This is a genomic window from Streptomyces sp. NPDC018693 (assembly GCF_044391385.1).
Classification (GTDB): Bacteria; Actinomycetota; Actinomycetes; order Streptomycetales; family Streptomycetaceae; genus Streptomyces.
In genome coordinates this window covers 738,144-794,843 of sequence record NZ_JBIRZZ010000003.1, presented here as the reverse complement: position 1 = coordinate 794,843, position 56,700 = coordinate 738,144, and the positions used below count along the sequence as shown (strand labels likewise).

Here is a 56,700-nt window from a genome sequence, read left to right as displayed (position 1 = left end):
CGTCAATGGGTTTGCCGGGACCGTGATAGCGCTTTCTGCGATCGTTGCGTTTTCACACACTTCATGACGCGGCCATGACTCACCGCGTAATCTCGAACAGGCTGCCGCACGACGGCGAGAAGGGGGACGCATGGACATCGCGGGCGCACTGCGACGGGCCACGACCGGCCCGGCCATGCGCGCACTGACCCGCGACCTCGCGGCCGCGCTGCGCGACCTGCCCCACCCCCCGGACACCGTGGGCGAGCTGTGCCGGGCGCTGTGCGCGGCAATGGGGGCGCTGCGCGGCGGGCGGCCCGTGGAGCTGCGCTTCGAGCGGTTCCCCGACGAGCTCGATGTCACCGGACTGTGGGTCGAGTTCCAGGAGTTCGATCTGGTCATCGTCGAGGAGCGGGCCGAGCAGGTGCAGCAACTCGTCATCCTCGGCCATGAGCTGTGGCATCTGCACGCCGGTCACCGCCACCACCACGCGGCCGCCGCCGATGCGCTGGCCGGCCGGCCCGGCTGGCGCGACGTCGTCCTCGCCGTGGCCGCGCGCAACGGCTCACGCAAGGCCGAGGAGGCGGCCGCGGACGCCTTCGGGTACCGGCTCGCGGCGGCCGTACGGGGGTATGTGCGCAGGCCGGACGACGATCGCGACATGCGCAGGCCGCACGACGGCCGACCGGACCCCGCGGACCGGGTCCAGCGGGCGCTGGGATACCGCGGACGGTCTGCGGGCACGCTGGGAGAGCACGGGCGATCCGGGGGCACACCCGGAGACCACGGACGATCCGGAGGCACGCCCGGAGAGCACGGGCGGTCTGCGGGCACACCCGGAGACCACGGGCAATCCGGAGGCACGCCCGAAGACCACAGGCAGTCCGGGGACACACCCGAAGACCACGGGCAATCCAGAGGCACGCCCGGAGAGCGCGGGCGGTCTGAGGGCACACCCGAAGACCACAGGCGGTCCGGAGGCGCGCTCCGATGACCGGTGCCCTGAGCGTGGCGCAGTCGTCGGCGTCCGGTTCGCCCGATGTGCTCGGCGGGTTCGCGATCTCCTTCTGGATCCCGACCGCCGTCCTGTGCGCCGCCCTGGCCATCAAGCTGCCGACGATCATCCGGCTGTGGCGGGACCCGCTGCTGCGCGCGGTGGGCGGACTGCTGCTGCTCGCCTGCGCCGTGTTCGTGTTCGTGGCGCCCACCACGATCGCCTGGACCAACCGGGTCACCGGCGTGCCGAACATCTCCGCGCCCTGGTGCTACTCACTGCTCACCGCGTTCTGCGGCTCCTGCCTGCTGCTGATCATCGCCTGGCGCAACGGACTGTCCGAGCGCTCCCCCGCGACCCGCCGCGCCATGCGCTGGGTGATCAGCAGCTACTCGGCCGTGATCGTCGCGCTGTGGGTGCTGTTCTTCCTCGCGGACGCGCCCGTGGAGCGGCTGCGGGACCTCGACACCTACTACGCCAACACCCCCTTCATGCGCGAGGAGATCCTGCTCTACCTCCTCGCCCACTGCGTCGCCGTCCTCATCACCTCCCGGCTGATCTGGAACTGGGTCCGCACCGACGGCCTCGACGCCTGGCTGCGCTGCGGACTGGTGTTCCTGGCCGTCGGCTACGGCCTCAACCTGGTCTTCGACGCGCTGAAACTCACCGCCGTCGTGGCCCGCTGGACCGGTCACGACCTGGACTGGCTGAGTACGAACCTGGCCCCGCTCGCCGCCAGCCTGTCCGCCATCCTCGTCGCGGCCGGCTTCATCCTCCCGCACGCCGGCCAGTACCTGCACGACCGCTGGCGGGTGCGCGCGGCCCACCGCAGGCTGCGCCCCCTGTACGTGCTGATGCGTCACGCCAACGGCTCCGGTGTCCCGTTCGCTCTGCGGGCCACGCCCGAACTCCGGCTGATCCGCCGCGAGACGTTCATCCGGGACGTACTCCTCGCCCTGGCCCGGCACATCGACGAGGAGCAGCTGCGCCGCGCGCACGGCGCCGCGCTCCGCCTCGGCTTCCCGCCGCGACGGGCGAAGGCGCTGGCCTCCGCCGTGGCCATCCAGGACGCCGCCGCCCGCAAGATCCGCGGGCCGGACGGCGAGGGCTCGGTCCGCCCCGACACCACGGACCTGCTCCAGGAGATCGAGGCGGTCTCCCGCGCCCTTCGCGCCCCCGACGACCTGGCTGCTGTCCGCGCCCGCGCAGCCGCCCCATCAGCGCCTGAGCAGCAGGCCCCGGCAGCAGAGAGCAGCGTTCCCGTCCATGAGTCCCACGACGTCCATGAGTTCCACGACTGACCGCACGACCGCCAGCGCCGTCGTCCTCGGTGGTTCCCTCGCCGGCCTGCTCGCCGCCCGTGCCCTGGCCGACGTCGCCGGCCGGGTGACCGTCGTGGAGCGCGACGCGCTGCCGGCAGGGCCCGAGCCGCGCCGCGGCCTGCCGCAGGCCCGGCACGCACACCAGCTCTGGTCGGGCGGCGCGCGGGCCCTGGAGGAGCTGCTGCCGGGCGTCACCGACCGGCTGCTGGGGGCCGGTGTCCGCCGACTGCCGATCACCACGGACATCGTCGCGCAGTCACCGTACGGCTGGTACCGGCGGTGGAGCGAGTCGCACCACATGCTGCTGGCCGGCCGCGATCTGCTGGACGCGACGGTCCGGGCGGCGGTGCTCGCGGACGGGCGCGTCGAGGTCCTGGAGCGCACCGAGGTGCTCGGCCTGACCGGCACGGCCACGGCGGTGACGGGCGTACGGGTCGCGGCGGCCGGGCGGCCGGGTGCCGAGCCCCCGGCCGATGACACCGCCGGACACGTACTCGCCGCCGACCTGGTCGTCGACGCCACCGGGCGGGGCTCACGCGCCGCACGGTGGCTGACCGGACTGGGACTGCCCGAGCCGCGCCGACGGACGGTCGACTCCGGTGTCGCGTACGCCAGTCGGCTGTTCCGGGCACCGGAGGCCGCCCGCGGCGCCTTCCCCGTCGTCAACCTCCAGCCCGACCCGCGGACCGGGGAGCCCGGGCGGGGCGGGGTGCTGCTGCCCATCGAGGACGGGCAGTGGCTGGTCACACTGTTCGGCTCACGCGGCGGCGAACCGAGCACCGACACGGGCGACTTCGCCCGCTACGCCCGCGACGAGCTACGCCACCCCGTGATCGCCGACCTCATCGAGCGGGCCGAGCCGCTCAGCGAGGTGGCGTTCACCCGGACCACCGCGAACCGGCGGCTGTACTACGAGCGAATGCCGGCCTGGCCGGAGGGCTTCGCGGTGGTCGGCGACGCGCTGTGCGCGCTGAACCCGATCTACGGGCACGGAATGTCGGTCGCCGCGCAGTCGGCCCTGGCGCTGCGTGAGGTGGTACGACGTCATGGGCCGGGCTCGCCGCGTCTGGCCCGGCGCGTCCAGAAGGCGGTGGCCCGGCCCGCCGCCACCGCGTGGGACCTGGCCGTCGGCATGGACGTGTTCTACCCCGGGGCCACCGAGAGCGGGCCCACCCTCCGGGAGCGGCTGCTGGCGGCGTACGTGGGACGCCTGCTGTACACGGCCACCGGGAACGGGCGTATCGCGCGGCGGGTGACGGACGTGACGTCCCTGGAGCGGGCGGCGCCGGTGCTGGTGACGCCGGGGATGCTGCTGGCGGCGGCGGTGGGACCACTGCGCCCGCCGCTGGAGGGCCCCCCGCTGACGGCGGACGAACTGAAGCGGGCGGGCCTGCAATAGCTGAGGTCGGCCGGGGGGTGGGTCGCGCACCCCCCGGCGCTGACGAGGTGCCGCGCCCACCCGTGCCGCCATGGGGGCACCTCCCAGGCCCTTAAGGCACTGGGGGAGGCACGACTGCCCGCGGCTGGCCGATTTGCCAACGGGGCTCTCCCCCTATCCCTCGAACGCCGGCTGAGCCAGCCCCTTCCCCGCCCCCGGCACCACCAGCAGCGAGCCCGCCACCGGATGCGGTGCGTCCAGGCCCACCCGGGCCGTCGTGACGTACAGGTCGGTCAGGTCGGGGCCGCCGAAGGCGCAGGCCGTCACCAAGGGTGTCGGCAGCTCGATCACCCGGTCCAGCGCGCCGCCCGGCGTGTAGCGGCGTACCGCTGCCCCGCCCCACAGCGCGACCCAGACGCACCCCTCCGCGTCGACCGTCAGACCGTCGGGGAAGCCGGCGCCGTCCTCGATCGTGGCGAAGGGCCGGCGGTCGGTCACACGCCCCGCCTCGTGGTCGAAGACATCGACACGCCGGGTCGGGGAGTCGATGTAGTACATGAGGCGCCCGTCGGGGCTCCAGCCCGTGCCGTTGCTGACGGCGACGTCGTCGAGGACGGTCTCGACCGTGCCGTCCCCGGTCAGCCGGGACAGCGTGCCGCCGCCCGGTGCCTCGTCGTACCGCATGGTGCCGGCCCACAGGGAGCCGTCCGGCGCCACGGCGGCGTCGTTCGCGCGCCGCCCGGCGACCGGTTCGTGGTGCAGCCAGCGCAAGCTGTCGTCGGGGTCGAGCAGGGCGACGCCGTCGCGGAGGTTGAGGACCAGGCCGCCGCCCGCGCGGGGCTTGACGGCGCCGATGTGCTGGTCGGTCGTACGGACCGTGCGCCGGCCCGTGGAGGGGTCGTACGTGTGGATGCGCGCGCCGAGGATGTCCAGCCACAGCAGACGGCCCCGCGCCGCGTCCCAGGTCGGCCCCTCGCCCAGGGTCGCCTCGGCCCGTACCGCGACCTCGTACGCCGGCCCCGTCATGACACGCTCCGGTGACCGAGCCGCTCCGACAGCTCGGCGGCGCCCTTGGCGGCCAGCTGCTCCAGCTCGCCGCGCCGCTCCTCGCTCCAGCGGATCATCGGCACGGAGATCGACAGGGCGGCCACGACCTGACCGGCGCGGTCGCGCACCGGAGCGGCCACACAGCTGACGTCGGGGTTGGACTCGCGGTTCTCCACCGCGAGGCCGCGCTGACGGATCCCCGCAAGGGTCTCGCGCAGCGCGCCGGGGTCGGTGATGCTGTTGGGGGTCATGGCGACCAGCTCGGCGTCGTCGGGGATCCGGGCGGCGAGCTCCGACTCGGGAAGGGAGGCCAGCAGCATCTTGCCGACGGAGGTGCAGTGGGCGGGGAGGCGACGGCCCGCCGCGGACACCATGCGCACCGCGTGCGTGGAGTCGACCTTGGCGATGTAGATGACGTCGGTGCCTTCGAGGATGGCCACATGGACCGTCTCGTCGCAGGTCTCGGCGACCGAGCGGGCGACCTGCTGGCCCTCGGCGGCGAGGTCGAGCTGCTCGGCGTAACGGCTGCCGAGCTGGTACGGACGCACGCCGAGCCGGTAGCGCCCCGGCTGGCCGGGGACGGCGACCAGGTAGGAGCGGGCGGCGAGCGTGGTGACCAGTTCGTGCACGGTGGTGCGCGGCAGCTGCAGCTTGCGCACGATGTCGGGGGCGGAGAGTGTCCCGTCCCCGTCGAGGAACAGCTCCAGAATGTCCAGAGCCCGGGTCACGGCAGGTACGAGGCGTCCCACGGCCGGCCCCCTCCCTTGATGGTCGTTCGAACACTGACGGTCGTTCGAAATTTCAACAGACGATCGGCATGACGAACACAGGCTAGTCATAGACGCTCGGAGCGGGCAATGGCCGGGAACCGTAGGCTCGGCGGTGTGTTCTCCGAGGCCGACTTCCAGCTGGTCCTGCTGCGCCGCATGGCCGACCACAACCCCGAGCTGGTGGCGGACGCCCGCCGCCGACTGGGTGTGTCGATCAGCGACATGCGGGAGGCCAACAAGCGTTGGCAGGCGATGGTCCGCTCGCCGCATGCCCGCGCCGCCGCCTCCCGGTACCGGTCGGTCCTCGGCCCGCCCGAGTCCGCGGTCTCCCGCCGCATCGGTGACCTCGACTGCGAGGCATGGCAGTGGCCCGTCCCCCTCTGGCCCGACCTCCGCTTCGAGGTGCTGCTCGGTCCGGGCGGCGCCGTCTGGAACGAATGGCTCGTCCGCGCACCCGGCGCCCCCGGCCCCGTCCTGCGCACCCTCGCCGACCTCACCCCCTGGTCCTGCACGATCGACGAGGCCGCCCGGGCCTTCGCCCCCGCCCGCCCCCTGGAGGGCACGGCGCCCACGCGGTGGGGGCTGGCCTTCACGGCACCGGACGCGGACGGCGCACGGCGCGAAGTGGTCGCCGAGTTCACCTGGGGCCTGCTCCAGCGGACCGCCGTCAGCGGGCCGCCGTAGCCGCAGCAGCCGCCGCCTCCAGGATCGCCTCCACCACCCGCGCCACCGACCCCGGATGCAGCCCCAGGAAGAGATTCGGTTCGACCAGCTCCAGCTCCATCAGCCGGGGCTCCCCGTCCGCCCCGTCGACCAGGTCGACCCGCGCGTACAGCAGCTCCGGCGCGCCGGGCACGGCCGCCAGGGCCCGCTCGGCGACGGCGAGTTCGGCCTGCGTCGGCTGCCACACCCGCAGATCGGGATGGGCCACCTTGTCCGCGTCGTACGGTGTGCCCGGTGCTAGGACGGCCCCCTTGCGGCTGGCGTGCAGCAGCCGCCCGCCGAAGAACTGCAGCGCCCGCTCACCGCTGACGTCGATGTCCTTGATGTAGGGCTGCACCATCGCCGTGAACCCCTCGGCGTGCATGCGCGCCAGCTGCCGTACGGCGGTGTCGTGCTCGTCGGGCGTGTAGCGGGCGGCGAACCGGGCGCCCGCGCCGGAGGTCGGCTTGATCACGTACTCGTGGTCGTCGGGGAGGTCGACAGGAGCGCCGGGGGCGAGATAGCGGGTGGGCACGGTGGGCACCCCCGCCTCGGCCAGCTCCCCGAGGTACCGCTTGTCGGTGTTCCAGCGGACGACGTCCACCGGGTTGGCGAGCCGCGTCTGCTTCCCGGCCCGCTCCAGCCAGTCCCCGAACTCGGCCGCCCGCCAGCTGTAGTCCCAGGTGGACCGGATGACGGCGAGGTCGTAGGCCCCCCAGTCGGCCAAGGCGTCGTCCCAGCGCACGGCGTCGGCCGCCGCCCCGGCGGCCACCAGCTCCCGCACCAGCACCGGAAGATCACGGTCCTGGGTGGACTCCGGCCCGGGGTCATAGGTGACGAGGGCTATACGGGGCACGACGGGTGACCTCCCGGGACAGGGGACGCGCTCAGGCGGCCCGAACAGGATCGAACGGGTGAGCAAACTCCCAGCAGGCTAGCCGCCGAATTTCGCAGAGGACCGGGTAGGAACGGTGATGTCCGTCGCTGTCCCGCCCGTCCCAAGGAGTGCCTCACGTGTCCTCTCTCTTTCCGGCCCTGACCGACGCACCGGGCGAGCGGGTCGCCCTGCGGTTCGGGGAGCGGTCCTTGACGTATGCGGAGCTGGCGGCGGCGGCCGGGGCCGTCGGGGAGCGGGTGCGCGGGGTGGAGCGGGTGGCGGTGTGGGCCACGCCGTCACTGGAGACCGCCGTGGGTGTGGTGGGGGTGCTGCTCGCCGGGGCCGCCGCCGTGCCGCTCAACCCGAAGTCGGGCGAGAGGGAACTCGGGCACATCCTGGCCGACAGCGCGCCGGGGGTGGTGCTCGCGGCGCCCGGGGAGCGGCTGCCGGACGCGCTCGCGGGCATCCGGCGGGTCGATGTCGACGTCCGGGAGCGGACGGCGAGGGGCGGGCAGGACGTCGACGACGGTGATCCCGCGCTCGTCGTCTACACCTCCGGGACCACCGGGCCGCCCAAGGGGGCGGTGATTCCCCGGAGTGCGCTCGCACACACCCTCGACGCGCTCGCCGACGCCTGGCAGTGGACCGGCGCCGATGTGCTGGTGCACGGGCTGCCGCTGTTCCATGTGCACGGGCTGGTGCTCGGGATCCTCGGCCCGCTGCGGCGAGGCGGGTCCGTGCGCCATCTGGGGCGGTTCTCCACCGAGGGCGTGGCGCGGGAGCTGAACGACGGGGCGACCATGCTGTTCGGGGTGCCGACGATGTACCACCGGATCGCGCAGGCGCTGCCCGAGGAGCCCGAACTGGTCAAGGCGCTGGCCGGGGCGCGGCTGCTGGTGTCCGGTTCGGCCGCGCTGCCGGTGCACGACCACGAGCGGATCGCGGCGGCGACGGGGCGGCGGGTCATCGAGCGGTACGGCATGACGGAGACCCTGATGAACACCAGCATCCGCGCGGACGGCGAGGCCCGGCCGGGCACGGTGGGTGTGCCGCTGCCGGGTGTGGAGCTGCGACTCGTCGACGAGGCGGGGGCGGCCATCACCGCGTACGACGGGGAGAGCGTCGGGGAGATCCAGGTGCGGGGGCCGAACCTGTTCCGTGAGTACCTCAACCGGCCCGACGCGACCGCCGCCGCGTTCACCGACGACGGCTGGTTCCGCACCGGCGACATGGCGGTGCGCGACCCGGACGGGTATGTGCGGATCGTGGGACGCAAGGCCACCGACCTGATCAAGAGCGGTGGTTACAAGATCGGCGCCGGGGAGATCGAGAACGCCCTGCTGGAACACCCGGGGGTGGCGGAGGCCGCCGTCACCGGGGAGCCGGACGACGACCTCGGTGAGCGGATCGTCGCCTGGGTCGTGCCCGTGGATCCCCAGTCCCCGCCCGGTGCCGGGGAGTTGGCCGACCATGTCGCCGCCCGTCTCGCCCCGCACAAGCGGCCCCGCACGGTCCGCTATCTCGACGCGCTGCCCCGCAACGACATGGGGAAGATCATGAAGCGGGCACTGACCCATGACTGACGACCGGAGGACCGCCCGCGAGGCCCTCTCCCTCGTCTGTGACGACTTCACCGAACTGCCCTCCCCGTCAAGGGAGTCCGCCGCCGACGGCCCGCTCGGCTGGCAGGGCTACGACGCCTCCAGGGCCCGCGCCGCCGAACGCACCGGCGAGTCGGAGTCCGTGGTCTGCGGTACGGGGACGGTCGAGGGCACGCGCGCCGTGCTGATCGCCTTCGAGTTCGGCTTCCTCGGCGGCTCGCTCGGTGAACGCACCGGCGACCGGCTGGAGTCGGCGCACCGCCACGCGCGCGCCCACCGGCTGCCGGTCGTGGCGCTGGTGGCGACGGGCGGCAGCCGGATGCAGGAGGGCATGCTCGCGCTCACCCAACTCCAGCGGGTGGCACGGGAGTCGGCGCTCACCCGGGAGGCCGGGCTGCCGCAGGTCGCCGTACTGCGCGATCCGACGACCGGTGGCGGCTGGGCCACCCTCGGCGCGGGCGCCGATGTGACGCTCGCGCTGCCGGGCGCCCAGGTCGGCTTCGCGGGGTCGCGGGTCCGGCCGCCGGACGCCGACCCGGCCGCGTACACGGCCGAGGCGCAGGTCGCCGCCGGATCGGCGGACGCCGTCGTACGGCCGCGGGAGCTGCGGGAGACGCTGGGGCTGTGGCTGCGGCTCCTCACCGGGCGGTCGGAGGCGCCGGCGTCCGTGCCGGAGCCGCTCGGTCCCGACACGGCCCCGCCCGCCACCGGGTGGGAGGCGGTCCGGCGCGCCCGCTCACCTCGACGGCCGCGCGCCGACGCCTACTTGGACGCCCACTTCACCAGCAGGGTCGCCCTCTCCGGCGACCGCTGCGGCGGCACCGATCCCGACGGGATGCTGTGCGGCTTCGGCTCGGCCCGCCGCGACGGCCGTACGATCGCCTACGCCGCGCAGACCGGCGCGGCCACCCGCCCGGCCGGTTACCGTACGGCGACCCGGCTGATCCGGCTCGCGGACCGGCTCGGCATCCCGGTGCTGACCCTGGTGGACACGCCGGGCGCCGCGAACGACGCGGAGGCGGAGCGGCAGGGCGTGGGCCCGGCGATCGCGGAGCTGTTCGGCGCGGTCGCCACGACCCGGATCCCGGTCACCACACTGGTCGTCGGCCAGGGCGGCTCGGGTGGCGCACTCGCCCTGGCGGCGCCCGGCCGCACCTGGGCCACGCCGGACAGCTACTTCTCCGTCATCGCCCCGGAGTCTGCCGCCGCGATCCTGAAGCGACCGGCGGAGGAGGTGCAAGCGACGGCGGACCAACTCCGGCTGCGGCCACAGGACTTGGTGGAGCTGGGGGTGATCCGGCCGGAGGTTTGACGCGTCGCGACCGGTGCTCAGCGCACTCCGACCGCGCAAACTTCGCTTCGCAGGTCAGGCCGGGCGCCGTTCGTCGTGCTGTGCCGTCACCAGGAGAGTGCCGATGTGGCCCTCTTGAGGAGCGGGGATTTCACGGGCGAAGGCGTGCGAGAACCCGGCGGCGCGTAGCTTGTCGGCCCACTCTGCGCGCCGGTAGCGGGGGCGTGGTGCTTGTACGCGCCGTCGTTGTACAGGCGGCAGATGCCCCACCAGACCGGCGTGTCGAGGATGAGCTGGTGGACGCCGATGTCCACGAGCTTGCCGACGCCCAGATGCACCTCCGGGTGCTCGATGCAGCCGATGGTGTACATCACCGCGTTACCGAGGACGCGTTCGGCCATGTCGCGGACCATGGTGTGATCGCGGAGCAGCAGGGCGATTTCGCGGTCCCACAGGCTCATGCCGCTGTCGAAGACGTTGACGGTCAGTTCGGTGATGTGGGGTGCGACCGCGTTGAGCAGTTCCTTCGGGTCCCGTGTTCGGGTCGAGGCGGGACGTTCCAGTGCGACGGTCATGCGGTGGTGCTCCTCTCGATTCGGTTCGAGTGGTGCTGTTGATGGCGCCGAGGAGCGTAGGGGACGTGGGCCCCGGCGCCATTTCCCGCCCGCGCCCGACTGCCAATCGGATATCCGGGCGGAAATCTGTGGAGTGCTCAGGCCGGCTGTCGCTGCACGAAGTGGGCGAGTGCCTGCGCCTTGAGGCGGGCGAGGCAGTCAGCGCATGCATAGAAGGGCGCGTGCTGGCCGTCCCACTGCACTGGGCCGAGCCAGATCACCATCAGGCATGTGCGCCCGCATCCAAGCCAGCAGTCGCCCGTGACCCACTGCTGTTGCATCCTTCCTGCCCCGGGAGGGCCGACGATGAGGAGCCAACCAGTCGGGTCGGCCGGTTCGACATCCGGCTCGGGGGCGCCCGTCATCTCGACCAACGTCAGCAACGCCCGCGCGACCACGCCGAGGTCATGCAGCAGCCTCCCCGCTCGGTCGGCCGATCGCGTGGCAGGGTCCAACACCTCGTCAGCGTGCCGCAGAGCGACGAGTGCCACGTCGCCCGTCGACTTGTTCATGGTCGGCACGCGCGCGGCCACCTCGGGGGCGAGCAGCCGCACATGCCCCTCAAGCTGTAGCACCAGCGTTTCCGTCTCGGCCGCCGACCTCGGACGCACGTCCCACAGCGCCGCGTGATACGCCGCCTTGATCGTCTCCCCGTCGATCGGGGCAGTTTCGCTAGCGCCCACAGTCCGCCTCCTCCACCGCCGGGACGCCGTACATGCCCGCGCACGGAACGCAGGAGTACAGGTCGACGCCCGCCACGATGCGCGCAGGGAACCGACGGTCAGTGCTTCCGGCACACCAGCAGCAGGAGGCGCCCTGGCGTTGCCGGTCGGTCAACTGCTCGAATTTGATCGCGGGGGCGTCCACGAGGCCGCCCGTGGAGGGCTGCTACGGCGCACAGGGCATGTACGGCAACGGCTTCCGAGGAGAAGTCAACCCGGTCCGGCGCTGGGCCTACACGCCGGAGATGTGGGAGGGCGTCTTGCGGACGTACGGCTTCCTCGAGGTCTACGCGAAGGTCTTCGAGGCCCCCGACCCGAAGAACCTCGGCACACTCATCGTTCAGGCCCACGTCGTCTGACCCATCAGGCGGGGACAGGCACGGCCTTGCCGACGAGTTCGCTTGCACGCTCGGCCAGGAGCGGGGCAAGTTCCTGGTACCAGCCCCGCCCTACGGCCTGGAGCATCTCGGCGACGGCGATCTGTTCGGCGAGGTGCCCGGCTGGGGTTTCCAAGATGTCCGCGAACTCCTTACGGACGCGTTCGGCGACGGCGGGTACGCGGAGGCTGCTGACGTAGAGCACAGCCGGGTCGTAGCCGACCGGGACGGCGCCCCAGCGTTCCCAGTCGAGCAGGTTGAGCGGGTGGTGGGTGAGGTTGGCCCATTGGATGTCTCCGTGGCCGGTGACGCGCTTGGTGATGGCCGGCGCGGGGATACCGAGGAATTCGGGGAACACCCGGTCGGCCCACTCCTGGCGGATGGTGGTCCGGGGAGGTTCGGCGGCGGCGAGGGCGTCCAGGCTGGTACGAAGGTCAGTCCACCAGGTGTCTGGCAGACCGGGGTCCTCGGCGAGATCGGTGGCCCCGGGGGAGATGACGGGCTGGGCGATGTGGTCGGTCAGTTCGGCCTCGAACACGTACGGCGCGTTCTCCCAGCGGTGCAGACCGTGCAAGCGCGGGCGGGGCACGTCACCGGATACGCGCTCTTCGGCGATGACGATGCCTGTGGTCATCGCAGCGGCTGTCTTGGTGATGTCCCCGCAGTGGACGCGGAGCCACTGGTCGTCAGCAGTGCGGGAGCCGATGGTGCGTCCGAGCCAGCCCCAGGAGACCGGGCCGGTGAGGGCGGTCTTGAAGTGGTCGGCGGCGAGGACGAGAGCGCGCTCCATGCGCGTGGCGGTGGCCTCATCCTTGGGCGAGTACATCGGTGACCTTTCTCAACTGGTCGGGGGCGAGCTGGGCGGCGGTGGCTTTGAGCGCGGCGTTCCAGTGCTCGGGGGTGCTGGCCGACAGCAATACCACGTCCAGGCTCGGGCAGGAGACGGCCGCGAGGAGACTGGCGGCGGCCGGAGTGGCACCGGGACGGATGAACTCGGCGAGTTCGGGTGTGACCAGGTGCGGTAGTTCGCCGCCGTGCAGGGGCGAGGAGCCGAAGGTGGTCAGCCCCGCCATGCGGGCGTGTACGAGAGGGCCGCGACCGTCCAGGGCGAGGCTGATCGGCCGGGCCATGACCAGGCTGACGGGGAGCTGCACGGCGCACAGGTGGTGTTCACCCGATCCGGCGGCTTCCTGTGCCAGGGTGAGGAGTTCGGGCACCGTAAAGGCGCCGGAGTCGAAGCTGGACCAGGTGGCGACGCCGTACCCGCCGATACGTCCCGTGTCCGCGTACTCCTCCAGGACGGCGAAGGCGTCCCGCAGCCGATCGTGCAGCTCTTCGCGGTCGAGGTGGGCGCATTCGGGGTTGTGCACGAACACCACGTCGGCGCGGCCGAGGACGCCCAGAGAGCGGGAGGTTTGCCAGCGGAGAAAATCCGCGGTGAGGCTGTGGCCGGCCTCGGCTTGCTCGCGGGTGAGGATTCCGGCGCTGACGGCGGCCTCGGCCTCCTCCCGAGCGAAGAACCCCGTCTTCGTGGACACCTTGGCCTGCGGGTGCTGAAGGAGGACGGACGCGAGAAGAGAGTGGGCCTCCCCGGCGCGGTAGTTGGGGGCGGTGTCGGTCCAGGAAGCCCCGGCCGCAAGGGCGGTGCGCGCCATGTCGCCAACAGCGCGCACCCGGTAGGTCCCCAGGCCGAGAACGGCGCTCACGGCGCCACCCTGACGACTGCCAATGCCTGTCCCCTGATCAGGACGGACAGGAGATCGGCCACGTCCTTGACCTCCAGCCCGGCGGCGTCGGCGAGTTCCCCGATGGTGGCGGGTTCTCCCGTGAGGAGGGCGCGGAGCACAGGTGCCGCCTGACCCGCGAAATCCCACTCGGTTCCGGCGGCGGAGAGAGTGACGGTCGCGGCGTCGGGGGTAGCGGTGAGGCGCGCGCGGGCGGCTGTGCTCCTCACGGTGATACCCCGGTCCGGGGGGAGGTTGTTGACGTACGGCAGGGACGGGGACGGGCGGCCGAAGTGAGTGGTGTCGCTGGACTGTGCCCATCGGTCGATCAGTGCCGGATCGGACAGCGCGGTCATCATCGCGGTCCGCAGGGCGTCCAGATATGCGGACTTCTGCACTGGGTCGGCGTGCCGGGGGATGTCCATCCGCATGACGGCGTCGTTGTGCAACTGGTCGGCCACCCAGTTGACGAGGTTGGCTCCGGTGTGGGTAACGAGACCGAACGTGAGGTGAAGGGATGCTGTTCCTTGGTCGGCAGTGACGGTGTGCCACCACCCACGCGGCAGGTACAGGACGTCCCCGGGGCTCAGGACGATGTCCGCGACCGGCTCGCCCTGGGGTTCCTCCGGGGTCTGAACATCGCGGTACGTCGGGGCCGTCCGGGTCGGCCCCCAGAGCTTCCAGCGTTTCGCCCCGTGCATCTGGACCACGACCACGTCATGGTCGTCCCAATGACGCCCGAAGCCTTCCCGCTCCGTCCAGGAAGCGTAGGCGTTGACCTGGACGGGTGTACTGAGGAAGCGTTCGAGTGCTTCGGCGGCGGAACCGACCGGTGGGTGAATCGCGTCGATCGCGTCCACGACCAGGGATGCGCCTGCCGCAAGCCGGGCATGCAGCTCGGCGGGGTGGGTGCGGTGCCATGTCACGCCGCGCCGGTTGGTGAAGGGTGCCGAGTACCGGTCAAGGGGGACGGTCACGCCGTCCCTGGAAAGCCGTAGGCGTGGTGGTTCCAGGCGGTGAGTGGCAAGGATGGTGTTCAGATCGTCCCAGGACAGGAGAGGGGTCGTGCCGGACCCATCCGCCGGGAAGACAGCGTAGGAGCGGTGAAGCGCCTGGGTGAGGAACCGGTCCTCACCCAGGCGCACCGCCCACGAAGCGGAATCATGCATCGTGGGCGCCCCGCTCAGGAGTCGTTCTGATCGGACTTGCCGCCCGTGTTGTCGGACGGCACATCGGTGCGGGCACGGGCCGCCTGGATACGGCGGACGGCAACGAGCAGGCCGCCACCCTCGTCAGCGGCAGTGTTCTCGTTCATGGCATACACCTTCCTCTTCGGTTCTCCCGCCCCGGCTGGGACGGGAAGCCTTGAATAGAGCCGACTTGTCCGGGCCGTGGAAGAACGGTTTCCGGACAGTGGATCTAGGTGGCGCCGGGGATCTCGGGAGACGTCGGCCCCCGGCGCCGTCTTCCGCTCCCTCGACCTGTCCAGGGTTTTCGGAGCGGAAATCCGCGGGGGTCAGGCGGTGGCCGGCTGCCGCTGCATGAAATACGCGAGGACCTGCGCCTTGAGACGGGCGAGGCAGTCAGCGCATGTCATGCAGGGGGCGTGCTGGCCGTCCCACGTCACCGGGCCCAGCCAGATCACCGGCAGCCCCGTACGCCCGCAGCCGAGCCAGCAGTCACCCGTGACCCACTGCACCCCGCTCACAGCCGGGTCACCTCCGTCTTGACGACGAGTTCGGCCCAGGTCGTCTTCCACCGTCGCCGCCCTGTGCCGTGCAGGTCATAGCCCCAGCGGTCCGCCATCAGCTCGACCAGCAGCAGCCCCCGGCCGCCCTCGCGGTCGCTGTCGCCGCAGCCCATTTCCGGCAGGCCCCGGGATGTGTCGGTGACCTCGATCCAGACGCGGTTGTCGGCGATTCGCCGAGTGGCTACCCGGAGGAGGCGGCAGCTCGTGTGCCGCACCGCGTTGCTGACGAGTTCGGAGACGATCAGTGTTCCCGCGTCCGCCAGTTCGTCTATCCGCCACGTGCTGAGCGACGCTGCGACGAGGCGGCGGGCGCGGCGCGCGGATTCCGGCTCACAGGGCATCGTCTCGGCATAGCCGGGGACACCGGTCGCGTTGGGTCTGGCCACAGTCGTCACAGGGGTCGTCTCCTCGGGCTGGGACGGCCCGCCCACGACGGGGGGCATGGGCGGGCCTCTCCTCCACTGCCGCCGGGGCGGGGAGCCTGCGGATTGCGCCCGGCGACTGTCCACCAGTCAACGACTCCAACAGCCCTGGAAACAGGAAGGGTTGGCATTCATCCACTCGCAACCACCGGAAGACTTTACGTTCCTATTACCTCGCTCCTGGTCCGGATGGTGACCGGCGGTCTACCGTCAGTTGCATGGGAGCGAACGCCGTCCTCAAGGCCCGGATGGAGGAACTGGGGCTTAAGCAGGACGAATTGGCCGACCGGCTGAACAAGGCGCTGGCTGAGATCACCGGAAGACCCGGCGACATCGGAGACCGAACCGTCAGAAACCTGCTGAACGGCACGTCACGGCGTCCGATCGGGCGTACGTGCGTGGCCTTGGAGCGGGTGTTCGGCTGTCCTGTCGAGGAATTAGGGTTCAGCGCACCACGCTCCATGCACCGCCCCCAGGAGGACCCCGTGCGGCGCCGCACATTCCTCACCTCGGCCACCGGGACCGCAGCCGCCCCCCTGGTGGGACAACGCCGTTCGGTCGGCATGTCCGACGTCGAGAGAGCCGCCGCCGGGATGCACGCCCTTGTCGAGGCCGACGACCGCCAGGGCGGACACGCCGCACTGGAAAAAGCCGCCCTCGCCGGCCGTGACGAAGTGCTCGGCCTCCAGCAGAAGAACGCGAGCGAACGAGTCCGCCGCTCCTTGTTCGCGCTCGCCGCCGAGTACACCGCCATCGCCGCCTGGTCCTGCATCGACGCCCGCAATCCCACCCAAGCACAGATCTACCTGAACGAGTCCACGACGTACGCCGGGCTCTCCCAGGACGGCCCGACTGTGATGCGGGTATGGGTCACACAGTCACTCCTCGCGACACAGCGCCGGGCGTGGGCGGAGGCCCTCGCGGCGGCGCAGGCCGCCCAAGCCTCTCCAGCGGCCCGCCGAGACCCGTTCTTCGCCTCCTTGGGGCGCGTCCGCGTCGCTCTCGCGTATGCGTCTCTCGGCGACGGACGCGGCGCCGTGCGGTCGTTCGAGTCGGCTCGCGAAACCTTCGCCAGAGCCCCAGAGCTGGAACGTCCCCGCTGGGCGGCCTTCTACGGCCCGGCCGAACTCGACCACCTTGGCGCCATCATCCACAGCCGTGACGGCCGTTATGCCCACGCCGAGGCCCTGGCGCATCGCTCCCTCGCCAGAACCCCGGCCGTCTTCCGCCGTAACCGGGCTCTGACCACCGCTCAACTCGCCCTCGCGCAGCTCCATCAGGGGGACATCGAGCAAGCCACGACCACGGCCGCCGACGTCTTCACCGTCATGGACGGGGCTCCGCTGCCCGCCCGGATGCGCACGCTGATCGGCGACTTCCACCGCGACCTCTTCACCCTGGCCCCCTCCACCACCTACGCACGAGACTGGGCAGACCGCATGCAGACTGAATGGAGCCGATCGTGATTGAGCTGCGGCATTTCCACCATGGAAACCTCCCCGAAGGCTTCCGGCAGACGCTCATCGACGTGCACGACGACGCTTACGCCGACGCCATGGACGACCCGTTCAACCAGCGATTCCCCTGGTTCGTTGACCACTGGTCCGGCATGGACGACTTCACCTGTGTCGTGGCGTACGACGGGGACGAACCGGTCGGCTTCGCCTACGGCGCACCCCTCACCGCCGGCCGGGAATGGTGGCGCTCCACCGACTACAAGCCGCAGAACGGCTACACGTCCACGTACGCGGTGTCCGAACTCATGGTCCGCCCCCGGTGGCGCAAACAGGGGGTGTCCGAGCAGCTTCACGAGGAGCTGCTGAAGGAGCGCACGGAAGACCTCGCCGTCCTCCTGGTCGATGTCAGCCACCCCAAGGTGCAGGCGCTCTACGAGTCATGGGGATACGCCAAGGTTGGCGAGCAACGCCCCTTCGCCGACGCGCCCCTTCTCGGGGTCATGGTCAAGAGCCTGCGCCCCGTCCACGCCTAAGAGCGACCGGCAGTAGGCCGTGCACTGCTGGGAAACTGAGTCGGTCGCGACGAAGCGAGCAAGGGCTCACATGATCACGGGAGTGTTGACGCTCCGTGACTGCGAGGGACCTCTTATCCGTGTTACGTCATCTCTGTTCGGAGCGCGCCATCCCATGCCTCGGCGGCGGCACGATTGACGTCCTCATGAAACGATTACTTGACCGATCACCGGCCTCGGCATCCTGTGTCTTGCTCCGCGGCCCAAGTCCTCAGCCGGGTGACGGCCTCTTCCCGTGAAAGCGGGCCGCGTTCGAGATGCAGATCTTGTAGATAGCGAGCGGCCGCACCGATCAGTGGGCCTGGAGGTAGGCCGAGCAGCCCCATGATCGCCTTACCGTCCAGAGCCACCGGGACGTCGGGGAGCCTCCTGTATTTCTCGATCTCCGCGGAGGCACGCGCTGTTCTCTCCTGCTCCGCCAGGTGCTCCTGATGCCACTCGTTGTAGGTCGCCGCCCATCGAGCAGTCCGGCCGGCCGACTGCCAGCCGTCCATGTCCTGTTCCCAGCCAAGCCCCACCTCCAGGAACAGGTCGTGGTAGCTCGCCCGCTCGGAGCTGCTCGGAACGACATCGAGCAGGGCGAGAGCGGCATTGATCGGCCAGTCTTCCCGTGGACCGGTGAAGTCCCAGGTATGGGCCGGACCCCACACCTTCGCGCCGGTACGCCATACGGCAGCGGTCTGGTATCCGTCCCCTCCGTGGAAGTCTGCCTCCACGTAGGCGATCGGCCCGCCCCGGGACCAGTAGCTCAAGGTCTGCTCGAAGGCGGGCGACATTACCGTGAATGGTTGACCGGGCCCGGTGCCATCCTGATCGGTAAGCCCAGTCTGCTCCCCGAGGAGCTGTGTGGTGACAGGCACCAGCCCCATGCGCTGTCGGAGCGGGGCGACAGCCGTTTCCCGAATCCCGGCAGTCTGGCTCCTGAGCAGGTCGAAATTCCCAATGACGGCGTTGAGCTCGTACGACATTCCCGCAGGGTAGCCGCACAGCAGTCACACGGAGGTTCGATTTAAGAGCGCCCTGCAGTAGGTGTCACTTCAGGCGCCTGCTGGTGGGGCGGCCGTCCCAGCGGTAGCGCGAGGTCGCACGGCGGATGAGTATACGCAGTGTGACGATTGCGGCGGACAGGTAGAGGTAGAAGTCCACTACCCGGCTGTGCTTCTCGGTGCAGCGCCGCAGCTTGCCGAAGCTGTTCATCCACGCGTGGCTCCGCTCCACCACCCACCTCTTGCCAGCCTGTATCGGGGCGGGGACGCCCTTGCGGGCGATCTCTCCGGTGAGGCCCAACTCGCCGAGCGCGCAACGGGTCTTGTCGCTGTCGTAGCCGCGGTCCAGGTTCACGTTGGCTTGGTAGGGAAGCCCGCCGACCTGCTCGTCGGCGGCCCTGAGGGTGGGCACGAGGAGTGGGGAGTCGTGGCGGTTGGCCCCAGCCGAGACGATGCCGAGTGGGATGCCGGTGCTCTCGGTGGCCACCGAGCGTTTCAGGCCCTGTTTGCCCCGATCCACTGGGGAGCGTCCAGCGGCCTCGCCGCCGCAGGGGGCCTTGGTGATGCAGCCGTCCACGGAGAGTTCGTCGAGCTCCAGGCCGATCATGCGGTCGTACGCCTGAAGGGCGAGCGCGTGGATCTGCTGGGCTATCCCGAGCTGCGCCCAGTACTTGACGCGGCGTCTGATCGTGCGGTCCGAGCAGCCGGGGCCGGCGATGCGCTCGTAGCCGGACCCGTGTACCAGGGCAGCGATGACGTAATCGAAGACGACCCGGTCGGGGATGCGCGGGTTATGGCAGCCGAGTGGGTGCGTGTCGACGTGCTCGGGCAGCAGCACCGCGAACTGGTCCCACAGCGGTTCGAGCAGGCATGATGGCAGGACAGGCACGAGCCCCCCGGTGATCACTGAGCGTAGACAACTCCATGATCACCTGGGCTCGTGCCTGCTCGGTCTCCAGGGCGCCCAATGGGGCACTCAGCATGCCTACTGCCGGGCGCTCTAAGAAAAACGAAAAGCCCCTCGCCCCCGGAGCGATCCGGCCGGCGAGGGGCTTCGTCATGTCAGGCGCTGATGTATAGCTCCACCTCGACCAGTTCGCCGGTCTCAGGGTGGTCGGCGGTGAGGCCGCCAAGCTGCCCGATGATGTCATCGGCGACCGTCTCGGGGTCGATGGGCTGATCGGCGATCACGGTGAGGTGGTAGGTGTACGACGGCATGAGGGTCTCCAAGCCTTCGGCGGACGCCGGTCGTTGGGTCGGTGCCGTGATCGTTGCCGGGCCGCCGGAGTCGAACGATTTCCCGGTTTCGTGCACGCCTGTGACCAGCACCTTTCTCGCGCTTCTGCGGGTCAGCGAGATGAGTCCGTACTGCCTTCATCGTCACTCGAACGAGTGACCCTGTCCGATAGGTCGAACATGCGAAAGCCCCCGCCGTCCCGAGTTGGGACTGACGGGGCTTCGTCGTACGGGGTCAGGACTCCTTCGACCCCCACCGGGCCGTCTCGATCTCCCACGCCTTCAGGTGATGCCCTGCTCCGCCCACCCGTCGATCGTCTCGACCCCGTACAGGGTGAGGGCCGCGATTTTCTCGGGCCTGCCGCTGCTGCACGGGCAGTCGAGGACGGTCGCATGCTCCTCGGCGCGGCAGACCACGGAGCAGGGCATGCCCCGATACAGGCTGGGGGGTGGCGTCGGTGGAGCCCTGCCGTAGCGACTCGGGCGCGGCGGGAAGGCGTCGTGGCGGGATTCCGCCCGTGCCGGGGTACGGCGGAGAAGGAAACAGGACAACTTCCGGCACCGTCCGCAACAATGAGCGAGCACAGTGACACAGGAGGACGGGGGCGCCGTGGACGGGCTGGTGGAGTTCAGGACCGAGGACGGTGTGATGGTGACCGTCGAGACCGGCGACGAGCGCACCGGGTCCCGGCTGGCGTCCCGGGGTGACGGCGTGGCGCGGGCGACCCGAACCTTCGAGCAGTCCCTGGACGGGGTGCGTGCGGCGGCCGAGTCGGCGCTGCGGGTCTTCCGGGACGGCTCGCTGCGGCCCGACGGCGTGGAGATCGAGTTCGGGGTGAAGCTGTCGGCGGAGACCGGCGCGATCATCGCCAAGGGCGCGGCGGAGGGCCACCTGGTGGTCCGGCTGAGCTGGTCGCCGGGGAGCGGGGACGACGCCGAGGACGCCGCGATCTGGGCGGCCGCCGCCCGGGACGCCCTGACGGATCCGGCCGCCGGGGAGTCGTCCGCATCCTCATGAAGAGCGCCGAATGGCATGCCCGGATCGAGTACGCGGGTGCCGTGGCCGGCGCCGGTTTCCTGGTCACCCCGCGCACGGTGCTGACCTGCGCGCACGTCGTGGACGAAGGCCCGGCGGACGCGCTGACGGTGACCTTCACCGAGCGCCCCGACCTGCCGTCGCTGCGGGCCCGGGTGGTCGCGCACGGCGGCTGGGCGGCCGACGCCCCGACCGACCTCGGTGACCTCGCCGTCCTGGAGCTGGAGCGGGCGGTGCCGATCACGCCGGCCGCGCTGGCCCCCGTGGGCGCGGCGGGCGGTCCGGCCCCGCGCAAGCTGCTCGTGTACGGCTTCCCGGTCGGCTTCGACGAGGGCACCCTCGCCGAATGCCGGATCACCGCCCACCAGTTGATCAGCCGGGAGTGGATCCAGCTGGAGGCGTGGCAGCTCGACGGCCACCCCCTCGCCCAGGGCTTCAGCGGCGCCGCGGTCACCCTCGTGGACACCGGCGAGGTCGTCGGCATGGTCACCGCGGCCGCCGGTGCGCGGGACGTGCGCAACGGGCGGATGATGCCGACCGAGGTCATGACCCGCTACTGGCCCGACCTGGAGGGCCTGGTGCCCACGACCGGTCACCGCGGCGCCGACCGGGCCAGGCTGCGCGACCTGGTCGAGCGGGCGGTGCGCGCGGGCGTCGACTGCGATCCCGTACGGCTGTATCGGGCGGTGATGGGCGACTGGGATCCGGAGCCGCCGGAGGACGGCTTCGACTCGCTCTGGTCGGCGGCCTTCTTCGTGCTCTGCGAGCTGGACGGCCCGGACGCGGCGGCGACCGTCACCGCCTTCGCCGACCGTCTGGAGGCCCTGGTCACCGCCTGGGCCGAGCCGCCCGCCTTGGCCGAGCCCGCCGTGGCCCCCGACTGGTCGCCGATCCTGGTCGACCTCCAGCACAGCGGGGCGGGCGACGGTCTGGTGCGGGTGGAGGTGTCCGCGTACAGCGGGGGCCGCCGGCACCCGGTCGACGCGGACACCGTCCCGCAGTCCGGCCTGCGCGCCTACGTCCAGGACCGTATCGAGGCGGCCTTCGACTATCTGACGCCCGGCTCCGACGAGTTGATCGCCTTCGCGCTGCCCGGCGACTGGATCGACCTGCCCGTGGACCGCTGGGAACTGGGGCCCGACGACGCGACCCCGCTGGGCTGCCGGTACCCGCTGGTCGTGACCGCACAGGCGCGGCGCAGGGCCAGCACACGGCATCTGCTCACCAAGGCGTGGCTGATGCTCGACGGGCAGCCCGGCGCGCGGATGCACCGCGTGGAGTGCGGCACCGCCGAGCCGGTCGGCAAGCTGCGGGCACGGCTGCTCCAGTCCGACCCCTGCGTGGTGAGCTTCGCGGCCACCCCCTCCGCCGTCCCCACCAGGTCCCACTTCACCACCTCGCTCACCACGCCCGCTCCGCTCGTCGTCTGGTCGCGCGGCGGCTGCGGCGACGGGCCGCACGAGGAGCCGTGCACGGGCGGGGACGGCTGCGCGGGCAAGGAGTTCCTGGACGAGCTGGACGCCTGCCTGACCCGCCGCACGCCCGCCGAACTCCCCCGGTCCATCTGGGAGTTGCGCCTGGAGGCCGACGCGGAGGAGCAGCACTGGGCGCGTGACATCCAGCTCCTCTGGGACGATCCCCGGGTGTTCACCGACCCCCACGCCCAGACGACGGCGCCCGCGCGATCGCCGGTGGCCTGAGCACCGTACGAGAACTGGAAGCGAGACCGGAGTCCCCCCATGCCGCAGTGGTCCGTCTACACCGGGAACAGCGAGCCGCACGACGGCATCGTCCGCCTGCCCGAGCCGCCGCCCTGGCGGGCCTTCGACGGCGCGCCCGTCGTGCCCGCGCCCGGGCACGCCGACGACGAGGCGGCCGTCTCCCCCGACCGCATCCACCGCGCCCGCGCGTACGTCGCCACGCCGGAGAGCGTGCAGCTCGTCAACGCGGCCCTCGTGCTGCGCCGCCCGCTCCTCGTCACGGGCCCGCCCGGCACCGGCAAGTCATCACTGGCGTACGCGGTGGCGCGCGAGCTGCAACTGGGCCCCGTCCTGCGTTGGAACATCACCAGCCGCAGCACGCTGGCGGACGGGCTGTACCAGTACGACCCGCTGTCGCGGCTGTACGCGGCCAGGCAGCGGGCGTGGGGCAGGGACCAGGAGCCCCTGCGCAGCGACGTCGAGGACCATCTGCGCCTCGGCCCCCTGGGCACCGCCCTGCTCCCCTACGAACGCCCGCGCGTCCTGCTCGTCGACGAGATCGACAAGAGCGACCTGGACCTGCCGAACGACCTCCTGAACGTCCTGGAGGAGGGCCAGTACGAGATCCCCGAACTGCTGCGTTCCGCACGGCACTCGGCGCAGGGCGACGACGACACGGCGGAGGTGCTGGCGGACGGCGCGGACACGCCGGTCGCGGTCACCCGCGGCCGGGTACGCTGCCGTGCCTTCCCCTTTGTCGTCCTGACGAGCAACGGCGAGCGCGAGTTCCCGCCCGCCTTCCTGCGCCGCTGCGTCCGACTCCAGCTGCTGCGCCCCGACCGCACCCAGCTCACGGAGATCGTCCACGCGCACCTGGGGACCCCGGCAGACGCGGCGGAACCCCTGATCGAACGGTTCCTGGACCGGGCGAAGGGCGGCGAACTGGCCACGGATCAGCTGCTGAACGCCATTTACCTGACGGGGGTGGCGGGGCTGGACGCGGAGTCCCGCGACGCCATGGCCGAACAGCTCATGCCCTACCTGAGCGCCACGGCGGACGGCGATGGCTTCTGACGGAACGAACAACTCCCACGGCTACGGCGAACCGGGCACCCCCAGCCCCACCGCCGCACCCGCCCACGCCATGGCCCGTCTCGCGGAGGTTCTGGGGGCTGCCGCGCAGGCTGCCGGGGCGGGGCCGGAGGCTGTGCCCACTCCGCGGGAGATGGCGGAACTGGTGTGGCTGGCCCGGCAGTTGGAGGAAGCGGAGCGGGCGGGAAGTGCCGGAGGGGCCGCCGGGTCCGAGGCTGCGGGCGCCTCCGTCGGCCGGCAGGAGCAGCCCCGTGCAGCCGAGCCGCCTGTTCCTGGCCCGTCCGCCCAGCAGCCCGGTACTCCCCGGGTTCCCCTGCATCTGCCCGAGTCCCCCCGGCAGCCCTCCGCGCCGCACCCGGCCACGGGCCCCGCGAGCCCACCCGTCCTGGCGCCCGCCCCGCCGATGCTGCACCACCCGCTCGCCCTGCAGCGCGCCCTGCGCCCCCTGAAGCGGAGGGTGCCCGCGCCGCGCGCCCGGCTGCTGGACGAGCGGGCCACCGCCGACCGCATCGCCCGCCTCGGCGCCCACCCGGACGTCTGGCTGCCGGTGCTGCGCCCGGCACACGACCGCTGGCTGCGCCTCGCCCTGGTGCACGACACGGGCCCGACCATGCCGGTCTGGCGGCCACTGGTGCGCGAACTGCACACCACCCTCGCCCAGTCCGGCATCTTCCGCACGGTCACCCTGCACCCGGCCGGCCCCGACGGCCACGCCCGTCAGGTCCCGGTCCCGGCGGACGGCCGTACGGCCACGCTGGTCGTCAGCGACTGCATGGGCCCGCAGTGGCGCCCGGGCCCGGCGGGCACCCTCTGGTACTCGACCCTGCGGCACTGGGCGTCGAGGATGCCGCTGGCCGTCGTACAGCCGCTCCCCGAGCACCTGTGGGACACCACCGCCCTCCCCGCCGAACCGGGCCTCCTCTCACCCCCGGCCGCGGCGGCCCCCACCGCCACCCTGACCTTCACCCCGTACGACCCGGACAGCGCGCCCCGGCCCCGCGCCGCCGTCCCCCTCCCGGTGCTGGAGCCGGGCGCGCCCTGGCTCGCCAACTGGGCCTCCCTGCTGGCCGATCCGGGCGGCGGCCGGCTGCCGGGCGCGGCGGCCTGGCTGCCGACGGCGCCGCTGGGTCCGGCCGAGTTCGCCCCCGACCTCGCGGCCGCCTCCGCGCAGGAGCTGGTGCTGCGGTTCCGCGCCACCGCGTCCCCGGAGGCGTTCCGGCTGGCCGGTCATCTGGCGCTGGCGGTGCCGTCGGTGCCGGTGATGCGTCTGGTGCAGCGCACGGTCGACCGCGATCCGCGCCCGCAGCATCTGGCCGAGGTCATCCTCAGCGGCATGCTCACGGCCGTACCCGGGCCGCCGGGGTCGTACGAGTTCCGGCCAGGAGTACGTGAGTTGTTGCTGCGGACGCTGCCGCGCACGGCGCGTGGCCGGACGCGGGAGTTCCTCGCCCGGGTGGGCGGGCTGATCGACGAGCGGGCGGGGCTGGCGGCCGGTGAGTTCCGGGCCCGGACCGGCGGGGACGACGCGTTCGCGACAGTGCGGGAGGAGACGGTACGGCGGCTGGGCGGGGACCCGGCGGAGGCCGTGCCCGGGCCGGATGCCGGCGCCGGGTCCCCACTGTTCGCCGGGCGGTATCGGCTGGAGGGACGGCGGGGGCCGGGCCGGCGGGTGTGGCAGGCGGTGGACACGCAGAGCGGTGAGCGGGTCGTCGTCCACCTGTATCCCGAGCAGGGCGTGCCACCGGAGCGGTTCCTGAGGGAGGCGGACGCGCTCCAGCGGATCGACTCTCCCCATGTGCTGCGGCTCCTGGACTTCGGTTTCCAGGGGGAAACCCCTTACCTGGTCGCCGAGTTCACCGAAGGGGTGACGCTGGCCGAGCTGCTGGACGGAAGCGGACCGGATGTGTCCTTCCCGGTCCTGGCCCGACTGGTGTGTGACGGTACGGCGGGCCTGGAGACCCTGCACACCCACGGGTTGGTACGCGGTCAGCGCTCCTGGGACGGGCTGCTGCTGCGCCCCGACGGCACGGTGATGCTCAGCCGGGTGGCGCTGGGTGAGGAGTCCGAGGGCAAGAGCGCCGGGGCGGACCTGCGCGGGTTCCGCCGGCTGCTGCGGGAGCTGGCGGAGCAGATCTCGGCGCCGCCGGACTTCGAGGACCTGCTGGAGGAGGTCCGGCACGGGCCCTTCCCGACCGCGGACCGGTTCCGTTCGGCCCGGGACGACGACGGGCTGCGCGTCGAAGTGCTCGGCCCGCTGAGCGTCAGCCGCGACGGCAAGCCTGTGCACATCACCTCGCCCGAGGCGCGGGCCCTGTTGTGCCTGCTCGTTCTCCGTCGCGACCGCCGGGTGACCTACGCCGAGCTGGCCGCGGGCCTGTGGGAGCGGCCGCCCGGCGAGGAGGAGTCCAGGCACCGTATCGAGACGCTGGCCCGGGGGCTGGCACGCGTCCTGGGCCCGGGCACCATCGCCGCCGCCAAGGACGGCTTCGCCCTGTACGCGCCGGCCGCCTACGTCGACGCGTTCCTCTGCGAGATGATCCCGACCCTCAAGGCGCGAGATCCGGAAGGCAAGCGCAAAATGCTCACCTCCGCCCTCAAGCTCTTCAAGGGCGACCCCCTCCACCGCATCCCCGGCCCCTTCGCCGAAGCAACCCGCACCCGCCTGCGCGCCCTGCGCCAGGACATCGAGGCCGCCCTCGCCCAGGCCGCCCCGCCCGCCACCCTCCGCATAACGGCCGACACCGACCTCGCCACCCGCCCCGAGACCCGCATCACCCTCGAGTACGCCGTCCACCAGGTCCTCTCCCGCGGCGCGCTCACCGCTCAGCAGTACGAGATCCGCGTCCGCCCCGACGGGTACCTGGTCCGCATCGCCCCCGACGCCACCCTGCTCCCGGTCCTCGTCGCGGCCCTGCGCTGGTTGCCGGGCCACTGGTCCACGCTCCCGGCGCCGCCGCGCCTCGGCGTCGTGTTCGAGTCGGAGCAGCCCGTCGGGGACACCGGCGCCCTGGTCACGGTCGTCGTGCCGCCCTCCCTCTACGCCGCCTTCACGGCCAGCTCCGCCGCCTCCGGCCCGCACCGGTTCCACCCCCTGTACGGCGACAGTCCGCACTCCCCCGTCGCCTGGTACTGGCCGGGCCCGCCGACCGACCGCCGCGACCTGGTGAAGGGCCCCTCCGTCACCCAGGACCTCGGCCGCCTCGGCATCCCCGCCCCCGGCCGGACCGCGATCGTCCACACCCGCCCCGAGGGCCCGCTGACCCTGCTCGGTCCGGCCGCGCCCCACGGTGGCCCGGTCACGTACTACGAGGTCGACCTCACCCCCCACCGCGCCACCCGCCGACTGACGCTCCCCAGCTCCGGCAAGGGAGACTTCACGGCCGCCGTGGAGCTGTCGTGGCGGGTCACCGACCCGGTCGCGTTCGTGCGCGGTGAGACGGCGGACGTGGCCGACCGCCTCTTCGCGCACGTCGCGGAGACCGCCCCCCGTGTCACCCACCGCCATTCCCAGCGCCGCGCGGCCCGCGCCCAGCGCGCGCTCCGTGCCGAACTGGGCAGATGGCCCGTCCCGGGCCTGGCGGTGACCTGCACGATCACGCTCGCCCCGGAGTACGCCCCGCCCCCGGAGGTCCGCCGGCCGGGCGGCGCGCCCCGCCACCCGTCGGAGCTGCTCGCCGAGGCGGAGACCGTGCTGTTCGGCTTCGACGGGCCGATGGTCCGGCTGTTCACGGCGTCGAGCGCGCGGACGGCCGCGCTGGAGCTGCTGGCGCTGGCCGCCGAGCACCGTGACCCGCAGGAGGCGCTGACAGGCCGTCCGCTGGCGACGGCGGCCGCGCGGGAGTCGCTGGTGCACCCCCTTGACGTGCTGCGGGTCTTCGCCCGTGAACCGCTCGGGCCGGTCCTGCGCCGCCGTCTCGACGAGCTGGAGCTGCGCGCGGTGCCGGACGCCGCGGCCACCCACCTCGCCGTTCCGCTGATCCGCACCCTGCGCGGTTCGGGGCGCCGGGTGTGCGTCGCCACGGACGTCTGTGAGCAGGCCGTCCACCGCTATCTGGAGTCCTACCGGCTGCGGCTGTCCGGTGTGCACGGCCGCGCCGACGACCTGAACCTCCTCATGCCGAACCCCGACTGTCTGCGGCGCGCCCTCGCCGAGGCCGCCGGACCCGCCGTCCTGATCGGCACCACGGTCGCCGAGCTGAGCGCGGCGGAGCGGCTCGGTCTGGACTTCGTGGGGCTGGCCCGCAATCCGACGGTCGAGCAGGACCTGCGTGCGGCGGGCTGTGAGGTGACGGTCCGTTCGCTGGCACCGCTGCTGGAGGTCGCCCGCACCCTGTGAACAAGAACGCCCGTTCAGCGGCACCCCGCCCGGCCCATCCGAAAAGGCGTCCCTCCCGCCGCCCTCGCATGATGCGAAGGAGGCCGACCGCCCGGCGGCCCACGGTCTGCTTCTCGGGAGGACCCGCCCATGACCGCCAGCCTGGAGCAGCTGCGCCGCTGCCATTTCGCCGTCGACCTGGGTGCGGCGAGAACGCGGGTGTATGTGAAGGGCGCCGGGCTGGTCGTCGACCAGCCGTCCGCCGCCGCGGTGAACACCCGCACCGGCGCGCTGATCGCGGTCGGTGAGTTCGCCGAGAGGATGACGGGCCGCACCCCGCACTACATCCGGGTCGTGCGGCCGGTCTCCGGCGGCACGGTCGTCGACATCGAGATGGCCCAGCGCATGCTGCGCCACCTCCTCGGCGACAAGGTCCGCCGCCAGCTGCGCCGCAAGCCCCGGCTGCGCGCCGCCGCCTGCACCCCGCACGACGCCGACCCGCTGGCCCAGCGGGCGGCCATCGAGACCCTCGTCGGGCTCGGCGCGCGGCGCGTCGAACTCGTCGACACTCTCATCGCCGCCGCCGTCGGCTGCGGACTGCCCGTGGAACGCCCCGAAGCGACCATGGTCCTGGTGTGCGGGGCCGCCGCGACGCAGGTCGCCGTGCTCTCCCTCGGTTCCATCGTCACCGCCGAACGCATCCCGGTGGGCGGCGAGGCGGTCGACCACGCGATCGTGCAGCACCTGCGCCACGAACACGAGTTGATGCTGCCCAGCCAGTCCGTACGGCCGCTGCAGCTCGCCCTGTCCGGCAACGGCCTCACCCCGCACGGGCCGGCGTCCACGGAGATCCACGGCCGGGACGTCGCCACCGGCCTCGCCCGTTCCGTGCAGGTCGACACCGCCGCAGTACGGGACGCCATCCAGACCCCGCTGACCGCCGTGCTCGACGGCATCGGCAAGGTGCTGCGGGACTGCCCGCCGGACCTGGTCGCCGACCTCGCCGACCGCGGGATCATGATGGTCGGCGGCTCGGCCCTGCTGCCCGGCTTCGACCAGATGCTGCGCCAGGCCACCGGCATGCCGGTGCACATCGCCGAACGCCCCGACATCTGTGCCGCCCAGGGCCTCGGCGCCATGCTGGAGGGCCGCATCCAGCCGCTGGAGCTGGATCCGCTGGGCGCCTGACCCCTCATACCGGAAAGCCGAACGGCTGACGGTGTACGACGACGGCGTGCGGGGCAGGCGCACCAGAGAGCGTGCGGGCGTGTCGTACGGCAATGTCGTCAACAGTGAGGCGGTGGCAGACCCCGGTGGAGGAAGGACGGCTCAGAGCAGGAGAGGACCCGCTGGTCATCGACGGCCGGGTGAACGCCGGCCGGGCGGTGCTCACGGCGCGGGGCGAGCTGGTCCACGGCTGTGCGCGGGTGCTGGACCAGGAGCTGGCGTCGCTGCCGGCGAGTACCCGCAGGGTGGAGCTGGACATGGCGGGCGTGGTGTTCATGGACACGGCCGGGCTGCAGTTCCTGGAGGCGCTGGACGCCTACGGCCACCGCTCGGCGGTGCCGGTCGCGGCCACGCACTGGACGGGGCAGCCGCGCCGCATCCTGGAGCTCGCCGGTCTGGACACCAGGGACCCGCTGCACTCCGCCCCGGAGGCGGCCGAGCCCCGTGGGCCGGGCCCGCTGCCCTCGGCCGTGGCCCTGGAGCGCGCGGAACAGCTCCACGGCCTGCGCCAGGAGGTCGAACAGCTGCGCCAGGCGATGGCCTCCCGCCCGGTGATCGACCAGGCGCGCGGCGTGCTGATGGCCGTCCACTCCTGCACCCCGGACGAGGCGTGGGACATCCTCCGCGAGGCGTCCCAGCTGTCCAACACCAAGCTGCGCACGGTCGCCGCCGCCATCACCGGCAGTGCGACCGGCCCCGCACCGCCGCCGGAGGTGCGGGCGGCCCTGCGCACAGCGATCGCGCGTCACCGGTGAGAAACGGCCGCCCGCGCATGCCACCGCGCAGTGCCGCCCCATGTGCGCCGCCATGTGCTCTCCCACGTCACCGACAAGCGGTCAGGAACGATCGGAATGCCGCCGGTTGACGCCATGCGGTGTTCGGCGGCGGGTCCGGACGGGCATCGTGAAGGCAAGGCGGTACGGCAACGGGGCCGGCCGCGCGACCGTGTGGGCCAGGTGGGCCGACGAGACGTCAACTCTCGTACGAACAGGCCGGTGTCCGGCTTCCGGCGCGGCGTGCCCGACCCCTACGATTCACCTGCCCCGGGGCGATGACCCGCGGCGGCCGCGCGGTGCCGCGTGCGCGCGGGCGTCCTGGGCCGTGCCGGACACCGTGCGGACCGTGACGGAGGGGGAGACCGGACGATGGCGACACCAGGACGCGCCCGCTTACGGCGGCCGCTGCAGGCGGTGCCCCGCCTGGTGCTCGCCGGCGCGGGCGCGCTGGCCGCCGGCACGGTGTGCGGGCTGCTCCTGGGCGTCACGGGCATCGCGGACACCTCGGCGCTGGTGGACTCCGGCGCCTATGTGTTCGGCGCCGGACTGCTCCTCGCGGTCGGCCTGTACGGCAGCACGTACGGGATCGATCTGAAGGCGCTGCGCGCCGACCTGAGCGGAGTGGTGGCGGCCGTCACCCTGGGGGTGGTCCTGAAGGCCGCGCTGATCACCGGGGTGATGCTGCTGGTCTTCCGCAGGCCGGAGGCCCTGGTGCTGGGGATCGCGGTGGCGCAGATCGACCCGCTGTCCGTGGCCGCCCTGGGGCGCAACGGGCGGATGTCGCCGCGCGCCCAGTCGCTGCTGACGGCGTGGGCGTCGTTCGACGATCCGATGACCGTGCTGCTGACGCTGTATCTGGCGGGCGCCGCCTACACGGCGTCGGGCGGCGAGGGCACGCCCGAGGCGGCGGCCGGCGGCGCGGGCGGCTATCTCACGGGGCTCGGCCTCAACGCGGCTCTCCTCCTCGGCGTGCTGCTGCTGTGGTTCGTGGGGCGGCGGGTCACCTCCCGGCTGCCCGACACCCCGTCGGGCCGGCGGGCGACGGGCACGGCGGCGGTGCTGCTGATCGTGACGATGCTGGTGCTGGCGGCGGCGCAGCAGCTGATGCCGGCGGTGGCGCTGGCCGGGCTGGTGGTGCGCTCCGTGTTCCTCGGCAGGGCGGTCGACCGTGCGGTCGGCGGCGCGTACCTCGCCGCGTTCTCGGCGCTCGGCCTGCTGCTGGCGCACGGGGTGGCGTGGTGGCCGGGGTTCGTCCTGGGTGTGGCGGCGTTCGGGGCGCAGGCCGTGGTGGCCCTGGTGGTGATGCCGCTGTTCGTGCGGGGGCTGGCGCGCACCGACCGGATCGAGCTGGGCCTCGGCCAGCAGAACGGCATCACGGCCGTGCTCATCGCCCTCACCCTGGAGCGGGACTTCCCCGGGACCGCAGCCACCGTCGGTCCGGCCGTCATCACCGTCAATGTGCTGTACGGGGTCTCGCAGGCGCTGCGGGCCCATCCGCCGCGCCGGTGGCGGCGCCCCGCCGGGGAGCCCCCCGCCGAGGAACTTCCCGCCGGTCCCGGACGTCCCCCACGGTACGACCGGCCGGCGGTGGGCGAGCAGGTGGCGGACCGGCGGACGGTCGCGTAGCGCGGCGCGCGAGGCGGCGGGAGACGCGAGAGGGGGCCGGTCACGGCGAGTCCGACGAGGCACACGAGGCGGGACCAGGCGCGCAGGACACCAGGCGTTGCAGGCGTACGAGGCATCGGTCGACGGTGGCCGAACGGGGAGAGGCGTATGAGGCAGCGCACGGGACGCGGTCGGCACGGGCCCTGGCACGGCGGCCGCTCGCCGGGGGCCCGGCCGGTGGAGCGTAGCGCCGGTGCCGCGCGCGGGCCGCGCCGGTCCGGTGTCGTGCTCACGGCGGCCTGTGGCGCGGCCCTGGTGCTGGGGGCCGCCGCCCCGGTGTGGGCCGCGCCGGGCGCGTCCGAGGAGCGGGACGTGCAGCTGGTGTACTGCCTGGGCCCGGCCCACCGTGACGACCTCGTCGCCGCGGCGGTGCGCCTGGGGCTGCTGCGGCCGGGCAGCACGGCGGACCCGGGCGGCGGTGTGCTCACGGACTCCACGGAACGCCCCACGGTGGAGCGTTGGGCCGAGCGGCACGAGAAGGACTTCTCGCGGGCCTGCTCCGCGCTGATGGCCGCCGACTCCGACTCCCCCGGCCCGGCCACCGGGGACAAGGGCGACGGCTGGTTGGGGACGTTCGGGACGGCCCTGCTGCTGTCGGTCGCCGGTGTGCTGTTCACGCTCGGCGGCCAGATGTCGGAGCGGGTCTCCGCCGAACGGCGGGAGCTGCGGCGGCGGCTCGGCGAGGACGAGGCCGCGTTCCGGACGTCGGCGCGCGCCTATCTGGCGGCGTACGAGAACAATCCGGGTGTCGACCACACGGCGGTGCGTGAGGCGCGGGAGGCGCTGGCCGCCACGCTGGTCCAGGTACCGGGACCGGCGGCCCGGCGGCGTGCCGCGCGGCGGGTCGCCGACGAACTGCCGCTGGCCCGGCCGCTGCCGTCCGCGCGGGGCGGCACGGTGCTCGGCAAGGACGCCCGCGCCGGTGAGGCGCGCGGCGCCGGTGAGGCGGTGGACGGGGTGCCGGGCTCCGTGTCGGAGCTCGACCGCCCGCCCGGCTACTGGAGTGTGCGCACGGTGCGCGAACGGTACGCCCGAGGCACGACCACGGGGGCGGGCGCATGACACAGTCCGTTCAGGCGAACCCGTACGGCGTGTACGTGCCGGGCAGCCGATCCCATCTGTCCTGGCTGAGCACTCCGCTGCCGCCGTTGGACGACCACCCGCTGGTGCCCTGGGAGGAGCCGAGCCACGCCGGGCAGTGGGTGGGCGTGGACCATGCCGAGGAGCAGGTACGCAAGTTCGAGGAGTGCCTGGGCCTGCTGCCCGAGATGATCCTGCCCCAGGTGGACCGCGGGCACGTCGTGGTGGTGACCGGGCCGGTCGGCATGGGCAAGACGACCCTGATCCACCGGTGCGTCCATCTGATGCGGGAACGGCTAAGCGAGTACGCCGCGCGGGCCGAGGGCGGTGCGGCGGGCCCGGACGCCATCCGGCCGCCCGAGCCGGTGGTGGTGATGACCGGCGGCTACCGCAATCACGCGGATTCCGTCAGCGTGGACGAGCGGGGCCGGTTCGCCACGACCGAGGGCATCAACGGCGCCATACGCAAGAAGATCGTGACCGAGCTGGAGCGGCGGTTCACCGATGCCGTCAAGGGCCGGGTGCCGACCGACGGGGATGTCTTCGAGGCGTTCGCGGAGATCAGCACGATCCTCGCGGAACAGGACGCGATGCTGCTGGCCCTCGTGCCGCACATGGGCTGGCGGGACGACATGGGGTCGGTGCGCACGGAGTTCCTCAGGAGCTGTCTGAGACACGCGCGCAGCCGGATCGTACTGTTCGTCGAGGTGGGTCACCACGATCCGCGCACGGCACACGACGACGTGATCGCGGTGCTGGGGGACCAGCCCGCGCTCACCCATCTCTCGCTCGGCAGCCTCACCCCGGAGGACACCGTGAAGTTCAGCCAGGCGGCCCGCGCGGGCCACCCCGACCCCGACGCCCCGCTGCCCGCGGTGGACGCGCCCCGCGATCCGGACGCCTGGAGCCGCTCGGACGTACGGCAGTTGCGCAAGACCTGTTTCAGCGTCGCCGAGGAGCAGCGCACCACACACGGCCGGATACGGGTCACCGCCTCGGACCTGCCCCCGCCCGTCCCCGACCTCGCGTCGATGACCCGCAGACGGTCCGGGCCGGGCCCCGTGCCTCCCCAGCCGTCACCCCCGCCGGGCTCCTGACCGGCCCCGCGTCCCCGCATCCGCCCGCCGCTCGGAACGCCGAAACCGGACACACGAGGAGTGCCGTCGTGGCCCCAGACAGTGGACAGATCTGGCACAGGAACCCGTTCCCGCGCAGCCCGGTCGTGCGCCTGGGGCCGTCGTCCGATCTCCGGGGCGCGACGGTCCGGGGCGCCGATTCGGGCAACGCCCATGTCCGCACCCCGCTGGTCGCCGAGCTGGAGGGGCTCGTCGACGACTACTTCGCGCCGCCCGCCGCGGGCGGCCGGCGTGGTCTGGCCGTCGCCCTGGTGGGCGAGTTCGGCCTCGGCAAGAGCCATGCGCTGCGCCAGGCGTACCAGATGGTGCGCGCGGGGCATCCCGAGGCGGCGATGTGGATCGTGGACGAACCGGCCCAGGACATGGGGCGGCTCTACCGTGACCGGCTGCGCGGCCCCGCCGCCACCCCGCAGGGCCGCCAGGCGTTCGAGGAGCTGGTGCGGGACTACTACGCGTATGTGACGGCCGGCTGGGTCGGCGCCCAGGAGGACGACCCGCGCCAGAGCACCCTGCGGGAGATCGCGGACCGGCTGCGGGACCGCACGCTCGACCCGGACAAGGTGGTGTCGGCGCTGCGCTACGACCCCGAGGTGATCCACGCCGATCTGCGCGGCACGCTGGGCGAGGTCACCGAGCACCGCGGGTTCGCGACCGCGCTCGCGCTGCTGCTGGAGGCGCCGTTCAAGGGGATGGTGTGGCAGTGGCTGGGCGGCGAGGAGCCCGCGGAGCCGTTGCGGGAGCGCGGGGTCACCGAGCCGATCGGCCCGGCGCCGGGCCGGGCGGACACCGCCGCCGGTATCGACCGGGTCTTCGACGCGCTCGCCGTGCAGGGCTTTCTGCACGGCCGGGTCGACGAACCGTACGTACTCCTCCTGGACTCCTTGGAGAAGGTGCTGGACTGGCCGGAGGAGACCCGGCGCACCTTCATGGACGCCTTCGAACGCCTCGTCAACGTCTATACGAGCCATGGCGGTCTGCTGGTGTTCTGCACCTCGGCAAACGGGCTGCGGGCGCTGCGGCCCAGTGTGCACGAGCGGGTGGTGGAGCTGTGGGCGGGCGGCCTGGACGCGGAGCGGACCCGGGAGCTGGTGGCCCGCTACCTCGTCGCGGGCGAGGTGGTGGCCGAGGGGGCGGGGCCGGACACGGGGCCGTTCGGCGAGGAGGCGCTGCGGCTGCTGCACGAGCTGGCCGAGGGTGTGCCCCGCCAGGTTCTCAAGACGTGCCGGGAGGCGTGGTGGCTCAGCGAGGACGAAGAGGGGCTGGTGCGGGAGGTGTCGGGGGCGACGGTGCTGTCGGCGGTGCGACGGCTGCACGAGCGGGTGACGCACCGGCAGGTGATCAACGAGATACACGAGGCACTGGACCTGGGGCAGTGGCGGATCGCCTCACGCGATCCGGTGCCGGCCCGGCTGTCGCGTTCGCCCGGCGGCCCGGAGGAGGTCGTGTACTGGCTGTCGCCCGCCCCGAACGCCTACCTGGCGGTGGTCTACACCCGTTCCGTGCTGATGGCCGACGACGCCGAGCGGATCACCGCCCTGTTGCACGGGCTGCGCAGCGCGGTGCGCCCGGGGCGGTTCGAGGCGCTGCTGGTGGTCAACGGGCTGGTGTCGCACACGATGCAGGACCGGCTGGGGCGCTCCATCGGGTCCCGGCCGGTGGTGTACCGGCAGAGCGGCTTCCCGCAGGGCGTGCACGAGGCGCTGCTGCAGCTGGAGCGGCGGCTGGTGGAGGAGCGGCGCGAGGGTGACCTGGTCGAGCTGGGCGAGCGGATGCGCCGCGATCTGGAGCAGCAGACGGCCCATCTCGACGAAGTGCGCCGCACGTTGGCCGGGATGGGCCTGGAGGCGCGTCCGGGTGTCTCGGCGCCCGCCTCCCCGGTCGTGCGCGAGCCGGTCGGGCAGGAGCTGCCGGGTCCGGTGGGGCGGCGGTTCCGGGACGCGCTGGCGATGCTGGAGGCGGTGACCCGGCGGGTGGCGGGGCGGACCGTGGCCCGCCGCTCCGCCACCACCTCGGCGGAGCTGAGCGTGCTCGGCTGCGCCACGCTCGTGCGGGTGCTGACGGAGCAGTTCCGGGGCGCGGTGACGGAGTGGACCGCCGCGACGGCGGGGGGCGGGCCGACCGAACGTCAGCTCGGTGAACTGCGCCGGATCTGCCGGGAGTACGAGTGCGCGGTCGAGGTGCTGCCGGTCCACCTGCTGGCCGGCGCGGGCCAGCCGCACCCGCTGACCCCCGCCGTCACCGTGGAGGGCCTGGCCGAGGAGGTGTGGGGAACACTCAGCGCGGCAGCAACGCCCTAAGGGGCGCGGGGAACTGCGCGACCAGCCACAACGGCGCCGCAGACACGGCACTACCAGCGGAGCGTCAACGTGGCGGAGTGACTCCCTCCACGGCCTCGGCGAGCAGCGCCAGGCGGCGCTCGGCGTGCTCGACCTGCCGCTGGTCGAGGGTGACGCCCAGCACGAAGCAGCGGGGCGAGGTCCACAGCACGTACACGGCGCCCTCCTGGACGTCGAGGACGAGCCGGTCGAGGGGGGCGCGTCCGGCGACGGGCGGGGCGACGAGGCGGATCGCGTCGGTGAGGCGCACCAGGTGGCCGCGCAGACCGCGGGACAGGTCGCGGTAGGCGGTGCGGCGGGTGCGGACGCTGACGTCTATGAAGCGGGGTCCGAGTTCGTGCGCCTCGAAGACGTCGCCGACGCAGACCAGGGCCCAGTCGCGGTAGTGGCCCGCGTAGTGGAGGTCGGTGGGGTTCAGGGACTGCCGCCACAGGTCCCGGATCCGCTGCTCGTAGGCGGTGTCGGTGGCGGCGGCCGTGCCGAAGTCGATGCGCGGGGCGACCTCCTCGGCCGCCCGCCGGCGGGGCACGGCGGGGTGGGGCTCGGCCCCGGGGTCGCCGCCGGGCAGTTCGTTGGGCAGTGAGTGCACCTCGCGTACCCGGGTGACGAGGCGGTTCATCGTGGCGTCCATGGCCCGTACGCCGTCGGGGCTGTCGTCGGCCGCCGCCGCGAGGAACTCGCCGGGGCGGGCGCGTCCGCCCCACAGGCCGCCGCGCTGGTTGGCCAGCACGGTCCGCATCAGCTCCCCGGTGCCCAGCGGGCGCAGTACGGCGCCGAGGTCCTGGGCGCACAGCAGCAGCCGGCTGCCGGGCAGCTCCTCGCCCAGCGCCTCGTCGCCGGCCTCGGTGACCAGGGCGCTGAGCGGGGCGCGGGTGCCGCGCAGGACGGCGAAGTCGAGGATGCCGTTGCTGAAGTGGCACAGGGAACGTATGGAGGGTGTCGTGGCCACCGCCTCCTCGCACAGCTCGGTGATCCGGCCGTGGCCCTTCACCGTCCAGTGGGACTCCTTCAGCGTCTGGGGGCGCTGGTCTGCGGGTGCTGCCACAGGTGCTCGCCTTTCGGTGGGGTGGCTGCGCTACGGCCGTGCGGGGTGGTCACACGCCGGGCAGCTCCAGGTCGATGTCGTAGCCGGAGGCCGGTGCGGGGCGGGCGGGGCCGGTGCCGGCGAGCCGGTCGAGGTGGGCGCGCACCCGGCGGCCGTCGGGCCGGTCGGCGATCCCCAGGTCGCGCAGCCGGGCCAGCGCGGCCCGGCCGAACTCGGCGGCCTCCTCGGTGCGGCCGGCCGCCGCGAGGGTGACGGCCAGGGAGTTCTCCGCGGCCGCGACCCAGGAGTGGGCGTGGCCCAGCTTGTCGGTGAGGAGGTTGACGGCGCTGCGGCCGTTGGCCTCGGCCAGCCGCAGCTCGCCCGTGGCCCGCAGATAGACCCCGTGCCGCACCTGGCACAGCGCGGTGTACGGGTGGCCGGCGCCGAACATCCTGGCTAGGGCTTCCCCGCACCGCCGGGCCTGCTGCTCGGCGTCCTCGGACTTGCCGAGGGCGTGCAGGTCGGCGGCGTAGCCGAACTGGCAGCGCAGGGTTTCCAGGCGGTCGGCGCCGAGCCGGTTCAGGTAGGTGTTCAGGGCCTGCCGGTCGCGTTCGTGGGCGAGTTCGTGGCCGTAGCGGGGATCCTTCGCGGCGGGGAAGCCGTCGGCGAGGCGGCGTTCGCTGACGGCGAGGCCGACCTCGGTGCGCAGGCGGGCCATGCCGGTGGGGTCGTCGCCCAGCCGGCGCATCCGCCGGCGCAGCAGGTCGTGGGCCTCGCCGTCGCGTCCGGCGGCGCGGTAGAGGTAGGCGAGCGTGTCGGCGCGGCTCCAGGCGGCGGGGTCGTCCGGGCCGCCGACGGCCTGCCGTTGCCGGAAGCGCTTCTGGAGGCGGGTCAGTCCGGCGGAGACCCGGCCGGTGAGCGCCTCGGTGAGGGCGAGGTTGTGCTCCACCTGCATGGTGGTCGGGTGGTTCGCGCCCAGCAGCAGGGTCAGCCCGTCCAGGGCGGGCCGCAGTTCGAGCAGTGCGTCCTCGAAGCGGCCCAGGGCGCGCAGGGTGGCGGCGTAGGAGTCGGCGGACAGCAGGGTGCGCGGGTGGGTGAGGCCGAGGAGGCGGCGGTGGCCGCGCAGGGCTTCCTGGGCGAGTTGGCGGGAGCGGTCGTACTCGCCGCGCAGCCGGTGGGCGCGGGCGGTGAAGTTGAGCAGGCGCAGGTATTCGGGGGCCTGCTCGTCGCCCTCGGCCCGCCACTGGGCGCGGGCCCGGCCGGCGATGTCGAGGAGGCGTTCGAGGTCGGCGGGCTCGGCGCGGGTGCCGAGGGCGCCGAGGTGCCGCAGCAGCGAGCGGCGCACCCGGGGCCGGGGGTCCTCCCACAGGCGCAGCGAGTACACCTCGCGGGCCCAGTCGGCGGGCAGGTCCGGTTTCTCCTGTGGGGCGTACTCGGCGAGGACGCCCCGCAGCACCGACTCGATGTGCCCCCGCTCGCCGGGGTCCATGCGGGCGCGGATCACGTCGCGCAGTCCGTGGTGCTGGGCGAGCGGCTGCTGCTTGCGGTCGAAGTCGACGTCGAGCAGGCCGACCTGGGCGAGGCTCCACAGGGCGACGCTCACCATGTGCTCGTCGGGCAGTTGGACGTCGTCGGGGTGGCGGACCGTGTCCGGTTGCCGGTCGGCGTCGTCGTCGCGGGCCAGTTCGGACAGGATGCGCCGGGAGCGCAGCAGTTCCAGGCCCATGCCGCGGCCGGTGAGCAGGGAGGCGGCGTCCAGCAGCCAGCCGAGGGCGTCGCCGTCGGGGCTCTCGGCACGCCAGGCGGCGGCGCCCGGGGTGGCCTGGGCGAAACGCCGGGCGACCTGGACCATCACCTCGACGGGCGACGCGGCCCGGGTGGTGCGCAGCAGTTCGGTCTTGCCGGCGCGGTGCTCGGCGAGCAGGTCCCGCACGGCCGCGCGGACGGCGGCCTCCGGGGTGAGGTGGTCCTCGCGTCGGTGCAGCGCGGTCCGCTCGGCGAGGCAGCGGGCGGCCAGGTGCAGGGCGTGCGGTACGAGGTCGACGGCGCCGGCGACCTGCCCGGCCTGCTGCGCGGTGATCCCGGGGACCCGGTCGGCGAGCAGCGCGCGGCTCTCCTCGGGGGTCATCGGGGGCATCGCGAGCGGCGTCAGGTGCGGTGGCCGGTCGTCGGCGGGGGCGGTGTCCGGGGCGACGCGGCTGGTGATGAGGACGTGGCCGCGCTCGTGCGGCACGGGCAGCAGGCCGCTCAGTTCGGCGGGGTCGGCGGCACCGTCGTAGACGATGAGCCAGCTGGCCGGGTCGCCGTCGGGGTCGGGGCGGGACAGGCGGGTGAGCAGGCGGGACACGGTCTCCGCGGGCGGGGTGCCGGGCCGGAACCGGTCCTCGGGGGTGCCGGGCCGGGGCTCGGTGGTGCCGAACCGGTCCTCGGGGGTGCCGGGCCGGGGCTCGGTGGTGCCGAACCGGTCCTCGGGGGTGCCGAAGCGGGGCTCGGTGGTGCCGAGCCGTGCGGCCAGCCGGACGAGGCCGCGTTCGGCCCGTCCCCGTTCCCAGGCGCGCACCCACCACACGACGTCGTATCCGGGGCCGTGGCGGTGGCACAGCTCATGGGCGGTGTCGCTCTTGCCCCAGCCGCTGGGGCCGTGCAGCACCAGGCAGGCGCCGTCCCGGCCGGCGGTGCGCAGTTGCTCGTCGAGGGTGGCGATGAGGTCGTCGCGGCCGGTGAAGGAGCGGTTGCGCGGCCCTACGTTGGTGGTCTCCGGCAGCCGCGGGAAACGGGTGCCGGCCGGGGGGTCGCCGGGGGCGACGGTGCCGAGGCCGAGGCCGGTGCAGAGGAGCCGGAGCGCCTCGTCCTCGGTGGTGCCGCGCAGGTCGATGCGCTCGTGGTGGGCGGTCTCGGTGTGCGGGAACTCCTCGTCGACGAGCACGATGCGCACGTCGGTGTGGGAGAGCGCGCCGATCTGGGCGAGCAGGGTGTCGTCGGCGTCGTCCGGTGCGAGGAACAGCAGGGCCGTGCCGTGGTCGGGCCGCTCGCCGGCGTAGGTGTCGGCCCTGCGCAGGTCGGTGCGTACGCCCTGGGCGGCGAGCCGGTCGCGCAGCCAGGCCGCCCAGTGGGCGTGCCGTACGGAGTGGACGACGGTGACGTCGGTGAGGCGGGGGACGCGGTGGGCGCGCAGCCAGTCGGCGAGCCGCTCGTAGTACGGGCGCAGCCCGGCCACCGTGCCGGCCCCCTCGGTCTCGACGGCGAGGCTGCGGCTGTCCTGGTACATCGGGTTGTACGGGATCTCCAGCAGCGGCACGTCCCGCTCGCCGTGCGCCTCGGCGAACCGGCGGAACCTGCGGCGGGCCCGCTCGCGTGCCTCCCGCAGCCGGTCGTGGACGCCGACGTCGCTCTTCAGGCCGAGGGTGAGCAGCCGGGTGGGCCGCCCGGCGTGGCGGGTGGTCAGGTCCTCGGCGAGGGCGGCGGCGCCGTCGATGGACCAGGCGGTCATCGCGAAGCAGAAGACGAGCGAGTCGGCGAACGCGACCGCCCGCGCCGGTTCGGTCGGCTCGGGGCTGTTCGGGACCGGGGCCTCGATCAGGACGTGGTCGTAGGCCCGGGCGACCGGGTCGTCGGCGAGCGCGGCGAGCGCCTGTCCGTCGCCGGCGACGAAGGTGCGTACCTGGCCGGGGGCGGGTGGGGGGAGCGGCTGTGGGCCTCGGCCGTCGGAGCGTTCGCCGGTGCGGCCTTCGGAGCGTCCGTCGATGCGTCCGTCGATGCGTCCGTCGATGCGTCCGTCGGTACGGCCGTCGACGAGGAGGACGCTGCGGCCGGCCTCGGTGAGGATGTCCGCGGTGTTGCGCAGCGTGGTGCTCAGGCCGAGGTTGCCGGAGGTGGCGAGGAAGACGGCGAACGGGCCTGGGCGGTGGGGTGAGTTGACCTCTGGCATGACCTCTCCGCTCAGCGCGGCGCGACGGGGGACGGTGGCGTGGCGGGGGACGGCCGGCCGTGAGGCGCCCGCACAGCATCCCCACGAAGTCGGATAAACCGGGCATTCGGCGCCGCCAGTATAGGGAGAGCGCGGGTCCGCGTCCCGCGCCTCACGGCGTGCTCTCCTTGTGCCCCGTGACGAACGGGTCGCCCTCGGCGCAGCTGTCGTACACCCGCCGCAGGGTCTCACCGAACACGGTGCCGGGCAGGGCGGCGACGTCCTCCGGCGACAGAGCGGAGATGTCGAGCACGGGCGACTCGACCTCGGGGACCGCGCCCTCGTCAACTGTCATGGTGCTCCGCTCCACGGGTCCGGGGATGACATGACAGGTCTGCGGTTTCAGCGTAACTCCGCGGGGCAGCCGTACGGCAGCCGTGCGAGGCTCCGAATGGCCGCCAACTGGGCTTTGTCCGGCGCTTGTTGACGCCGTTGGCTCATTAGCGATGTTGACGCTGCACGCACGGCGAACGAATACTGGTCGAACAGAGTGCGCCACCGACCGCGCCCGCCGAGGTCCGCGGCGTACGCCCTCGGGGGGAAGCGGATGAGTCGACCGCCACTGCGCCACGCCGAGCCGCCCTGGCCGAGGGCCCACGACGTGACGGTACGCCAGGCAGCGGGCTGGACCCCTCTCCCCTTCCACTCCTTCGTCCTGAAGGTGCACAGCCGCTGCGACCTGGCCTGCGACTACTGCTACATGTACCGCTCCCACGACCGGAGTTGGCGCCGTCAGCCGCGCACGATGGCACCGGGCACCGTGCGGCGCGCGGCCGAGCGGATCGCCGAGCACCTGTCCGCCCACGGGGTGACCGAGGCGGGTGTGGTGCTGCACGGGGGCGAGCCGCTGCTCATGGGCGACGAGGCACTGGCCCACACGGTCCACTCTCTGCGCAAGGCGGTCGGCACCGATGTACGACTGCACCTGTCCGTACAGACCAACGGGATACGGCTGACCGACGAACGGCTTGCCCTGTGCGGGGAGTTGGGCCTGCGCATCGGGGTGAGCACCGACGGCGGGCGCGCCGCCCACGACCGGCACCGGCGCGGCGCCGACGGACGCGGCAGCCACGCCCGGGTGAGCGCGGCGCTCGCCCTGCTGTCGAGCGAGCGCCACCGCCACCTGTTCGGCGGCCTGCTGTGCACCATCGACCTGCGCAACGACCCGGTGCGCACGTACGAGGACCTGCTCGTGCACGCCCCGCCCGCCCTCGATCTCCTCCTCCCGCTCGGCACCTGGCACACCCCGCCGCCGGGCCTCGACCCGAGCGGCCGGCGCACGCCGTACGCGGACTGGCTGTGGGCGGTCTTCGAGCGCTGGTACGGGGCCCCGGTCAAGGAGACCGGTGTGCGCCTCCTGGACGACCTGACGGCACTGCTCCTCGGCGCCTCACCGCGCACCGAGGCACTGGGCCTGTCCCCCGTGCGCTACGCGGTGGTCGACACCGACGGCTCCCTCACCCAGGACGACGCCCTGCGCACGGCCTACGACGGCGCCGCCGCCACCGGCCTCGACATCTGGCACCACTCCTTCGACGCGCTGCTCCTCCACCCCGGCGTCGCGGCCCGCCAGTGGGGCCCCGACGCACTGTGCGCCCACTGCCGAACCTGCCCCCTGCACCGCATCTGCGGCGCCGGCCACTACGCCACCCGCTACCACCCCACCACCGGCTTCGCCAACCCGACCGTGTACTGCGCCGACGTGGCGGAACTGATCCGCCGGGTACGGGGCCGGTTGGAGGCGGACCTGGGGCGTGTGGGGCGGGGTGGGGGGATGGGGGGTTCGGGTGTGGGGGCCGGGGATGCGGGGTCCGTGTGCGCGGGGCTGGGCGTGGCGGGCGTGCGTACGGATCCGGGCAGGGCAACGAGCGACCCGGCCGCAACCCCGAGGCACGCGGACCCGGGGCACGCGGACCCGGGCGCGGCAACGAGCGACCCGGCCCCGACCCCGACAAGCGCGCCCCTGGAGCACTCGGGGTCGGGTGCGAGGGCGGTGGGTGTAAGGCTGCTGGGCGTGGGGCGGGGGGCGAACGGATCGTGGGGCGGTAGGGCGATGCCTGGGGAGGTGGGATGACGCCGGTGCCGCACCGTATGCCGGGCGGGTTGTTCGACGCGGTCGCCGCGGGGGGTGGCGGGGCCGAGGCCCTGGGGTTCCTGGCCCGTGCCGAGCACAGCAGGCGCCTGGCCTGCGCCTACGCCGTGACGCTCACCGCCCGGGACCTCGGGGGCGCGGTGGCCGAGCGGGTCGATCACGCCTGGGATCTGCTCACCGCCGCCGCCCACGAGGACCCCGTGGCGGCGGCGGCCGTCCTGACCCATCCGGCGGCGGGCCCCGCCCTGTTCGGCCTGCTGGCCCGGCTGATGCGCGAGGGCGAACAGGACGACGTACCCGTGCGGTGGTTCACCGCGCTGGCCGCGTCGGCGGCGGTCCGCGCCGGGCTTCCCGGTCGGGTGGAGTGGCCGGTGGACGGGCCCTGGGTCGCACTGCCGTCGCTCGGCCGAGCCCACTTCCCCGGCGCAGGACCGGGTGACCGGGCCCGCGTACGGGTCGACACGGACGGCCGCGCTCTGCTCACCGTTGCCGGAACGTCCGCGTCCGCTGCCCGCGTGGACGGACCGGTGCGGGTACCGCCCCCCGAGGAGTCGTACGGCGGTACGGACCCCTGGCAGGGCGCCCATCTGCTGACCGCCCTGGACGGCGGCGCCCCCCTGCTGCTCGACGTCATGGACCAGCCGTACTTCCCGAACGCCGCGCCCCACCCGCAGAGCCTCGCGGCCGGGGAGGCGCGCCATTGGGCGGTGGTGGCACGGGACGCCTGCGCGCTGCTGCGCGCGAACCATCCGGAGGTGTACGAGGAACTGGCGGCGGGCCGCTGGCTGCTGGTGCCGCTCACGAACCGCGGCACGGGCCAGGCCAGCGGCAGCAGCGCGGAGGCGTTCGGCTGCGTCGCGCTGTCCCGTCCGACGACCGCGACGATGTTCGCGGTGACCCTGGCGCACGAGCTGCAGCACAACAAGCTGGCGGCACTGCTCCACCTGTTCGACCTCCTCGAACCGGGCGGCACCGAGCGGTTCTACGCCCCCTGGCGCCCCGACCCCCGGCCGCTGCTCGGCCTCCTCCACGGCGCGTACGCGCATCTGGGCGTGGCCCGGTTCTGGAACCGCCGCCGGGAGACGGAGCCGGACCCGGAGCTGCGGGCCACCGCGGACGTGCAGTTCGCGCGCTGGCGCCTGGCCGCGCACGAGGCGACCCTCGTCATCCTGGCCTCGGACCGCCTGACCGGCCTCGGCCGGCGCTTCACCGAACACATGCTGACCACGCTGGACGCCCTGTGCCGCCTGCCGGTCCCCGCCCCCGCCGTGCACCGCGCCCAATCCGCGGCCCACGCCCACCGCACCGCCTGGCACGCCCGCAACGGCGACACGGAACGGGTCCTGCCGGTGTGACAGCCCATCGGGCTCGGGGGGCTACGACCGCGACCTGTTCAAGAAGGTGGAGCCGCCTGGTCGTCAGCTGTCCGCGGGGCGTTCGAGTGCCACCTTGGGCAGCCGACGGGACAGCGGGGCGGGCAGCCACCAGGCCCACTTGCCGAGCAGTTGCATGGCGGCCGGGACTATCAGGCAGCGGATGACCAGTGCGTCCACCAGGATCGCCACGGCGAGGCCGAGGCCGAACTGCTGGAATTCCGGCGGCAGCCCCGACGAGCACGCCGAAGAGCGCGGCCGTGGCCCGCCCGGGAAAGGGGGGTGCGTTCATGGCCTCGATCGTGCCTGCGCGGCGGGGGCCACATCGTCGGCCTGCGGCCGACACCGGGTGTACCCCCGGGGATGTACGGTGCGGCCGTGCCGTACCCCAGGAGTTGCGAGGAGGCCGCGGCCAACCGTTCGCCGTTCCCGGCCTTCGGTCCTTCCGGCCTAGTCCGCCAGCCAACCCGGGCTGACCAGGCCGGACTCGTACGCCAGCACGACGACCTGCGACCTGTCCCGCGCCCCCAGCTTCGACAGGATCCGGCTGACATGCGTCTTCGCCGTCGACGGCGACAGCACGAGCCGCGCCGCGATCTCGTCGTTCGTGAGCCCCGAAGCCACCAGCCGCATGACCTCCCGCTCTCGATCGGTCAGGACATCGAGCCGGGGATCCGGCTCCGGGCCCTTCACCCGGCCCGCGAACTCGGCGATGAGTCGCCGGGTGACGGACGGACTGATCAGCGCATCACCCCGGGCGGCAACCCGCACCGCCCGCAGCAGTTCCTCCGGCTCCGTGTCCTTCACCAGGAAGCCCGTCGCACCGGCGCGCAGCGCCCCGTACACGTAGTCGTCCAGATCGAAGGTCGTCAGGATGACCACCTTCACCGACGCCAGCCGCTCATCCCCGGCGATCGCCCGGGAGGCTTCCAGACCGTCCATCCCCGGCATCCGGATGTCCATCAGGACCACATCGGGGCGGAGTTCGCGGCAGGCCGAGACCGCGGCCTGCCCGTCCGCGGTCTCCCCCACCACCTCCATGTCGTCCTCGTCCTCCAGGATCGACCGGAACCCGGCCCTGACGAGCCGCTGGTCATCCGCCCGCCACGATCGGCACGACGACCAGTGGACCGTCGGTGTCGCTCAGCAGGTAGTAGCCGCCCGTGGCCAACGCCGTGGACCAGCCCACCGCCACGGGACACCGGCGCCGGAACAGCAGTGCCCCGCACACCGCGACGATCAGCGGCCATGACGCGACGAGCGAGGGCGTCAAGCCCTCCCCGCCCCTCAGCAGCTGCCCTTCCGCGAGCGCCACCAGCACGAACGTCCCCAAGGCCAGCGCCGCGTCGGCGCGGGCGCCACGGGGCAGCCGTAACCGGATCGGGGGGTGAGGAGGCACGCGTCCATTCTGCCCGCGACGTCAATCAATGGAAGGACGGAACCATGGCGGATCCATCCCGCTGGAGTGGCTCGACCGGCTGAGCGCGGTCGCGGTCTCCATGGGCCGGGGGCGGCGGGACGGCCTGGGCGATGGCCCTGGCGGCGCTCCGCACCGCGCGAGCCGAAGTCCGCAAGGCCACGCAGCCGACCGTGGCCCAGTTGCCCAAGAAGCACCGAGCCCCCCACCGCTCATCCGTTTACAACTTGCCCGTCCTCATATCCGCACTGCTCTTGGGATCGCCGAGTCGAGACTCCGGTTCTCCGGCTGAACCGCGCGTCGAGCGGGCGCGGGCGGCCGGGACCACCGCGCAGCGTGAAGTCCCCCTCCGGTGAAGGGGATTGTCTCGTTCGGCTGTTCGTAACGCGTTGATCACGTTCCGCCGATCCGATCACCATCGTGCATCCCTTCGTGTGGACCATGAAGGTGAACCTCCAGTGATTCGCACGGGGGTGCTAGGGAAAGGCAATCGGATGAGATTCGCCATCCGGCGTTCGGGCACGGCCGCGGCCGCGTTCCTGCTCGCCTGTGGGGGGCTGACCACCCTGGCGGCCACACCTGCGCACGCCGTTGACTTCGCGTGTACCTACCAGAGCAAGACGTTCTCTACGCCCGGCGACAACACGTTCGTTGAGATCGATCTGTGTATCCGGAGGGTCGCTGACGGCTACGAGGCCACCGCCGACGTGGACTGGTTCAACGGCGGTACCAGCAGTGTCGACGGCAACCGGAAGTTCGACCGGTTCGAGGTCCAGGTACGAGTGGAGCAGCGTGTCGACGGCTCGGACGTCGTCAAGGGCAGCCGCACCTGCGACATGCAGTTCAGCATCAACACCTCGCCGCGGTACGGCCAGATCTGCTCCAAGTTCGTCACCCACGACCGGACTGCCAAGTGGAGCGCGGACGGAAAGGTTGTCTACGACATCGACCGCGACGGTGAGGGCGCCTACACGTGGCAGCTGACCGGCTCGCCGCTGATCGACTGACCGGCCGCCGGCCGGCATGACAAGGGCGGGTCCCGGTGGGCCCGCCCTCTCCCGCTTCCTGGACGGCGGCCGTCGCCGTCTCACGAATGACGGCGCTGACGAGACGCCAGGCCCCGCCGGACAAGCCCCGGCAGCAACCGCCCCCGACGTCAACAACAGCGGCACCCAGGCCCGGAAGCCGGGAGCGGTCAGCGAGAGCGGCGCAGACGACGACGGCACGACACGGAGGGAAGGCACCACAGGTTCCGGCACCGGAACCGCGCTCCTCGACCAGTCCGCCATCACCAGCGGCGAGCACGCCGGCGCAAGCCAGCCGGACGACCGCGACCAGGGACCTCACAACGATCAGGGGGCGCATCGGCGTTCAGCCGATCCGCGAACTCTGCCTTCCCGGCAAGCCGTCCTAGCAGCAGGAAGGTTCATCCGCGACCAGCCAAGACACGACGCAAGGGGGCCCGCTACGGGCCCCCGGTTCAGCGTGTTCGGCCATCGGAGTGGGGTGATTTCACTTCGAGCGAGCACCGGCCGAGCCAATGATCTTGAAGGACGCAAAGAGGCCCCCGCCGAAGCAGGGGCCCTGTCGTTTGCGCTGGTCAAACGGTTCTGCACGCGTGGTGCGTGGGTGGGGCGGGTGGGACTCGAACCCACGGCCGACGGATCATGAGTCCTTCGAGGATCTTGGCGGCCCTTGCGTTGCTGCGCCGATTCTTGGCGCATCCGGCGCTGGGTCTTCCGGCGTGCCGTGTGGAGGATGAATCTCCCACCGGGACCGGCTCCCGCCTGGTGGCGGTCGAAGAGCGGCTCCGCGTACAGCTTGAGGCCAAGCGGATGGCGTCTCAGGGATAGGAGACCACCGTGGACGGGATGGTCGATGTGCCTGATGTCGGGGCCCCGGTGTCGTTGATGACGTGCTCGTACTGGCCGTTGCCGCCGAGTGAGACGACCAGGAGGTGGTGGAATTTCACGCCCTGTGTGTTCGGGGCAACGAAACCGTTGTGCTGGACGATGGTCGGGGCGACGTTGTAGTTGCAGTAGCTGCCGAGCCCCCATCCCTCGTGCGTGGTCACCGAGTCGGCCACTTTGTAGGCCGCGTAGCCGTTGATGGAGCCGTTCTGGATGGCCGCCTGGTTCGGGGCGTCATACGCTTTCTCGTTCTGGAAGAAAATGGTGCGGCCGCGCTCTCCGTTCCATTGCACGTCGTACTTGTTGAAGTGCTCGACGAACAGGCCGGTGGCGAGGACGTCGTCGCCGTTCACGACGACGCCGTAGTCGGCCCGGTTGGTCTCCCAGCCGACGCCGTCACCGTGGTCGGCGCGCCAGAGCCAGGTGTGGTCGATGATGGTGTGACGGCTGTTGATCACCATGCTGGTGGTCGCCTTGCCGGGGCCGGTTCCACCGATGCGGATGAACACGTCCTGCACGGTGATCGGGTTGGCGCTGTGGCCGGCCGAGCAGCCGGGTTCGCCGACTTCGAGCAGGGTGGAGGAGTTGACCGGCCCGGCGTCGATGAGGAAGCCGGCCAGGCGCACCCCGTCGACGTCGGCGACTTTGAGGGCGGTGACCCCGTTGTTCGGGATCAGGGTGGCGTAGCCGAGTCCGAGCACCACCGTGTTGGCCCGCCTGACGCGGACCGGCTCATCGAGGTGATAGATCCCCGGGGTGAGCAGCAGGTGGAGTCCCTGGGCGAGTGCCCGATTGAGTGTGGCCGCAGTGACACCGGGCCTGGCCACGTAGAACCGCGACAAGGGCAGTGAGGTACCTCGCGGCGTGCCATTGCCCCAGCTGACACCGCGGGCGTTGGTGCGCTTCGCGGGCAGGAAGACCCGGTACTCGTTTCGCCGTAGGTAGAGGAACGGCTTCTCCCGTGAGATGGGGGTCGTGTCGAGTGTGGTGTAGGGCGGGTTGGGGAAGCTCTGCGCGGGTGCGCCCTGGACGCCGGAGAACACCATGTTCCACACGGCGTTGAGCCAGCTGCCGATGACGCTGTCGCGGGTGTACCACTGCTGCTGGGAGTACGGTCCGACGTGGCCGTCGATGCGGCTGTCGGCGATGTAGCCGCCGCTGGCCCAGCCGTAGCCGGTGGGGGCGAGATCGAGGTTCCCGCGGACGTGCATGCGCCGGAAGGGCGCCGCCTGGGAGACCGCCCAGCGGTTCGTGCCGTTGGCCGGTACCACCGCGAGGTTCTCGGCGGACCGCCAGAAGTTCGACGTGGCCTTGCCGCCGTTCCATTCGGCGTCGACGGTGATGTCCCCGTTGATGGTCGTCTCGTCGGGAGTCAGCCCGAGGCCGGCGATGGAGGTGTGGAACCCGATCTGGGCGTTGAGGCCGTTGTATGTGCCGGGCTTGAACAGGAACGCGTAGCGGCCGGTGCCGAATTCGTCCGCCTCCTGATGTTCGAATACCTCGTCCAGTTTCGTCTGGATGCCGGGGGTGGACGGGTCGAGGACGATGACGTTCGGGCCGAGATCGCCGCCGCCGGGCAGGGGCCGCGGCGGCTTGGTCTGGGGGGCGGCTGACGCCGGCACGGGAAGGGTCAGGGCCGCGGTGGCCGCGGCGCCTGCCGCTCCGAGAACGGTGCGACGGGCGACGGCTGGACGTCCGGGCGAGGAGGAGTTCGAGGCAGGGGGCATGGAGCTTTCTCCCGGTTTGAGGATGTGAGCGAGCGAGGTGGTGGAGAGCGCGCTTTCAGGTCGAATGGTTCATTCGGGAACGGCAGGAAGGCGGCGTGGCGGGACTGGAGATCGTGGGGGTGTCGTCCTCTACGGCCGGGTTCTGCCGGAACTTGGGGTAATCGCACGTTGATCGGGGCGGCTACGCCACGCGGCCTCTCGTGTTGGGCGTGTCGGTGCCGGATTCTTTGATCTCGAGCGGCAGGAGCTGCCATGCGTCGATCGTGTAGGTGAGCCGTGCGCCGGGTGCGGTGTGCGCCTGCAGGTGCCAGGGGTGTTCGCCCATGGGGTAGAAGCGCAGGGTGAGTACCTGGCCGGTCGAGAGGAAGATCTCGGCGATGGAGTGGTCGACGACGATACGGAGGTCGACCGGCTGGCCGCTGGGGCAGGGCATAGTGTAGGTGCCGCCGTGGGCGCGCGGGTCCAGTGAGGCGTGATCGCGGTTGACGACCAGCCGGCCTGCGTCGGCGTCGAGGAGGATGTCGAGGTATTCGGCCTCGTCGGGGGCGGTGACCAGGCGCAGGCCGGTCTTGCCGGTGGCTTCGAGACGGGCCGTGAGGTCGAAGCTGCGGCTGACTTCGCCAAGGTTCACGGGAGTGGAGTCTGAGGCCAGCCCGGCTGCGTGGACGGTACGTTCCCCGCGTAGCGCGAGCAGTTCCGCTGCGGGCCGCTGGTAGATGCGACCGTCCTCGGTCAGTTCTGTCTCGCGGGGGAGCGTGAGCGTTCCGGCCCAGCCTTCGGCCGCCGACCACTCCTTGTTGCGGGCTTCCCAGGACCAACCCCACAGCAGCCATCTGCCGCCGGGTGCGCGCAGCAGGGCGGGGGCGTAGAAGTCCGGGCCGTGGTCGAGGAGTTGGGGCGGGCCCGCTTCGAAGACGTCGCCGTGGTCCTCACCGGCCAGGGCCAGCACGCCGTGCGGGCCGTCGCGCTCGTACCAGGCGGAGACGATGAGGGCACCTCGCCCGTCGGCCGCCGGCAGGTACTGAGGGCACTCCCACCCTTCGCCGGTGAGCAGTCCCCTGTCGCCGACAGACTCCGGTGCGCGGGTGCAGAAGGGTCCCCGGTAGGTCCAGGTCTGCAGGTCGGGCGAGTCGTACAGCAGGGCCGCGGCGCGGCCGTCGGCGAGTGCGGCGCCGACCAGCATCCGCCAGCTGTTCCCGTCCTGCCAGACGTAGGGGTCGCGGTACATGGTGGTGCCGTCGGGCGGTTCGGGTATGAGCAGGTCGCCGCGGGGGAGGAAGGTCAGGCCGCCGTCGCGGGAGGTGGCGGTGGTGACCAGCTGGTGCTGCGGGCGCTCCTGGCGGTGCGCGGAGTAGAAGGCGACGAGCCGGTCGCCGTCGGAGACCGCGTTGCCGGAGAAGCAGCCGTCGGCGTCCTCGCCCCCGGGGGTGGGGGTGAGGGCCAGGGGCAGCGGTTCCCAGCTCAGCAGGTCGGGGCTGCGGAAGTGGCCCCAGTGCATGTTGGCGTGGTCGGTTCCGTGCGGGTTGTATTGGTAGCAGACGTGGTAGTGGCCGTCGTGGTGGACCAGCCCGTTGGGGTCGTTGATCCAGTTGACCGGCGGGCGCAGGTGCGCGACGGGACGGTGCCGGTCGCGGTCAAAGGGCGCGGGGGACACACGCGTGCCTTTCGAGGTGTTGGAGAGCGTGAGGGCGGCCGGAGGCTCAGCGGAAGGAGCCGGCCACGATTCCCTCGACGAAATACCGCTGGGCGGCAAGGAAGATCAGCACGCTGGGGATCAGAGCGAGGATCACTGCGGCGAGCACGATGGAGATGCTGCCGGTGCCCATGTTTCCCTGCAGGGTCACCAGGCCCAGGGGCAGGGTGAAGTTGTCGGTCGACTGCAGGAAGATCAGCGGGCGGAAGAATTCATTCCAGTAGGCGGAGAAGGTGAGCACTCCCAGGGCGGCCATCGGGGCGCGCGCCATGGGGGCGTAGATACGGGCGAAGACCTGGAAGTGGGAGGCTCCGTCCACCCGTGCCGCCTCGCCGAGTTCGCGTGGCATCTGCAGGAAGTACTGCCGCATCAGGAAGGTGCCGAAGGCGCCTCCGACGGCGGGCAGGACGAGCGCCATGCGGCTGTCGGTCAGACCCAGGTACTTGATGATCAGGAAGACCGGGATGATGGTCGTCTGGATCGGGACCATCATGGTGGCCAGGATGACGGCGAACAGAGCCTTGTTGCCGCGGAAGCGGACCATGGCGAAGGCGTAGCCGCTCATCGTGGAGGTGATGAGCTGGCCGACCACGATGAGTCCGGTGACCACCACGCTGTTGAGGAAGAACCCGGTGAAGGGGACCTTGTCGAAGACGGCCTGGTAGTTCGACCAGACCGGATCGGTGGGGATCCACTGCGGCGGATTGTCGAACGACGTGGCCGGGGTGCGCAGCGAGGTGGCCAGAGCCCACACGAGCGGTGCCACCACCAGCACGGCCGCGACCGTCAGCACGGTGAGCGACAGCAGACGTCCGATCCGGACCCGTCGGCGCCGGCGCGGGGCGCGGGCGATGGTTGCGGGCGGCTTGTCGAGGATGGCGGTCACGAGTAGAACACCCACTTTCGGCTCACCGTGAACTGCACGGCCGTGATGATCAGCAGGACGGCGAACAGCACCACGGAGATGGCCGAGGCATAGCCGAACTGGAGGTTCTGGAAGGCCGTCCGGTACACGAGCAGCACGGTGGTGTAGGTCGACTCGCCGGGGCCGCCCTTGGTCATCACATAAGGCTGGTCGAACAGCTGCATCGTGTTGATCAGTCCGACGGTGGAGGCGAACAGCACGGTGGGGCTGATGAGGGGCAGCTTGATCCGCCAGAACATGCGGGCGGACGATGCGCCGTCGATCTGCGCGGCCTCCAGGACGTCACCCGGGACAGAGCCGAGGGCGGCGACGAAGAGGATGAAGGTGAAGCCCAGCTGCTGCCACACGGCGACCAGCACGATGGTGGCCGTCGCTCCCCCGGTGGAGCTCAGCCACGAAACCTCGGGCAGGTGAAGCAGGTTCAGGTAGTAGTTGATAACGCCGAACTGGTCGTTGAACACGTACGCCATCACGATCGAGATGGACGCCGCGGAGGCCAGCATCGGCAGGAAGAACGCCGCGCGGAAGAGATGCTGCACGATCTTCGACGCCCGCTGGGCGACCAGCAGCGCCAGCCCCAGGCCCAGGGCGACCTGGAGGAAGACGATGATCACGGCGAGACCGGAGGTCACCAGCAGCGAGTTGGTGACCGTCTCGTCGCTCAGCAGCGCGTCGAAGTTGTCCAGCCCGACGAACTCAGGGCTGGAGATGGCGTCCCACTTGAACAGGGCGAGGACGAACGAGGCGAGGATCGGCACCACGGTGAACACGACGACCACGACCAGGGCCGAGGCCACCATGGCGTAGCCGAACAGGGTCTCGCGGCGGGCGCGTCGCATCTGGGCGCGGCGACGCAGCGCCGCGCTCTGGTCCGCCTGTTGCTCAGGAGGGCGGCCGGACCGCGCGCCCGACGGGGCGGACGCGCGGCCACGGTTTTTCACAACCTGTGACATCGACGCGTCACCCCGTCTTCATGGCGGTCTCGAGATCGCTCTGCAGACCGTCCAGGGCCGCCTTCGCCTTGCCCGAGGCCATCGCCTCGGTGGTGCGCTTGTTCAGCGCGATCGCCATCGCCTGGTAGTACGGAGGCGCCGGGATCGGCGCGGTCTCGGGGAACTTGGTGAGGGTGTCGTAGAAGACCTGCCAGTTCTTGGGACCGGTGGTGGAGTACCTCTCGGCCGTCATCATCGACTTGCGCGGGAAGGTGGTGGTGTTGCCCGGCATCAGCACGTCCAGGTTCTTCGCCGACACCAGGGACTTCACGAACTCCCACGCGAGGTCCTTGTTCTTGGACGACTTGAGGATGCCGTAGCCGCCCGCGCCGAACAGGTGACGCTGGGAGCGCCACTTGGGGAAGTACTGCACGTCGAAGGATCCGTCCGTCATGCCTGCGTTGTGCAGGCCGCCCGCCCAGAACCCGCCGCCGACCGACATGCCGATCTTGTTGCTGGCGAACAGGCCCTGCAGCGTGGCGCCGCCACCGACGTCAGGCTTGGCCGACAAGCCCTCCTTCTGCAGCTGGATCATGTAGTCGAGGGACTCGACGACCGGGGCGGAGTTGGCGGTCGGATCCCCCCAGCGCCAGCCGCCCTTGCGGCCCGAGGCGGCGGGGTCGTTCGGGTAGAAGGTGTTCCACAGCCAGTCGCCGCCGTCCCACTTGCCCTCGGTCAGCAGGTTGCCGCCGTTGGCGTACATCCAGGACGTCCAACTGCCCCACAGCCGCACCACCCAGTTGTAGGGGACGGCCGAACCGCCCTTGGCGGCGATCTTCTTGGCGATGTCGTAGAAGTCGTCCTTGGTCCAGTCGTCGGCCGGGCGTCCCACGCCGGCCTTTTCCAGCAGAGAGGTGCTGTAGAACATGTTGCCGGCGTTGAAATCGGTCGGCAGTTCGTACAGGTGGCCCTGGTACATCATCGCTTCGATCAGCGCCGGGTGGACGTCGGCGAAGTACGACTTGAGCTGGGACGCGTCCCGCTTGACGTAGTCGTCCAGCGGTTCGGCCAGGCCCTTGGCCGCGAACAGCTGCAGGCCCTCGGTGGCGACGGAGGCGATGTCGGGGGCGTTGCCGGCGGCGATCTGGGTGAGCAGCTTGCTGAAGAAGTCGTTCCAGTCCGTGCCCGAGATACCGGTGAACTTCACCTTCATACCCGGGTGCGCCGCCTCGAACGGCGCGGCCACCGTGCTCAGCTTGTCCGCGGACGCCTGGTCGGTGAAGACCAGCACGTTCAGCACGTTCGAGTCGGAGGAGCTGGACAAGCCGGAGGAACAGGCGGAGGCCAGCCCGCCCACGCCCGCCACCGCGGCGGAGGCGACGCCGGCTCTCAGCACGCCACGGCGGCTGAACGGCTCCTTGAGAATCCCAGAGGACATGCGTGTACCCTCACTGTGTTTCAAGTACTGACAGGGATGACGACCGGTTGCGACGGTCGCCTGTCGTGGTGCGAATGCTTCGCCGTCCCGGGTTCAGAGCCGGGGCGGCGAAGTGACCGATGCCCGCGCCACCAGCGGGCAGTGCAGCATCTCCTGTGCGACCGGGCCTGGTGGCGTACCCGGCGTTCCGGTGAGCGCGAGCAGCTGTGCGACGGCCCGCGCTCCCATCTCGTAGTGCGGGAGCTGGACCGTGGTCAGCTGGGGGTAGAGCGCCTCGGCGACCAGCTCCTGGTTGTCGAACCCCACGACCGACAGGTCATGAGGGATGGACAGTCCCAACTCGGCGGCAGCCCGGTAAGCGCCTGCGGCCATCCGATCCGTGTAGCAGAACAACGCCGTCGGGCGCTGCTCCGCCGTCAGCAGACGCCGGGCGGCCCGGTAGCCCGAGTCCACATCACCGCCGACCGTGTCGAAGGGCACCGCCGTCTCGGCGGCGATCAGGGACGGGTCGTAGGGGACACCGGCCTCCGCCAGCGCCTTGCGGTAGCCCTCCAAGCGGCCCTGCCGGGCGGGAAGGTCGCGGGTCTGCACGGTCACACCGATCCTGCGGTGCCCATGAGCGATCAGCTCGCCCACCGCCGTGTAACCGCCCTGGACCTCGTCGGGCACCACGAAGGGGACAGCGGGGTCGTCGCAGCGCGCGTCCAGCAGCACGGTGGGCGTCGAGCGAAGGCTGTCCGGCAGGCGCACGACCTGGTGGTACATCGCCGCGTACAGCACGCCGTCCACCTGCCGCTGGAGCAGCATTTCGATGCTGGTGCGCTCCAGCTCCGCATCGCCGCTCGTGTTGACCAGCAGCAGCACCAGGCCCTCGGCCGCGGCGGCCTCCTGGGCACCCAGGATCATCCGGCCGGCGTGCGGGGTGGTGGCGATCTCGTCGCTGACGAAGCCGATGGTCTGCGACCGCTGCGTCGTCAATGCCCGCGCCAGACTGTTCGGCGCGTATCCGAGCTCTTCGGCGACCTGCCAGACGCGCTGCTGGGTCTCCTGGCTGATCCGCTTGCCCTCGACCCGGTTGAGGACGTGCGACACCGTCGCCTTGGACACACCCGCCGCCGCAGCCACGTCCTTGATCCCGATCCGGCGCGCCATCATCCCCACCCATACTGGTAGAAACCGGTTTGCCTAACCGGTTAGGCAACCATGTGCACATGAGAGTGCCTTCGGCCAAAGCTCCTGTCAATGGCTCGTTACAAACTCATGTCCCGCATGTGCGGGGTGCGCTACGCACCCACGGCCCCGGGGCGCCGTCGGCCGGCCATCGAACACGTCCGGTCCGGCACCCGGCAGCGGTGCTGTGGCGAGGGTGTCGCCGCTCGCCCGGCCGTAGAGCCGTATGCGGGCGCGGCCCGGGTGCGGGCGACCCGTACGACGCGGGACGACCACCGACGCCGGCCCCACGGGGGCGCCACAGCCGCTGGACACTCACCGCATCACTCCGTGATATACAAAAGATCTTGCACCTTGATATACTTCGCCTTGCCTGTGGAGGAGGACAATCATGAGTCGTACGGTCATCGATCTCGACGACGAAGCACTGGAAGAAGCAGCCAAGGAGCTCGGTACCACCACCAAGCGCGACACCATCAACACCGCCCTGCGGGAAGTGACTGCCCGCTACCGACGTCTGCGTGCGCTCGACGAAGCCCGCACCCTGGCGGCCGGGGGTGCCCTGGACATGGGCCTACTGCTGGACAAGAGCAAGTACCGCCCCACGAGCGCGGCAGACGACGCCGTCCACGACACGGGAGTGGATGAGTGACCGTCGCCGATTACCTCATCGACACCTCCGCGCTCGCCCGCGTCCTGCTCCGTCAGAACACGGCCGACTGGGATGACAGGATCGGCGCCGGCCTCGTCGCGATCTGCGACATCACCGAACTCGAGGTCCTGTACTCAGCCCGTTCGGCCGCAGACCGTACGCGTTTGAAGGTGGCGCTCGATGCCCACTACGCCTG

The 56,700-nt window shown here is 72.1% G+C and carries 49 protein-coding genes and 2 pseudogenes (1 of these 51 cut by a window edge); 24 read left to right on the top strand and 27 right to left on the bottom strand.

Going from position 1 to position 56,700, the window contains the following annotated elements; all coding sequences use genetic code 11:
• Positions 1-130: 130 nt before the first annotated feature.
• The 3 genes and pseudogenes from ACH5AC_RS12060 to ACH5AC_RS12050 form a co-directional block, all read left to right on the top strand.
• A pseudogene (locus ACH5AC_RS12060) lies at positions 131-718 on the top strand (toxin-antitoxin system, toxin component family protein); the annotation flags it as partial.
• 251 nt (positions 719-969) lie between these two features.
• Complete coding sequence (locus ACH5AC_RS12055) at positions 970-2,274, top strand: MAB_1171c family putative transporter (RefSeq protein ID WP_398861606.1); 1,305 nt, start codon at positions 970-972, stop codon at positions 2,272-2,274.
• Positions 2,258-3,694 (top strand): FAD-dependent oxidoreductase, encoded by a 1,437-nt coding sequence (locus ACH5AC_RS12050; protein WP_398861605.1) that lies wholly within the window; start codon positions 2,258-2,260, stop codon positions 3,692-3,694. Before ACH5AC_RS12055 ends, ACH5AC_RS12050 begins: the two co-directional genes overlap by 17 nt.
• A 153-nt stretch (positions 3,695-3,847) precedes the next feature.
• On the opposite strand, the gene ACH5AC_RS12045 is transcribed toward ACH5AC_RS12050, so the two are convergent.
• Both ACH5AC_RS12045 and ACH5AC_RS12040 read right to left on the bottom strand, forming a co-directional pair.
• Complete coding sequence (locus ACH5AC_RS12045) at positions 3,848-4,699, bottom strand: SMP-30/gluconolactonase/LRE family protein (protein ID WP_398861604.1); 852 nt, start codon at positions 4,697-4,699, stop codon at positions 3,848-3,850.
• A complete protein-coding gene (locus ACH5AC_RS12040) occupies positions 4,696-5,469 on the bottom strand; it encodes an IclR family transcriptional regulator (RefSeq protein ID WP_398861603.1) in 774 nt (257 codons plus the stop codon). The genes ACH5AC_RS12045 and ACH5AC_RS12040 overlap by 4 nt, the downstream gene beginning before the upstream one ends.
• A gap of 108 nt (positions 5,470-5,577) precedes the next feature.
• Between ACH5AC_RS12040 and ACH5AC_RS12035 the strand changes: the two genes are divergently transcribed.
• Entirely contained in the window at positions 5,578-6,174 is a 597-nt protein-coding gene (locus ACH5AC_RS12035; RefSeq protein WP_398861602.1) for a hypothetical protein, read from the top strand.
• Here ACH5AC_RS12035 and ACH5AC_RS12030 read toward each other — a convergent pair.
• A complete protein-coding gene (locus tag ACH5AC_RS12030) occupies positions 6,158-7,048 on the bottom strand; it encodes a RimK family alpha-L-glutamate ligase (RefSeq protein ID WP_398861601.1) in 891 nt (296 codons plus the stop codon). The genes ACH5AC_RS12035 and ACH5AC_RS12030 overlap by 17 nt on opposite strands.
• A 158-nt stretch (positions 7,049-7,206) precedes the next feature.
• Between ACH5AC_RS12030 and ACH5AC_RS12025 the strand changes: the two genes are divergently transcribed.
• Positions 7,207-8,652, top strand: coding sequence for an acyl-CoA synthetase (locus ACH5AC_RS12025; protein ID WP_398861600.1), 1,446 nt, complete (start codon positions 7,207-7,209; stop codon positions 8,650-8,652).
• Positions 8,645-9,982 (top strand): carboxyl transferase domain-containing protein, encoded by a 1,338-nt coding sequence (locus ACH5AC_RS12020; protein ID WP_398861599.1) that lies wholly within the window; start codon positions 8,645-8,647, stop codon positions 9,980-9,982. Before ACH5AC_RS12025 ends, ACH5AC_RS12020 begins: the two co-directional genes overlap by 8 nt.
• Positions 9,983-10,068: 86 nt before the next feature.
• Here the strand turns inward: ACH5AC_RS12020 and ACH5AC_RS12015 are convergent, their stop codons facing one another.
• Complete coding sequence (locus ACH5AC_RS12015; protein ID WP_398861598.1) at positions 10,069-10,536, bottom strand: hypothetical protein; 468 nt, start codon at positions 10,534-10,536, stop codon at positions 10,069-10,071.
• Between the two features lie 137 nt (positions 10,537-10,673).
• Positions 10,674-11,258, bottom strand: coding sequence for a DUF6415 family natural product biosynthesis protein (locus tag ACH5AC_RS12010; protein WP_398861597.1), 585 nt, complete (start codon positions 11,256-11,258; stop codon positions 10,674-10,676).
• A gap of 101 nt (positions 11,259-11,359) precedes the next feature.
• Between ACH5AC_RS12010 and ACH5AC_RS12005 the strand changes: the two genes are divergently transcribed.
• Positions 11,360-11,656 (top strand): hypothetical protein, encoded by a 297-nt coding sequence (locus ACH5AC_RS12005; RefSeq protein ID WP_398861596.1) that lies wholly within the window; start codon positions 11,360-11,362, stop codon positions 11,654-11,656.
• A gap of 4 nt (positions 11,657-11,660) precedes the next feature.
• Here ACH5AC_RS12005 and ACH5AC_RS12000 read toward each other — a convergent pair whose 3' ends face one another.
• The 6 genes from ACH5AC_RS12000 to ACH5AC_RS11975 form a co-directional block, all read right to left on the bottom strand.
• The gene (locus ACH5AC_RS12000; protein WP_398861595.1) at positions 11,661-12,500 is read right to left on the bottom strand and encodes a hypothetical protein; all 840 of its coding nucleotides are present in this window, start codon (positions 12,498-12,500) and stop codon (positions 11,661-11,663) included.
• Entirely contained in the window at positions 12,481-13,380 is a 900-nt protein-coding gene (locus tag ACH5AC_RS11995; RefSeq protein ID WP_398861594.1) for an aldo/keto reductase, read from the bottom strand. Before ACH5AC_RS11995 ends, ACH5AC_RS12000 begins: the two co-directional genes overlap by 20 nt.
• Positions 13,377-14,567 (bottom strand): cupin domain-containing protein, encoded by a 1,191-nt coding sequence (locus ACH5AC_RS11990; RefSeq protein ID WP_398861593.1) that lies wholly within the window; start codon positions 14,565-14,567, stop codon positions 13,377-13,379. The genes ACH5AC_RS11995 and ACH5AC_RS11990 overlap by 4 nt, the downstream gene beginning before the upstream one ends.
• A 14-nt stretch (positions 14,568-14,581) precedes the next feature.
• A complete protein-coding gene (locus ACH5AC_RS11985) occupies positions 14,582-14,713 on the bottom strand; it encodes a hypothetical protein (RefSeq protein WP_398861592.1) in 132 nt (43 codons plus the stop codon).
• Positions 14,714-14,914: 201 nt separating this feature from the next.
• Positions 14,915-15,106: a hypothetical protein gene (locus tag ACH5AC_RS11980; RefSeq protein ID WP_398861591.1), complete on the bottom strand. Its 192-nt coding sequence runs from the start codon at positions 15,104-15,106 to the stop codon at positions 14,915-14,917.
• Entirely contained in the window at positions 15,103-15,591 is a 489-nt protein-coding gene (locus ACH5AC_RS11975; RefSeq protein ID WP_398861590.1) for an ATP-binding protein, read from the bottom strand. Before ACH5AC_RS11975 ends, ACH5AC_RS11980 begins: the two co-directional genes overlap by 4 nt.
• 197 nt (positions 15,592-15,788) lie before the next feature.
• On the opposite strand from ACH5AC_RS11975, the gene ACH5AC_RS11970 reads away from it, so the two are divergent.
• Both ACH5AC_RS11970 and ACH5AC_RS11965 read left to right on the top strand, forming a co-directional pair.
• On the top strand, positions 15,789-17,036 hold the full coding sequence (locus tag ACH5AC_RS11970) for a helix-turn-helix domain-containing protein (RefSeq protein WP_398861589.1): 1,248 nt from the start codon (positions 15,789-15,791) through the stop codon (positions 17,034-17,036).
• Positions 17,021-17,560 (top strand): GNAT family N-acetyltransferase, encoded by a 540-nt coding sequence (locus ACH5AC_RS11965; protein WP_398861588.1) that lies wholly within the window; start codon positions 17,021-17,023, stop codon positions 17,558-17,560. Before ACH5AC_RS11970 ends, ACH5AC_RS11965 begins: the two co-directional genes overlap by 16 nt.
• A 206-nt stretch (positions 17,561-17,766) precedes the next feature.
• Here the strand turns inward: ACH5AC_RS11965 and ACH5AC_RS11960 are convergent, their stop codons facing one another.
• The 4 genes from ACH5AC_RS11960 to ACH5AC_RS11945 all read right to left on the bottom strand — a co-directional run bounded on the left by ACH5AC_RS11960 (position 17,767) and on the right by ACH5AC_RS11945 (position 20,250).
• Positions 17,767-18,567 (bottom strand): hypothetical protein, encoded by an 801-nt coding sequence (locus ACH5AC_RS11960; protein WP_398861587.1) that lies wholly within the window; start codon positions 18,565-18,567, stop codon positions 17,767-17,769.
• A 64-nt stretch (positions 18,568-18,631) separates the two neighbouring features.
• Positions 18,632-19,474, bottom strand: a complete 843-nt coding sequence (locus ACH5AC_RS11955; RefSeq protein ID WP_398861586.1) for an IS5 family transposase — start codon at positions 19,472-19,474, stop codon at positions 18,632-18,634.
• Positions 19,475-19,647: 173 nt separating this feature from the next.
• A complete protein-coding gene (locus ACH5AC_RS11950; protein ID WP_398861585.1) occupies positions 19,648-19,914 on the bottom strand; it encodes a hypothetical protein in 267 nt (88 codons plus the stop codon).
• Between the two features lie 189 nt (positions 19,915-20,103).
• Entirely contained in the window at positions 20,104-20,250 is a 147-nt protein-coding gene (locus tag ACH5AC_RS11945) for a hypothetical protein (protein ID WP_398861584.1), read from the bottom strand.
• Between the two features lie 157 nt (positions 20,251-20,407).
• On the opposite strand from ACH5AC_RS11945, the gene ACH5AC_RS11940 reads away from it, so the two are divergent.
• The 10 genes from ACH5AC_RS11940 to ACH5AC_RS11895 all read left to right on the top strand — a co-directional run bounded on the left by ACH5AC_RS11940 (position 20,408) and on the right by ACH5AC_RS11895 (position 36,145).
• The gene (locus ACH5AC_RS11940) at positions 20,408-20,839 is read left to right on the top strand and encodes a CU044_2847 family protein (RefSeq protein WP_398861583.1); all 432 of its coding nucleotides are present in this window, start codon (positions 20,408-20,410) and stop codon (positions 20,837-20,839) included.
• Complete coding sequence (locus tag ACH5AC_RS11935) at positions 20,836-22,557, top strand: trypsin-like peptidase domain-containing protein (RefSeq protein WP_398861582.1); 1,722 nt, start codon at positions 20,836-20,838, stop codon at positions 22,555-22,557. Before ACH5AC_RS11940 ends, ACH5AC_RS11935 begins: the two co-directional genes overlap by 4 nt.
• A gap of 39 nt (positions 22,558-22,596) precedes the next feature.
• Entirely contained in the window at positions 22,597-23,631 is a 1,035-nt protein-coding gene (locus ACH5AC_RS11930; protein WP_398861581.1) for an AAA family ATPase, read from the top strand.
• Positions 23,621-27,985, top strand: coding sequence for an SAV_2336 N-terminal domain-related protein (locus ACH5AC_RS11925; protein WP_398861580.1), 4,365 nt, complete (start codon positions 23,621-23,623; stop codon positions 27,983-27,985). The genes ACH5AC_RS11930 and ACH5AC_RS11925 overlap by 11 nt, the downstream gene beginning before the upstream one ends.
• A gap of 129 nt (positions 27,986-28,114) precedes the next feature.
• Positions 28,115-29,152 (top strand): rod shape-determining protein, encoded by a 1,038-nt coding sequence (locus ACH5AC_RS11920; RefSeq protein WP_398861579.1) that lies wholly within the window; start codon positions 28,115-28,117, stop codon positions 29,150-29,152.
• A 92-nt stretch (positions 29,153-29,244) separates the two neighbouring features.
• Positions 29,245-29,946, top strand: a complete 702-nt coding sequence (locus ACH5AC_RS11915) for an ANTAR domain-containing response regulator (protein ID WP_398861578.1) — start codon at positions 29,245-29,247, stop codon at positions 29,944-29,946.
• 390 nt (positions 29,947-30,336) lie between these two features.
• A complete protein-coding gene (locus tag ACH5AC_RS11910) occupies positions 30,337-31,593 on the top strand; it encodes a hypothetical protein (RefSeq protein ID WP_398861577.1) in 1,257 nt (418 codons plus the stop codon).
• A gap of 147 nt (positions 31,594-31,740) precedes the next feature.
• Entirely contained in the window at positions 31,741-32,694 is a 954-nt protein-coding gene (locus ACH5AC_RS11905) for a hypothetical protein (protein ID WP_398861576.1), read from the top strand.
• A complete protein-coding gene (locus ACH5AC_RS11900; protein WP_398861575.1) occupies positions 32,691-33,809 on the top strand; it encodes a hypothetical protein in 1,119 nt (372 codons plus the stop codon). The genes ACH5AC_RS11905 and ACH5AC_RS11900 overlap by 4 nt, the downstream gene beginning before the upstream one ends.
• Before the next feature lie 68 nt (positions 33,810-33,877).
• Positions 33,878-36,145: a hypothetical protein gene (locus ACH5AC_RS11895; protein ID WP_398861574.1), complete on the top strand. Its 2,268-nt coding sequence runs from the start codon at positions 33,878-33,880 to the stop codon at positions 36,143-36,145.
• A 64-nt stretch (positions 36,146-36,209) separates the two neighbouring features.
• Here ACH5AC_RS11895 and ACH5AC_RS11890 read toward each other — a convergent pair whose 3' ends face one another.
• The 3 genes from ACH5AC_RS11890 to fxsA form a co-directional block, all read right to left on the bottom strand.
• The gene (locus ACH5AC_RS11890; protein WP_398861573.1) at positions 36,210-37,229 is read right to left on the bottom strand and encodes a hypothetical protein; all 1,020 of its coding nucleotides are present in this window, start codon (positions 37,227-37,229) and stop codon (positions 36,210-36,212) included.
• A gap of 49 nt (positions 37,230-37,278) precedes the next feature.
• Positions 37,279-41,136, bottom strand: a complete 3,858-nt coding sequence (gene fxsT / locus ACH5AC_RS11885; RefSeq protein ID WP_398861572.1) for an FxSxx-COOH system tetratricopeptide repeat protein — start codon at positions 41,134-41,136, stop codon at positions 37,279-37,281.
• Positions 41,137-41,287: 151 nt separating this feature from the next.
• Entirely contained in the window at positions 41,288-41,470 is a 183-nt protein-coding gene (gene fxsA, locus ACH5AC_RS11880) for an FxSxx-COOH cyclophane-containing RiPP peptide (RefSeq protein ID WP_398861571.1), read from the bottom strand.
• A gap of 252 nt (positions 41,471-41,722) precedes the next feature.
• On the opposite strand from fxsA, the gene ACH5AC_RS11875 reads away from it, so the two are divergent.
• Together ACH5AC_RS11875 and ACH5AC_RS11870 are read left to right on the top strand one after the other, a co-directional pair.
• Positions 41,723-43,249 (top strand): FxsB family cyclophane-forming radical SAM/SPASM peptide maturase, encoded by a 1,527-nt coding sequence (locus ACH5AC_RS11875; protein ID WP_398861570.1) that lies wholly within the window; start codon positions 41,723-41,725, stop codon positions 43,247-43,249.
• On the top strand, positions 43,246-44,622 hold the full coding sequence (locus ACH5AC_RS11870) for an HEXXH motif domain-containing protein (RefSeq protein ID WP_398861569.1): 1,377 nt from the start codon (positions 43,246-43,248) through the stop codon (positions 44,620-44,622). The genes ACH5AC_RS11875 and ACH5AC_RS11870 overlap by 4 nt, the downstream gene beginning before the upstream one ends.
• A 63-nt stretch (positions 44,623-44,685) precedes the next feature.
• Here the strand turns inward: ACH5AC_RS11870 and ACH5AC_RS11865 are convergent.
• The 3 genes and pseudogenes from ACH5AC_RS11865 to ACH5AC_RS11855 form a co-directional block, all read right to left on the bottom strand.
• Positions 44,686-44,856 (bottom strand): annotated as a pseudogene (locus tag ACH5AC_RS11865) (MMPL family transporter); the annotation flags it as partial.
• A 234-nt stretch (positions 44,857-45,090) separates the two neighbouring features.
• Complete coding sequence (locus ACH5AC_RS11860; RefSeq protein WP_398861568.1) at positions 45,091-45,681, bottom strand: response regulator; 591 nt, start codon at positions 45,679-45,681, stop codon at positions 45,091-45,093.
• 52 nt (positions 45,682-45,733) lie between these two features.
• Positions 45,734-46,039: a hypothetical protein gene (locus ACH5AC_RS11855; protein ID WP_398861567.1), complete on the bottom strand. Its 306-nt coding sequence runs from the start codon at positions 46,037-46,039 to the stop codon at positions 45,734-45,736.
• Positions 46,040-46,551: 512 nt separating this feature from the next.
• Here ACH5AC_RS11855 and ACH5AC_RS11850 point away from each other — a divergent pair.
• Positions 46,552-47,064 carry a hypothetical protein gene (locus ACH5AC_RS11850; protein WP_398861566.1) on the top strand — a complete coding sequence of 171 codons (513 nt, stop codon included), beginning with the start codon at positions 46,552-46,554 and terminating at the stop codon, positions 47,062-47,064.
• Positions 47,065-47,900: 836 nt separating this feature from the next.
• Here ACH5AC_RS11850 and ACH5AC_RS11845 read toward each other — a convergent pair.
• The 6 genes from ACH5AC_RS11845 to ACH5AC_RS11820 form a co-directional block, all read right to left on the bottom strand.
• On the bottom strand, positions 47,901-49,694 hold the full coding sequence (locus ACH5AC_RS11845) for a coagulation factor 5/8 type domain-containing protein (RefSeq protein ID WP_398861565.1): 1,794 nt from the start codon (positions 49,692-49,694) through the stop codon (positions 47,901-47,903).
• Between the two features lie 181 nt (positions 49,695-49,875).
• Positions 49,876-51,348, bottom strand: a complete 1,473-nt coding sequence (locus tag ACH5AC_RS11840; RefSeq protein ID WP_398861564.1) for a glycoside hydrolase family 32 protein — start codon at positions 51,346-51,348, stop codon at positions 49,876-49,878.
• Positions 51,349-51,394: 46 nt separating this feature from the next.
• Positions 51,395-52,273, bottom strand: coding sequence for a carbohydrate ABC transporter permease (locus tag ACH5AC_RS11835; RefSeq protein ID WP_398861563.1), 879 nt, complete (start codon positions 52,271-52,273; stop codon positions 51,395-51,397).
• Complete coding sequence (locus ACH5AC_RS11830) at positions 52,270-53,265, bottom strand: carbohydrate ABC transporter permease (RefSeq protein WP_398861562.1); 996 nt, start codon at positions 53,263-53,265, stop codon at positions 52,270-52,272. Before ACH5AC_RS11830 ends, ACH5AC_RS11835 begins: the two co-directional genes overlap by 4 nt.
• Positions 53,266-53,272: 7 nt before the next feature.
• Positions 53,273-54,682 (bottom strand): ABC transporter substrate-binding protein, encoded by a 1,410-nt coding sequence (locus tag ACH5AC_RS11825; protein WP_398861561.1) that lies wholly within the window; start codon positions 54,680-54,682, stop codon positions 53,273-53,275.
• Between the two features lie 93 nt (positions 54,683-54,775).
• The gene (locus ACH5AC_RS11820) at positions 54,776-55,837 is read right to left on the bottom strand and encodes a LacI family DNA-binding transcriptional regulator (protein ID WP_398861560.1); all 1,062 of its coding nucleotides are present in this window, start codon (positions 55,835-55,837) and stop codon (positions 54,776-54,778) included.
• A 406-nt stretch (positions 55,838-56,243) separates the two neighbouring features.
• On the opposite strand from ACH5AC_RS11820, the gene ACH5AC_RS11815 reads away from it, so the two are divergent.
• Together ACH5AC_RS11815 and ACH5AC_RS11810 are read left to right on the top strand one after the other, a co-directional pair.
• Positions 56,244-56,504 (top strand): type II toxin-antitoxin system VapB family antitoxin, encoded by a 261-nt coding sequence (locus ACH5AC_RS11815; protein WP_398861559.1) that lies wholly within the window; start codon positions 56,244-56,246, stop codon positions 56,502-56,504.
• Positions 56,501-56,700: the 5' end (the start) of a PIN domain nuclease gene (locus ACH5AC_RS11810; RefSeq protein WP_398861558.1), read on the top strand. The gene runs 214 nt beyond the window's last position; 200 of the gene's 414 nt are visible here — the first part of the coding sequence; its start codon is at positions 56,501-56,503; its stop codon lies beyond the right edge, outside the window. Before ACH5AC_RS11815 ends, ACH5AC_RS11810 begins: the two co-directional genes overlap by 4 nt.

Coding starts and splice junctions, on each gene's coding strand:
- ACH5AC_RS11985 (WP_398861592.1), bottom strand. CDS start 14,713: ATGAACGAGAACACTGCCGCTGACGAGGGTGGCGGCCTGCTCGTTGCC.
- ACH5AC_RS11860 (WP_398861568.1), bottom strand. CDS start 45,681: ATGGAGGTGGTGGGGGAGACCGCGGACGGGCAGGCCGCGGTCTCGGCC.
- ACH5AC_RS11990 (WP_398861593.1), bottom strand. CDS start 14,567: ATGCATGATTCCGCTTCGTGGGCGGTGCGCCTGGGTGAGGACCGGTTC.
- ACH5AC_RS11915 (WP_398861578.1), top strand. CDS start 29,245: ATGTCGTCAACAGTGAGGCGGTGGCAGACCCCGGTGGAGGAAGGACGG.
- ACH5AC_RS12045 (WP_398861604.1), bottom strand. CDS start 4,699: ATGACGGGGCCGGCGTACGAGGTCGCGGTACGGGCCGAGGCGACCCTG.
- ACH5AC_RS11960 (WP_398861587.1), bottom strand. CDS start 18,567: ATGTCGTACGAGCTCAACGCCGTCATTGGGAATTTCGACCTGCTCAGG.
- ACH5AC_RS11925 (WP_398861580.1), top strand. CDS start 23,621: ATGGCTTCTGACGGAACGAACAACTCCCACGGCTACGGCGAACCGGGC.
- ACH5AC_RS11970 (WP_398861589.1), top strand. CDS start 15,789: ATGGGAGCGAACGCCGTCCTCAAGGCCCGGATGGAGGAACTGGGGCTT.
- ACH5AC_RS11825 (WP_398861561.1), bottom strand. CDS start 54,682: ATGTCCTCTGGGATTCTCAAGGAGCCGTTCAGCCGCCGTGGCGTGCTG.
- ACH5AC_RS11820 (WP_398861560.1), bottom strand. CDS start 55,837: ATGATGGCGCGCCGGATCGGGATCAAGGACGTGGCTGCGGCGGCGGGT.
- ACH5AC_RS12050 (WP_398861605.1), top strand. CDS start 2,258: ATGAGTTCCACGACTGACCGCACGACCGCCAGCGCCGTCGTCCTCGGT.
- ACH5AC_RS11830 (WP_398861562.1), bottom strand. CDS start 53,265: ATGTCACAGGTTGTGAAAAACCGTGGCCGCGCGTCCGCCCCGTCGGGC.
- ACH5AC_RS11935 (WP_398861582.1), top strand. CDS start 20,836: ATGAAGAGCGCCGAATGGCATGCCCGGATCGAGTACGCGGGTGCCGTG.
- fxsA (WP_398861571.1), bottom strand. CDS start 41,470: ATGACAGTTGACGAGGGCGCGGTCCCCGAGGTCGAGTCGCCCGTGCTC.
- fxsT (WP_398861572.1), bottom strand. CDS start 41,136: ATGCCAGAGGTCAACTCACCCCACCGCCCAGGCCCGTTCGCCGTCTTC.
- ACH5AC_RS12055 (WP_398861606.1), top strand. CDS start 970: ATGACCGGTGCCCTGAGCGTGGCGCAGTCGTCGGCGTCCGGTTCGCCC.
- ACH5AC_RS11850 (WP_398861566.1), top strand. CDS start 46,552: ATGAGATTCGCCATCCGGCGTTCGGGCACGGCCGCGGCCGCGTTCCTG.
- ACH5AC_RS11965 (WP_398861588.1), top strand. CDS start 17,021: ATGGAGCCGATCGTGATTGAGCTGCGGCATTTCCACCATGGAAACCTC.
- ACH5AC_RS12020 (WP_398861599.1), top strand. CDS start 8,645: ATGACTGACGACCGGAGGACCGCCCGCGAGGCCCTCTCCCTCGTCTGT.
- ACH5AC_RS11875 (WP_398861570.1), top strand. CDS start 41,723: ATGAGTCGACCGCCACTGCGCCACGCCGAGCCGCCCTGGCCGAGGGCC.
- ACH5AC_RS12015 (WP_398861598.1), bottom strand. CDS start 10,536: ATGACCGTCGCACTGGAACGTCCCGCCTCGACCCGAACACGGGACCCG.
- ACH5AC_RS11945 (WP_398861584.1), bottom strand. CDS start 20,250: ATGCCCTGCTCCGTGGTCTGCCGCGCCGAGGAGCATGCGACCGTCCTC.
- ACH5AC_RS11815 (WP_398861559.1), top strand. CDS start 56,244: ATGAGTCGTACGGTCATCGATCTCGACGACGAAGCACTGGAAGAAGCA.
- ACH5AC_RS11930 (WP_398861581.1), top strand. CDS start 22,597: ATGCCGCAGTGGTCCGTCTACACCGGGAACAGCGAGCCGCACGACGGC.
- ACH5AC_RS12000 (WP_398861595.1), bottom strand. CDS start 12,500: ATGTACTCGCCCAAGGATGAGGCCACCGCCACGCGCATGGAGCGCGCT.
- ACH5AC_RS11870 (WP_398861569.1), top strand. CDS start 43,246: ATGACGCCGGTGCCGCACCGTATGCCGGGCGGGTTGTTCGACGCGGTC.
- ACH5AC_RS11845 (WP_398861565.1), bottom strand. CDS start 49,694: ATGCCCCCTGCCTCGAACTCCTCCTCGCCCGGACGTCCAGCCGTCGCC.
- ACH5AC_RS12035 (WP_398861602.1), top strand. CDS start 5,578: ATGGCCGGGAACCGTAGGCTCGGCGGTGTGTTCTCCGAGGCCGACTTC.
- ACH5AC_RS11900 (WP_398861575.1), top strand. CDS start 32,691: ATGACACAGTCCGTTCAGGCGAACCCGTACGGCGTGTACGTGCCGGGC.
- ACH5AC_RS11975 (WP_398861590.1), bottom strand. CDS start 15,591: ATGCCCCCCGTCGTGGGCGGGCCGTCCCAGCCCGAGGAGACGACCCCT.
- ACH5AC_RS11905 (WP_398861576.1), top strand. CDS start 31,741: ATGAGGCAGCGCACGGGACGCGGTCGGCACGGGCCCTGGCACGGCGGC.
- ACH5AC_RS11910 (WP_398861577.1), top strand. CDS start 30,337: ATGGCGACACCAGGACGCGCCCGCTTACGGCGGCCGCTGCAGGCGGTG.
- ACH5AC_RS11920 (WP_398861579.1), top strand. CDS start 28,115: ATGACCGCCAGCCTGGAGCAGCTGCGCCGCTGCCATTTCGCCGTCGAC.